General features: G+C 53.7%; 33 protein-coding genes (1 of these 33 running past the window's edge). 21 read left to right on the plus strand and 12 right to left on the minus strand.

Features of this window, described 5'->3' with window-relative positions:
* Positions 1–7 precede the first annotated feature (7 nt).
* Entirely contained in the window at positions 8–1447 is a 1440-nt protein-coding gene (locus LOC67_RS12645; RefSeq protein WP_230262968.1) for an aldehyde dehydrogenase family protein, read from the plus strand.
* Here LOC67_RS12645 and LOC67_RS12650 read toward each other — a convergent pair whose 3' ends face one another.
* Positions 1448–2428 (minus strand): ABC transporter ATP-binding protein, encoded by a 981-nt coding sequence (locus LOC67_RS12650; RefSeq protein WP_230262969.1) that lies wholly within the window; start codon positions 2426–2428, stop codon positions 1448–1450.
* A 261-nt stretch (positions 2429–2689) separates the two neighbouring features.
* On the minus strand, positions 2690–2851 hold the full coding sequence (locus LOC67_RS12655) for a hypothetical protein (RefSeq protein ID WP_230262970.1): 162 nt from the start codon (positions 2849–2851) through the stop codon (positions 2690–2692).
* Between LOC67_RS12655 and LOC67_RS12660 the strand changes: the two genes are divergently transcribed.
* The 3 genes from LOC67_RS12660 to LOC67_RS12670 all read left to right on the plus strand — a co-directional run bounded on the left by LOC67_RS12660 (position 2850) and on the right by LOC67_RS12670 (position 10208).
* Positions 2850–3647: a hypothetical protein gene (locus LOC67_RS12660; RefSeq protein WP_230262971.1), complete on the plus strand. Its 798-nt coding sequence runs from the start codon at positions 2850–2852 to the stop codon at positions 3645–3647. The two genes, LOC67_RS12655 and LOC67_RS12660, sit on opposite strands and share 2 nt — an antisense overlap.
* 436 nt (positions 3648–4083) lie before the next feature.
* On the plus strand, positions 4084–4626 hold the full coding sequence (locus LOC67_RS12665) for a DUF6580 family putative transport protein (protein WP_230262972.1): 543 nt from the start codon (positions 4084–4086) through the stop codon (positions 4624–4626).
* Positions 4627–5213: 587 nt separating this feature from the next.
* The gene (locus LOC67_RS12670) at positions 5214–10208 is read left to right on the plus strand and encodes an Ig-like domain-containing protein (RefSeq protein WP_230262973.1); all 4995 of its coding nucleotides are present in this window, start codon (positions 5214–5216) and stop codon (positions 10206–10208) included.
* Positions 10209–10373: 165 nt separating this feature from the next.
* Here the strand turns inward: LOC67_RS12670 and LOC67_RS12675 are convergent, their stop codons facing one another.
* From LOC67_RS12675 to ftsH, 6 genes are all read right to left on the minus strand, one after another.
* Complete coding sequence (locus tag LOC67_RS12675; protein WP_230262974.1) at positions 10374–11141, minus strand: hypothetical protein; 768 nt, start codon at positions 11139–11141, stop codon at positions 10374–10376.
* Positions 11142–11439: 298 nt separating this feature from the next.
* Positions 11440–12720, minus strand: coding sequence for a M48 family metallopeptidase (locus LOC67_RS12680; protein ID WP_230262975.1), 1281 nt, complete (start codon positions 12718–12720; stop codon positions 11440–11442).
* Position 12721: 1 nt separating this feature from the next.
* Complete coding sequence (locus tag LOC67_RS12685; RefSeq protein ID WP_230262976.1) at positions 12722–13459, minus strand: TIGR00266 family protein; 738 nt, start codon at positions 13457–13459, stop codon at positions 12722–12724.
* A 33-nt stretch (positions 13460–13492) separates the two neighbouring features.
* Complete coding sequence (locus tag LOC67_RS12690) at positions 13493–13726, minus strand: hypothetical protein (RefSeq protein WP_230262977.1); 234 nt, start codon at positions 13724–13726, stop codon at positions 13493–13495.
* Between the two features lie 299 nt (positions 13727–14025).
* On the minus strand, positions 14026–15021 hold the full coding sequence (locus tag LOC67_RS12695; RefSeq protein WP_230262978.1) for an SMP-30/gluconolactonase/LRE family protein: 996 nt from the start codon (positions 15019–15021) through the stop codon (positions 14026–14028).
* 27 nt (positions 15022–15048) lie between these two features.
* A complete protein-coding gene (gene ftsH, locus LOC67_RS12700; protein WP_230262979.1) occupies positions 15049–17148 on the minus strand; it encodes an ATP-dependent zinc metalloprotease FtsH in 2100 nt (699 codons plus the stop codon).
* A gap of 404 nt (positions 17149–17552) precedes the next feature.
* On the opposite strand from ftsH, the gene dxr reads away from it, so the two are divergent.
* The 5 genes from dxr to LOC67_RS12725 all read left to right on the plus strand — a co-directional run bounded on the left by dxr (position 17553) and on the right by LOC67_RS12725 (position 26354).
* A complete protein-coding gene (gene dxr / locus LOC67_RS12705) occupies positions 17553–18830 on the plus strand; it encodes a 1-deoxy-D-xylulose-5-phosphate reductoisomerase (protein WP_410001144.1) in 1278 nt (425 codons plus the stop codon).
* Positions 18831–19309: 479 nt separating this feature from the next.
* Positions 19310–21454 carry a site-2 protease family protein gene (locus LOC67_RS12710; RefSeq protein WP_230262980.1) on the plus strand — a complete coding sequence of 715 codons (2145 nt, stop codon included), beginning with the start codon at positions 19310–19312 and terminating at the stop codon, positions 21452–21454.
* A gap of 47 nt (positions 21455–21501) precedes the next feature.
* Positions 21502–22800 (plus strand): adenosylmethionine--8-amino-7-oxononanoate transaminase, encoded by a 1299-nt coding sequence (locus LOC67_RS12715; protein ID WP_230262981.1) that lies wholly within the window; start codon positions 21502–21504, stop codon positions 22798–22800.
* A 150-nt stretch (positions 22801–22950) separates the two neighbouring features.
* Complete coding sequence (locus LOC67_RS12720) at positions 22951–24885, plus strand: family 16 glycoside hydrolase (protein ID WP_230262982.1); 1935 nt, start codon at positions 22951–22953, stop codon at positions 24883–24885.
* 848 nt (positions 24886–25733) lie between these two features.
* Positions 25734–26354, plus strand: a complete 621-nt coding sequence (locus LOC67_RS12725) for a LuxR C-terminal-related transcriptional regulator (protein WP_230262983.1) — start codon at positions 25734–25736, stop codon at positions 26352–26354.
* A 150-nt stretch (positions 26355–26504) separates the two neighbouring features.
* Here the strand turns inward: LOC67_RS12725 and LOC67_RS12730 are convergent, their stop codons facing one another.
* Positions 26505–29384, minus strand: a complete 2880-nt coding sequence (locus LOC67_RS12730; RefSeq protein WP_230262984.1) for a hypothetical protein — start codon at positions 29382–29384, stop codon at positions 26505–26507.
* A 945-nt stretch (positions 29385–30329) separates the two neighbouring features.
* Here LOC67_RS12730 and pilM point away from each other — a divergent pair.
* From pilM to LOC67_RS12770, 8 genes are all read left to right on the plus strand, one after another.
* Positions 30330–32765 (plus strand): type IV pilus assembly protein PilM, encoded by a 2436-nt coding sequence (pilM, locus tag LOC67_RS12735; protein ID WP_230262985.1) that lies wholly within the window; start codon positions 30330–30332, stop codon positions 32763–32765.
* Positions 32766–32845: 80 nt separating this feature from the next.
* Entirely contained in the window at positions 32846–34618 is a 1773-nt protein-coding gene (locus LOC67_RS12740) for a hypothetical protein (protein WP_230262986.1), read from the plus strand.
* A gap of 104 nt (positions 34619–34722) precedes the next feature.
* On the plus strand, positions 34723–36828 hold the full coding sequence (locus LOC67_RS12745; RefSeq protein WP_230262987.1) for a hypothetical protein: 2106 nt from the start codon (positions 34723–34725) through the stop codon (positions 36826–36828).
* A 254-nt stretch (positions 36829–37082) separates the two neighbouring features.
* Entirely contained in the window at positions 37083–38087 is a 1005-nt protein-coding gene (gene hemB, locus LOC67_RS12750) for a porphobilinogen synthase (protein ID WP_230262988.1), read from the plus strand.
* Positions 38088–38191: 104 nt separating this feature from the next.
* The gene (locus tag LOC67_RS12755) at positions 38192–38722 is read left to right on the plus strand and encodes an HD domain-containing protein (protein ID WP_230262989.1); all 531 of its coding nucleotides are present in this window, start codon (positions 38192–38194) and stop codon (positions 38720–38722) included.
* A gap of 371 nt (positions 38723–39093) precedes the next feature.
* Positions 39094–44238, plus strand: coding sequence for a DUF1549 domain-containing protein (locus LOC67_RS12760; protein ID WP_230262990.1), 5145 nt, complete (start codon positions 39094–39096; stop codon positions 44236–44238).
* A gap of 51 nt (positions 44239–44289) precedes the next feature.
* Positions 44290–45774, plus strand: a complete 1485-nt coding sequence (locus LOC67_RS12765) for a DUF1501 domain-containing protein (protein WP_230262991.1) — start codon at positions 44290–44292, stop codon at positions 45772–45774.
* 429 nt (positions 45775–46203) lie between these two features.
* Positions 46204–46776, plus strand: a complete 573-nt coding sequence (locus LOC67_RS12770) for a peptidylprolyl isomerase (protein ID WP_230262992.1) — start codon at positions 46204–46206, stop codon at positions 46774–46776.
* A gap of 118 nt (positions 46777–46894) precedes the next feature.
* Here LOC67_RS12770 and LOC67_RS12775 read toward each other — a convergent pair whose 3' ends face one another.
* Together LOC67_RS12775 and LOC67_RS12780 are read right to left on the minus strand one after the other, a co-directional pair.
* Positions 46895–47788: a phytanoyl-CoA dioxygenase family protein gene (locus tag LOC67_RS12775; protein ID WP_230262993.1), complete on the minus strand. Its 894-nt coding sequence runs from the start codon at positions 47786–47788 to the stop codon at positions 46895–46897.
* 63 nt (positions 47789–47851) lie between these two features.
* Positions 47852–50314 carry an ATP-binding protein gene (locus LOC67_RS12780; protein ID WP_230262994.1) on the minus strand — a complete coding sequence of 821 codons (2463 nt, stop codon included), beginning with the start codon at positions 50312–50314 and terminating at the stop codon, positions 47852–47854.
* A gap of 269 nt (positions 50315–50583) precedes the next feature.
* Here LOC67_RS12780 and LOC67_RS12785 point away from each other — a divergent pair, with 269 nt between their 5' ends.
* From LOC67_RS12785 to LOC67_RS12800, 4 genes are all read left to right on the plus strand, one after another.
* On the plus strand, positions 50584–51456 hold the full coding sequence (locus LOC67_RS12785) for a hypothetical protein (RefSeq protein ID WP_230262995.1): 873 nt from the start codon (positions 50584–50586) through the stop codon (positions 51454–51456).
* Positions 51443–52930, plus strand: coding sequence for an NAD(P)/FAD-dependent oxidoreductase (locus LOC67_RS12790; RefSeq protein WP_230262996.1), 1488 nt, complete (start codon positions 51443–51445; stop codon positions 52928–52930). The genes LOC67_RS12785 and LOC67_RS12790 overlap by 14 nt, the downstream gene beginning before the upstream one ends.
* Before the next feature lie 64 nt (positions 52931–52994).
* Complete coding sequence (locus LOC67_RS12795; RefSeq protein WP_230262997.1) at positions 52995–53957, plus strand: 2-hydroxyacid dehydrogenase; 963 nt, start codon at positions 52995–52997, stop codon at positions 53955–53957.
* A gap of 217 nt (positions 53958–54174) precedes the next feature.
* The gene (locus tag LOC67_RS12800; RefSeq protein ID WP_230262998.1) at positions 54175–57147 is read left to right on the plus strand and encodes a serine/threonine protein kinase; all 2973 of its coding nucleotides are present in this window, start codon (positions 54175–54177) and stop codon (positions 57145–57147) included.
* A 12-nt stretch (positions 57148–57159) separates the two neighbouring features.
* Here LOC67_RS12800 and LOC67_RS12805 read toward each other — a convergent pair whose 3' ends face one another.
* A protein-coding gene (locus tag LOC67_RS12805; RefSeq protein ID WP_230262999.1) for an HlyD family secretion protein crosses the window boundary here: on the minus strand, positions 57160–57671 show its end. It continues 541 nt past the right edge of the window; the window shows 512 of its 1053 coding nt (coding positions 542–1053); its start codon lies off the right edge, out of view — the gene reads right to left on this strand; it ends in the stop codon at positions 57160–57162.

A 57671-nucleotide genomic window follows, 5' to 3' on the forward strand; every position in this document is an offset into this window, starting at 1 on the left:
ATTCACCATGATCACACTGCAACCGCTTCGCTGGGGCAAGCCATACGAGTCGATTGAAATCAAAGACGTCGTGCACTTTGATACCGGCGAGCCCATCGCCAAATTCGGTTCGGTTGGTGGAGGCATCGTCGCTCGTGATTTGAAGAAGGCCGACAAGGCACGCGAAGCGTTGTTGAAGTACACGCCGGCCGAACTGTTGGACATGTGTAAAAAGGCGGCTGAGCTATTCGAGACTGCCGAATTGCAGGTCGGTGATTCAAAGCAATCGGTCGATCAATTTGTGCATCAGCAGTCCGCGAGCACCGGCTTGCCCGAGCACATGTGCCGATCGAACCTGAAGAAAAACAGTTTTGTACTGGCCAATATGACCGAGATCCTCGACTGCCTCACTCGCGGTCTGGACCTCAATGTCTTCAGCAAAGGATATGGCGAAGAAGGCCGTGGCGTAATCGTCAGCTACCAAGCACAGACGCCTATTCTGGGTGCGGTTCTGCCAAATAACTCGCCCGGGGTTCACACGCTTTGGTTGCCTGCGATTCCATTGCAAATCGGATTGGCACTCAAGCCAGGCTCACAAGAACCTTGGACGCCTTACCGAATGGTTTCCGCGTTCATCGAAGCCGGGGTTCCGGCGGAAGCGTTTGGTTTGTACCCAGGCGGGCACGATGCCGGTGGTGCGATCATGACGAAGACCTCGCGCAGTATGATTTTCGGTAGCGCCCAAACGGTCGCGCAGCACGCAGGTAACCCGCGTGTTCAAGCACACGGACCGGGTTGGTCCAAGATCATTCTATGTGATGATGTTGTCGATGATTGGGAACTGTACCTCGACATGATGGTCGAAAGTGTGCTCAGTAACTCAGGCCGTTCTTGCATCAACTGCAGCGGCATTTGGGCCAGTCGTCACACACGTGAAATCGCACAAGCGATCGCCGAGCGTATTGGGCCAGTGGATGTGTTGCCTCCGACGGACGAGAACGCTCAGTTGGCCGCGTTCACCGTTCCTGCCATGGCAACGGGAACCTACGCCATGGTTCAACAAGATTTGGCAGAGTCCGGCGTGACGGATATGACTGCCGAGTATGGCGACAAGCTGATCGAACGCGAGCACTGCGCATACCTGCGTCCGATGGTTCTGCACGCCGATTCGCCAGATCGGGGTGTAGCTTCGAAGGAGTACATGTTCCCATTCGTCGGTGTCGTCGAATGTCCGCAAGCGGAAATGTTGCGCCGTATCGGCCCGACTTTGGTGGGAACCGTTCTGACTCGTGACCCTGCCTTCATCCAACAGGCAAGCAGCTGCGTTGATATCGACCGAATCAACATTGGGCCGATCCCAACGAATCGTTTGAATTGGCTGCAGCCTCACGAAGGCAACATCATCGACTTCCTCTATCGCTCGCGCGCCTACCAAGTCGCTGATTTGCCGGTTCCGGCGTCGACATAATCAAGTCGACTGATTCGAATTTGTGAACCAACGAAGCTTGGCGACTGGAACCCGGTGGCCAAGCTCGGGGTCGGTCCAGATCAACGGAGGTTTCAGTTCGGTGCTTGAAGTTATCCGGTCGTCGAGATAGTAGCCGATGGTCGCTTGCCGATCATGAGTTGAAAGCACTGATTGACTTCCAGGGTGTTCTTCTTGGTTCACCACTTGAGTGCGACTGGCATCACGCCAAAGGTCACCATCCTCATCGCGAGTCACATGCGCCGTGACAAATGGTGATGTGCCTAGTGCCGCCGCTACGTTGACAGTCTGTGGTTGGCTAAAGACGTTCTCTGGTGTATCGCATTGAGCGATCTTGCCACCGTCGATGACTGCGATCCTGTCCGCAAGACGCATTGCTTCGGAACCATCATGAGTCACATGAATCGTCACGCCGTGACTGTTCTGATGGGTCATGCGAAGGTCCTGCTCGATGCGAAACTTAGCGGCAGCATCGATTGCCGAAAGAGGCTCGTCGTACAGGCGGATGTTGGCGCCAGAAACGATTGCTTTTGCTAAGGCGGCTCGCTTTCGTTGGCCTCCACTGAGTTGTTCTGGCAATCGATCGAGTAGGTGAGAGATGCCCAAGCTTTCGGCTGCCTGCGAGATCAGTTCGCTTGCTCCTTTCGCGGAACGAGATTCTTTCAGTCCCAACGCGATGCTTTGCGAGATCTTCAGATGTGGGTAGAGGCCGTTGTCCTGCGGCACGAACGCGACACGCCGTTTGCGTGCGGGAATGCATCTTGCGTTTTGCCCGTTTAGTTCAACGGTTCCCGACGACGGTTGCAGAAGGCCCGCGATCAGACGCAGCAGAGTCGTTTTCCCACAGCCGCTAGCACCCAGTATCACCAGGTACTCGCCGTCTTGGACATCAAGGCACAGATCGGAAAGGACTCGGGTGTGGCCAAAGTTGACAGAAACGTTCTGAAGTCGGACGGTCGACATAGGCTTGGATACCGCTGGCAAGTTCGAGACGCCGTGCAAATCAATTGATGCACATCGAGGCAAGACTCTTAGTGCATGTTTGTGCATTCGGCGTTGAAAGCACTTGGATAATGTAACAAAGCCCACGTTAGTCAAAGTCGTAAACCGACAGAGTGATTGTGTATGCACCGGGTGACTTTGACGACTGGTTCGGTCGTCGGCGATTTTCCTGTTGTGGCAGATCACACACTCTTGTTGTTGGGGGCCAGCATTGATGGTCGATCACGACGGTGGGATTGTCATGGATTTGTCACACGCAGGATTGGTGACAGTGATGACCGAGGCAATTCCACCGAGCAGGGACTCGCTTGGTGGGGTGTCGCCAAAGATTGAGCGATCGACCGGTGAATGCTCGCCACCACTATCAAGGATGAAAGGAATCATGCGACGGACCATTACAGGAATGATTGCGTTGGGGTTGTTGGCTAGTTCGACTGATGTTTCAGTTCTAGCAGATCAACCGACTCAAACAGTCCTTTTGGATGCACCACGGTGGGCGATGGTGCCACAAGAGGAAGCGGCAGACGATTTGACTCCGATCGAGAGTCCGTCGTTGAAATCGAAGGATGACGATACACTGCGTGGCGCTCTGGAAATGTTAGCCGAAGAAGGCGGCGACGATGAGCTACAGATCGAAAGCGGCAGTCGGGCACCAGAACTAGATTCTGATGAGTCCAACGAATCGCTGTTCGCAGGTCGGAAAACACAGTTCACCGAGGGGCGTTTTGCACTGCCGCCGATCGCCGCGTTGACAACTGACACGCATGAAATCGGCAACGGGGAGACCCCCAAGGGATTTCGCCAAGGAGAGCAGGCTGTACTAGTTCCATTGCCAGAAAGCGGTGCCGATCGGGACGCGTCCTGGTATTGGAGCCAGCGATACTGGGCAGCGTCCAACAACTTCTCGCATCCACTGTATTTTGAGGATCGAATGTTGGAGCGGCATGGACATTCGCGATTCCCGCATTTGCAGCCATTAGCGTCAGCAGGTCGGTTCGCCACGCAATTTGCCATGTTGCCATATTTGGTTGCGATCACGCCGCCCTACGAGTGCCAGTATTCGCTGGGGTACTACAGAGCCGGGTCATGTGTCCCTGCTTTCTTGGGACGGGCTCCTTATCAGCGAAAAGCAGCGATCGCGCAGGCAGCTGTAATGGGCGGTTTGACCGCGATGCCCTAGTGCTTCGTTCCAACTCGATTTTAGGATTAGTCATATGGCGTTAGCCACGGTTACGGTGCATTAACCGGGGCTAACGCCCGTCGGCTGATGAATCGGACCCGCTTGGTTTTTGGATTAGCCGTATGGCGTTAGCCACGGTTTGAGTGCAATAACCGGGGCTAACGCCCGTCGGCTGATGGTTCGAACCCGTATTTTCATATGGAACGAAACACTAGTGAGATTTCTGCGGAATCGGGTTTGAAGAGCGGTAGATCATTCCGCAGATACATTTCACACATAGCAAAAGCGATGCGCCAACTGGACGAATCAGGTGTTCAGTTGGCCGTTATGTCGACCGACGCCGGCGGTTGCTGAATCGAAAAGGGGCTTTCGATCAGTCACGGCGTCGGGTAGAAAAGTGCTTTCTGCCATTCTTGCCATACTTGGATGATCGAAGATGATCTACCTGCTGACTTTGATTGCCGTCGCGTCTCGCTTTTTGCCACACCCACCCAATTTCGCCTGCATCGGTGCTCTGGGGTTGTTCGCTGGCTGTTATGTCGCGGGTCGACGTGCTTACCTGGTGCCGCTGGTCGCGTTGGCGGCAAGTGACATCATCGGCCAGCTGTTTTCCGTTTCAGGAATGGGATTCTATCGTCCTGAGCAAATGCTGTTTGTGTATTTGGGGCTTTTTGCATCCGTCGCAATGGGGCGTTTGACACGTCAAGATTCTGGTGCTGCTTGGAAGCGTCTTCCATTTGCCGTTCTAGCGGCTTCGACGACTTTCTTTGTGATCAGCAACATCGGCGTCTGGTTGGGACCATGGTATCCCACCACATTTGAGGGGTTGGTCGCCTGCTTTACGGCGGCGATTCCGTTTTACGGCTTCACGATGGCCGGAGATTTTTTCTTTGCCGCTGCAATGTTCGGTGCAATGGAAATGAGTCGTATCCAGTCGCGAGGGAACGCCCTCGCTGCAACCGCGACAACCGCTACATAACGAATCCATTTAGAAAAGATTCGAACGCCAGGCCGAGGACGAAAACACGTTCTCGGCTTGTTTTTTGCGCGTTTTGGGACTTCAAATAAGTGGCTATGAGACAAGGCTTTTGGGCGGTTATCGAGCGTTCCTAAACGCAAATAGGGAAAGTCAAGCGTCTGGGGGAATACCGACATCCATTGCGGAAATCGGGCAAAACAAAGGATTTACTGCGGAACTTCGACTTTGCGACATGCGTCAGACCCGGGTGATTCGTTGACACACTACTCGCCCCAACTAGAATCGCAGCCAACCCTTATCCAATCGCCTCAAGCTTCGCATTTTACCCATCCTTCTGATTGGGCGAGCACTACGTATTTTGCAATGCTCGGCATTTAAATGTCCGATGTCAGTCAAACGTGCGTCAGCTCAGTGCTGCAGCATTCGGTGTGAATTCGAGACGCTGTGGCTGATAAGAGAATGGATTTAATTAGCTCGGCGAGTTCGGTGGAATTACACTGCTGGCTCGCGAATATTCCCAACCTGTCCCGCGACTTGGCCCGCCTTTCTGATCCATCCAAAGCCGGGTTTATAAGTAGAGACCTTCGATGATCCGACGAACACTTTCCGATTCTTCACGCCGCGATGCGGCCAAGGGCAACCGAAAGCGAATTGCGCGTTCCGGGCAAAAGCGGCGTTTGCTGATGGAGAATCTGGAGGGTCGGCGCCTGCTAGCGTCCGACACCGCGTTTACTCCTGTTCCTGTCGACCCAGCGTTGTTCGCCGCACAGCTGCCGCGAAATGTGGGCACCGTCACTGCGATGCAGATTGGCGAAAATGAGACCGCAGGGGTGCGGGGTGGGAACGACACCATCGCGACGGCACAGGTGCTTCCTTTGGGAACACTGGCCAGCCAAGAGGACACGATCGACGTCTCTGGTTCGTTGAACATCAGTTTCAATTCCCAGAACCAAATCATCTCGGACGTCGATTACTTCGCGGTCGACCTTCAAGCCGGCGACATTTTGGACATCGCGTTGATCGGCGCCCAAGGCAACTTCAGCGTTTCCTACGGACCTGGAACTCAAGCTCCAGGTCGTTTCTGGTTTGGTACCGATTCGAACCAGTCGCTTTTGGATCCTGTGACTGGTGAAGTGCTGTACGCCAAGGGGTCACCACTGCAAACGTTGGGTAGTGCGGTTGGCGCCCAAGTTGTGCCAGAAACAGGACGCTACTACATCGGCTTGGCTCCTGCTGCCGTCAGCGCTAACTACACGATGGGCTTGCGTGCATACCGCCCCGTGATTGAGCAAGCCCCACTGGGTGCTCAGCAAATCATGTATCTCGATTTCGATGGTGGGTTCTATCCCAGCAGCGAAATCAGCGGTTCGACATTGCCGTTGGGCATGGTTCGATTTGACCGCTTGGTCGACAACCTGGGCGTACTAGGGTTTACCAACCCGACGCAGGTCGATGGTGACCTTTTGCAGCAGCAGATTCTTGCTGAAGTCCGTGATCATTACGACACGATCACGGTTTATGGCAACAATGGCGATTACGATGAAACCGGCATCGGTGGCCAATACGGAATCACAATTGTCAGCTCTTTGGAGTGCCCCGAGTTTGGTGACCGCAGTGCTTGTGCGGTTGGCAACACTGACCTGACCAACAACCCGCTTGTGACGCGTGTTATGGTCGGCGGATTGGTTTCAAACACCGGTATCGACGGAGTCTACGGGATCGCAGAATCGGTCGACGTGGGTAACTTCCGTCCCGGTGAAATCACGACCGTTGTACTCGATCAGATTTCAGCTCTGACGACGACAATTCCACGTTCACCTGCTGTAAGCGAATTGGATGTCATTTCCAAATTCCTTGGCGGCGTGATCTCTCACGAAGCAGGCCACACGTTTGGAGAGCGACATACATCGCCTAACAACGGCACAGACAACATCATGGATGCTGGTGGTGTCGCACAAGCGTTGATCGATAATTTGGTTGGTCCAGGCCCCGATGGAATTGTCGGAACAGTTGATGACGTTGCTCCAATCTTCGCCCGCGAAGATATGTTTGAGCTTGCCGAAGGCTTCTTTGGCTACACCCGAACTGCGGCATCGCTGTCATTCGAACTGTCGACCGGTCGAGCGACTTCAACTATTACCGGACGTGTCTTTAATGATGCGAACCGCGACGGTGCCTTCAACGGCGATGCTGGACTAGCTGGCATCACGGTTTACGCTGACCTCGACGGCGACCGCGTACTTGATGCGACCGAGCCTTCTTCGGTCTCCGCAGCGGACGGATCCTACCGATTGGACGTTGCACCTGGCGTGACCTACACCGTCGTTGCACAGACCCCCGCACAATATGTCGCCAGCACGTCGACCGAACGCAGTGCGACCGCCGGAACCACCGACTTGAACTTCGGTTTCACCAAAGTCGTTTCGGATGTGACCGGGATCAAGTTTGCTGACCTTAACGGAAACGGCCAATTCGATACCAACGAGCAAGGGCTCGAAGGTGTCTACATCTACCTTGACTTGGACGGTGACGATCGGCCTGACCTCGGTGAGCCATCGGATGTCACCGATGCAAACGGTTACTACTCGATCGACTTCCCAGGCCCAGGCACCTACACCATTCGGGAAGTTGTCGAAGCAGGCTTCCAGCAGACATTCCCCGCCAGTGGCGAGCACATCGTCACCTATGACGGTATCGGGCTGACTGACAACTATAACTTCGGTAACCTGCCATCGCGTGACTACGGCGATGCCCCGGATACCTACCTGACATCAGTCGCGGCAGGTGGACCTAGCCACGGAATCTCACAAGCGGTTGGACTTGGTACTTTGGTCGACCGTGAAGTGGACGGTTTTCCAACTGCCACCGCACTTGGCGACGACAACAACAACGTTGACGACGAAGACGGTATCCAATTGCTTTCGCCGCTCGGACCCGGCGGAACCGCGACGATCCAAGTCAACGCACGAAACACCTCGGGACAACCGGCTTATCTACAGGGCTGGATCGACTTCAATGCCAACGGCGTCTTCGATGCCTCAGAGCAAGTCATCACCAACGCCAATGTCGCTGCGGGACTTTCGAATGTTACCGTTAGCGTTCCAGCAAATGCCGTCATCGGTTCGACTTATGCTCGCTTCCGTTACAGCCCAACAGCGGGCATCGGACCAGCAGGTGATGCTGACTTGGGTGAAGTCGAAGATTACCAGTTCGACATCTTGCAACAGGCATCGGTAGCCAACGATGACACGTTCACCGTTTCGCGCAACTCGCTGTCAAACGAATTGGACGTACTCGGCAATGATTTCCAGTCGAGCCTGACGGAACTGACGGTCGTCACCTTGAACACCAACGGAACTTCCGGTGTTGTAACGATCGCTGGTGACGGCAAGTCGGTCTTCTACACGCCACGCAATGGCTTTACCGGACGCGACGTCTTCCAGTACACCGTACAAGACCAAGCTGGTAACCGATATTCGGCCGAAGCGGTGGTGACGGTCAGCTTCCAATCGAACGTCCCAATCGCGGTTGACGATACGTTCGACATTCCACAGGGATCGACCAACCGACCTCTGAATGTTCTGGACAACGACGTTCCTAGCATCGCCGGTGGCATTCGAATCGTATCTGTTACCGCGGGCGATCAGGGCGGTACGGTGACGATGGAAGGCGGCGGACAAACGATTCGCTATACCCCAGTGGCTGGCTTTACCGGTACAGAGCAATTCACCTATAGCATTCAAGATGCCAATGGTGTCACCAGCCAAGCGACGGTGACGGTGAATTCGCAGCCGGGGGCACGTGCAGATGACTTGGTCGACTTCACGATCGGCATCTACGATGTTACCAACAATCAACCGATCTCAAGCGTTCAGGTTGGCCAAGAGTTCTACGTCCGAGTCTTCGTCCAGGAACTCAACAATCAAGTCTTCGATCCAGAAGGCGTTGCATCAGCCTTCTTGGACCTGCTGTACTCAGATGGTTTGGTCGCAACGCAAGACACGATGAGTGGCGATGCGTTTGGCTTTGACATCACCTTCGGACCAAACTTCCAAGGTAGCGGATTCCAGCTCGGCGACGCTTCGATTCCTGGTGTGATCGACGAAGTCGGTGCCGTTCAACCGATCCCAGGTGACGGCAACTTGATCCAGCACAGTGATCCGGCCGAATTGTTCACCTTGACCATGACAGCAGTCTCGCCTGGGGTAGCAGTCTTCGCCGCAGACCCGGCTGACACGGCGGTTGCGGAAACCATTTTGGTCGGTGAAGACACCGCACTGACCCCAGCACAGCAGCGTTTGGGCCGAACCGAGTTGACGATCTTCCCACAGTCGGACAACTTTGCCAGTGCGATTGACGACGCGTTCATGGTCGGAACCGACAGCAACGGAGTTGTCATCAGTGCGGCAAACGGTCCAAACACCTTGGATGTACTCGATAACGATATCTTCGGGCCGACCAATAGCTTGCTCGAGCGTGGCATCGGAATCGACGCTTCGTTGGGAACCGTTAGCTTCGATGACAACGGCACACCTAGCGACCTGACCGACGACTTCGTCACTTACTTCGCCAATAGCAATGCCAGCGGCTACGACCGCTTCACGTACTACATCGTTTCTGGTGATGGCGTGCGTAGCGTTGCTGAAGTAACCCTGGCCATCGGCGACGCCGCGGGCGATGATGACTTGGTCGAAGTGTCCTTCGGATTGGTCGATCAACTCGGCAACTCGATCGCCTCGGTCAACTCGGGCGATACCTTTGGCGTTCAAGTCTTTGTCGAAGACCTGCGATCTGCGATCGATGGCAACACGTTTGTCTTCGCCAGCTACATGGACATGCTATACGATTCTGGCGTCCTGAGCCCCGGTTCGGTTCCTACGGGAAGCCGCTTCGATTTCGATGTCGCCTTTGACAGCGACTTTGACGCGTCCGCCGGTGTAGGTACTGCCGCTCGTGACGGAATCATCGATGAGTTCGGTTCACTGCTTCGTCAAACGGTTGCGGAATCCGGCAGCGTTGCCGAACCAAACCTGATGGCGACCGTTTACTTCACCGCAGGCCCAGTTGCTTCGACCACCGTGACACGCGTCAAAGCAAGCCCTGCCGACTCGTCGCCATTCCAAGACACCCTGTTGTTCGACCGCGACCAACCGGTGCCGGTATCACAGATCCGCTACGATGTTCTGGATATCACGATCAATCCTGTAAGCTCGCTACAAAACCAAGCGATGCCTGAGGACGTCAACAATGACGGAATTGTGACTCCTTCGGATGCGTTGTCAGTCATTAATGCACTGGGACGTTTGGGCGAAGGCGAACAAGCTGATTCGGGATCATTCACGGACGTCAACGGTGACTTCCAAACATCACCGATCGATGCATTGATGGTGATCAACTACTTGGCTGTTCAAATCGCATCAGAAGGTGGCGAAGGCGAATCGGTTGGATCTGGCCTAACCGCCAGCAATGATTCGGCAATCACCGATCTGTCAGGTTCCGTCGGATTGATGACTTCGGATGCCGATGACGACGATGACGATTTCTTGTCCTTGTTGGCTCAAGACCAGTCATCATTGGCATAACAATCTAAACGAGCAAATCGCTGCAGCAGTCGTTTTCGAAACACTGTTGCGTGGTTCGCTCATAACCAAAACAAAACGCCGAGGCGAACAGAAATGTTTGCCTTGGCGTTTTTTGTTGTACCGTTCGGTCGCGGTGCGAGATTCAATCCTCGATTTGCCCAGTGACTAGTAAGGCGGAAAGTCAGTTTGCAATCGCGAGGTGCCAGCCAGATCAGCGAGTTGGTCGAACGTCTGTAACGCAACTTCGATCGAAGTTGCGTCAGAGGCTTGGATAAAGTAGTCGCCTGAGATTCCCAAGCTTTCCTTGACGATAAATCCGATCTCGGGATCGACATCCATAAAGCTTGGCGCTAGTTCAAAGTCCCGGTCATCGACCAAGCGATTCGCTAAGACATCGATGATGCTGAAGTAATAGCGAAGCTCATCGTCGTCTTCTTCAGCGAGCATGTATTGAATTTCATCGTCATCCGCTCCATCGCGAACCGCATCTTCACGATACGCCTCTCGGATGAGTTGTTTCCATTTCAGTATCTCGGCGCAGCATTCGGTTTGGTCGAGGGACTCTTGATTTCCCGATTCCGGCCAGATTGGGGCGCAACGGGATCGATTTTCCAGATCGATTAAGTCACTTTCAATTTCGAGCTGCTGATAGACGTGTTGGTAGACGCTGAAACACGCCGCTTTCTCTAACGCTCCCCAATCGTGTGCGTCTCCTTTGCCAAGTAGAGCGAACCTGGACACTTTCAGTAATAGCGTCAGCTTGGTGCTCCAATCAAGGGAATCGAACAGATGTACTCCGAATTGCCAATGTTGATCATCGTCGGGATGCGCAAAGCAATCTCGGAAAACGTCCAGCATCACGCCCAGCGAGCGTGCATAAAGCTCAGCATGGGGGCCGGTCAGTTTTCGAGATTGGTAAGGATCATAGATCATTCAATGATCTCCTTTCCGACGTGTTGGGTGTATCCAATTGATTCTTCTACTCTCACCGCTGAGGGTCAACTTAGAACCCAAGATTACGCCCGCAAAAATCGTTCCACGTCCCCATTCCTGCTACGTTTTGTTCAGTAGCCTGTGGCTGAGACATTCGCCTGGAAACTCTCGAATCTGACGATTCGAAGCGGCGGCCGAGGCCATTCATAGACAGCTTTGCGCGGGCAGTTGCACAGGTGCAGTCGCACCGTAGCTACACAGACGCGTTCACACCGATGTATTCGCACCGGGGCAATCGCTAAAGCGACAGAGGGGCGGGGTGATTTCGGTTCTTCCAAAGATACAGAATTCGATCCTCAATCGGAGGATGGATTGAGTCGCCTTCGCCATGAAGTTCTGGAACGCGAAAGAGGACTTTGCCGGGAGCCTGAAGGATCATCTCAGCAAGTTGGTCTATCTGAGACGGCGACAGTCGGATTTCGTTCGGGTCATCGAGGATCTCTTCCCATTCGATTCGTTGCAACTGATTTACATATTTTGCCATCTGTTCGAGCTGGTCACGAACATCTTCTTCATCATCGAGGGTGTCGGATTCCCAGACGTACTTGAAGAAGCCCTTCAATGAGAGTTGCCGGTTGGATCGTCGTTTTGCTTGGACTTCCTTCGCGACCGATTCATAAAAATCGGCCTCGGTTTGGAAGCCAAATGGGACAGCTGCTTCGATCGCTGTCGCGATGTCTTTTGGGGAAAGGTCCGGCTGCTCGAGGTTGCGGCCTAAGACTTCCAAGTAAACCAAGCCGCGAATTTCGGCATCCAGACCGATCTTCAATAGGCTGGATACCGAGGGTTCGATGCCGTTGACCTGCGCACCAAAGTCGTCACAGAGGTATTCGATAGTGCGCCCATACTTTGAATGCCGAATGTTGTTAATCATCCAAAAGAACGAACAGATCGCTGAGAGGACGATGAAGCCCAGAAGCCCGGTCAGGCGAATCTCTTGCACAGCAAAGAGTCCAACCAGGGCGCCAAGCGTTATGGTAAGAAACGTCAGGTGATCGTCGACCAGTTTGAACTTGTAGTAGTGTCCAAGTTCATGTCCCATGACAGACTGAACTTCTTGACCGTTCAACTTATGGAGCGTCTGGCGGTTCAGGTAGATGCCGTTGATGCCGGTGAAGAATGAAGTCAGGCGTAGACTGCTCGCATTTAAGGATCGATCATTTGTGACGTACAGACGCGGCCCATTGGCGGCAAGATGAAGCCGCCGAAGAGTTTCCTGGAAAAGGAACTTGAGCTTGTGTTTGTCAAGTTCACCAAAGCGGGTCGACTCTTTGATGTCTTCAACACGCTTTTTCGACTGGCCCCAGATCCGCGCAAAGTCCATAAAAAATGGACCAATAGCGACCAAGCAAGCGATCACCGAAGCGATCGGAGAAACGACGACGGCCTTCCAATTGATGAAATAGATCAACGCGGCGATGGCGACAAACCGGATCGAGATCCAAAGCCAAGCGTTTTGGTTCGCGCGACGCAAGATCGCTAACAAGTCCGCGCGGTCGGGAATCAAGTTTGGATCCATTTCAGAATGCCGCGTCGATTAACGTCGACAAGAATCCGCCGGTTGGTTTTCCGCGGGTTTGATAATAGAGATGACCGGGCCCGGTGTAGCGATTAACAAGTCCTTCGCCGGACATCAGTGAATCACTTATCTTGTCGGTTGCTTTAACGAGTTTGTAGGTGATGGTATCGGAAAACGCGATCATGAATCGGTTGTCCACGAACAGCGTTTCACCCTCATCAAGGTAGCGGTGGATGACCGCACCGTAGCTTTGGCAAAAAACGTGACCGGCCCCTGTGGCATGCATCAGGAACAGGCCCTTCTTGCTCATCAACCCTTTCAGACCGCCATACTTTATCTGGATAGCTGTCAGCCCGACGTTTGCCAAATAGGAGCCTCGCGTCAGGTAGTATCCCGATTCCTGCGACAGGTCCAAGACGACAATGTCGCCATAGCTTTCAGGGGCCAGGACAACGGTTTGCCCGTCGTCTTTGGCGCGAAATTCTGCGGTGAAGAAGTTTTCTCCACCAAGCATGTTCTTCAAGCCGCCAAACCAAGAATGAGACCGCTTTCGCGTTGGTTCGGCGGCGGTATTGTCCTCACCACTGGGGTGATGATCTTGCCGGCCGGCACGCGCCGAAATTCGAATTCCTGCCGTCATGGTGAGCATGCTGTTGGGCTGAGCCACAACATACTCATTCTGACTAAGTGATAGCTGAAGAGTCGAAAACGTTGGCGCGTGATTGACCTGAAATTCCATGCTTGAAAACGCTACGTCAAACAGAGTGTCGGACTAAAAGTCGTTGTCCGCAGTTCCTGAAGCGTACTTGTTTTGAAGCATGTAGCCGACGAATGCGATGACACCGAGAATGCCTAGGAAGATAAACAAGGCGACCATCCGTGGCACTCCCAGAATGTCTGAAATGCCAGTGATACAAATGTCATAAATGACAACGCGGATGAACCAGCCGACAATACTGCCGAGCCCGCCACGACGAGCCATCAATGAGAATGGAGAAAGAAGCATCGAAGAGGAGTCCTCAATATAAAGCCTAGGACCGAATCGCCAGTCGAGACAGTCACAGGGAAAAGCTAGACGAATTGAGGGCGCTGAAATCACCCCCGGCAAGCTGGACTTAGGTATAGCGGGCGGACGAGCGCCTTGTCAAGTTTTCGGGGGGATCAGATGACGGGCGATCGGGCCAGATCGATAATGCCTGAGAACAAGCCACATTTATTGGGCTCTCTAGCACAGCGCTGCTCGCTCTCAGCCCAATCAAGCGTGTGGAAAAGCTGAAAGCGAGGCACCAAGATCGCAGCCTTTAACTACTTCATTTGAACGCGGCAGAGGAAGTCGTCCGCGGTCATGTAAAGGTACTTTTGCTCATTGTCAAAAGTGCAATTGCTAACACGGCCTTCGGTTAGAATTCGGCCAAGTAACTTGCCTTCGGGCGATATGACATAGATCCCGCCGGGACCGCTCGCGAACAAGGTCCCGTCTTTGGCAACGGTCATGCCATCGGGTAGGCCTGGAAAGTCTCGCATCGCAGACTTGGCATCGTGAAGCACCTTGCCATCGCCGACTTTTCCATCGGCAATTGGGAAAGCCATCCAGATTGGGTTCTGGGGATCACTTTGCGCTACGTAGAGGGTCGATTCGTCTGGTGACAGTCCGATCCCGTTCGGACGCGTCATCTCCTTGGTCAGTAGATGCAGTTCACCTGCGGTGTCCAGTTTATAAACACCACAAAAATCGAGCTCTCTGCGTGGATCGTCAGCGCGTTCGGGTAAACCGTAAGGTGGATCGGTAAAATAGAGGTTGCCGGCACGATCGAATACCAAGTCATTGGGACTGTTCAATCGGTTCCCTTGATAGGAATCAGCGAGCGTGCGTTTGCCGCCGCCTCGCGTCAGCACCGAGACGCGGCGATCACCGTGTTCACACATGGCGAGTCGACCATTCGGATCAAGCGTCAGGCCGTTGCTGCCGGGTTCCAATCCGTAATAGGTCACTCCGGTATAGCCGCTGGGTGACATGAACAGCTCGATTCCCTTGGCCGGGGACCAACGGAAGATACTGTTGCGAGGAATGTCCGAAAACAAAAGGTGCCCACCGGCATCGTCTTGAATCCAAACCGGCCCTTCGGTCCATGTGAAACCGCCACCGAGCACTTCGATTTTGGTTCCACCGTCTACAAACTGCTCCATCTCGGGAGACAAGATTTCGATCCGGCCAATGGTGGAAGGTGTTTGGCCGTAGGTGGAAACGATTGACCCTAAATAGGTGGCCGCGAGGCCTAGTAGACAGAGCAGTTTACGCATTGAAATGAATCACAGGGAAAGGAGGCGTTAATTCGCGTCCTTTAGTGTATCCAAATCATTTTCCGGTTTGCGAATTTGGGCGCGAGGTTTTTCTGTAACCGTGCCGGGGACCAGCCAAGGGCCGGTGGAGGTCTCCTCGATGACGCGGAAAAGTTCCGTGTTGTCGATCGCTTCGACCTCAAGCAGACGCTGCGTGATGGCTTCGAGAACCTCACGGCGCTGCGAAAGGATGTCACGCGTTTGTCCCAGTGATTCTTCGACAATTCGGGCGACTTCCTTGTCGATCATCTTGGCGGTGTCTTCCCCATAGCTTGTCGAGTGCCCGTTGCCGCCACTGCCCGCTAGGAATGCTGATCCGCTGCTGCGGCGGTAATTAATCCGACCAAGGCGGCTCATTCCGTAATCCATGACCATACTACGGGCGATTTCGGTGCAGCGTTCCAGGTCATTTTGAGCGCCGGTGCTGATATCTTGCAGCACCATCTCCTCGGCCAACGTTCCCGCCAGAAGCACTTTCATCCGGCTTTCCAATTCTAGCTTGGTCATCAGGTAGCGTTCCGATTCTGGACGCTGCATCGTATAGCCCAGCGCGGCAAAGCCACGTGGAATGATGCTGACCTTGTGAACTGGGTCGGTGTTGGGCAATGCTGCGGCAACCAGCGCGTGAGCCGCTTCGTGATAAGCCACGCGAATCTTTTCGTCTTCGTTCATCACGCGGTTTTTCTTTTCCAAACCGGCCGTGACCCGGTCGACCGCTTCATCGAACTCGCTTGTGTTGACAGCTGACTTGTCCGCGCGTGCTGCCAACAAAGCCGCTTCGTTAACGAGGTTGGCCAAGTCAGCGCCGACGAAACCACTGGTGATCGATGCGATATGACGAAGGTCGACGTCATCGCCAAGTTTGACGCTCTTCACGTGAACCTTCAGGATCGCTTCGCGACCGGCGACGTCGGGACGATCGACCAGTACTTGGCGATCGAAACGGCCTGGACGCAACAGTGCAGGGTCTAAGGTTTCGGGGCGGTTGGTTGCCGCGACAACGATTACGCCGTTGTTGGAATCGAAACCATCCATTTCGACCAACAGTGCGTTTAGCGTTTGTTCGCGTTCGTCATGTCCGCCGACAACGCTACCGGATCGGCTCTTACCAAGCGCATCCAATTCGTCGATGAAGATGATACACGGCGCGCGGCTAGTCGCTTGTTGGAACATGTCACGGACACGTGCGGCACCGACGCCGACAAACATTTCTACAAAGTCGCTACCGGAGAGACTGAAGAACGGCACACCGGCTTCGCCAGCGATTGCCTTTGCCAACAAGGTTTTTCCGGTACCGGGAGGCCCGACCAGCAAGACACCTTTGGGAATTCGTCCACCCAACGCTTGGTATTTTTCACTGTTCTTTAAGAAGTCGACGACTTCGCGGACTTCTTCGACGGCTTCGTCAATTCCTGCCGCGTCTTCGAACGTGATCGACAGATCTTCTTGACCATGAAGCTTTCCACGGCTGCGTGAAAATGACATCGGTGAACCGACGCCGCCAATGCGTCGCAACATGATCGCACCGATCGCGATGATCGCGACCAACATCAACAAGTTGAACCAGTTGTCGGCCAAGAATGTGTTTGGCCGAGCGTTATCCCAATTCACACCGGACTGGCTGACCAATTGGTCCATTCGTGCGTCTTGGGTTTCGTTGCGATCGCGAATGGTGCGAAACGTCTTTTGAATCGGCGGATTCTCTGTCGCGTTTTCAGTGCCGCTGCTGATCGATCGCCACATCACGGTCCCGGTGATTTCGTTTTCACCCAGCAGGACAGTTTTCAGATTCGAAAATTCCCACTTCTCGGTGGAATTCCCGGGCGCGTCGACAACTACCTTGGGTTCGGCTTTCGATGCGTCTTCAGGATCCGCCTCCGTTTCCGCATGAGCCACCAAGAGTTGTTCGAGCACCGGATAGGGCATCGAAATGTCTTGGTTGTTGAACATCATCGCGCTCAACATCACCGCAACAACGACGGCGATGATGACCAGCCAGACTCCGCCACCGCGGGTATCCCGCGAAGGCCCTTCGCCACGAGATTCCTTACCATCGGAGTCGCGATTGGAACGCTTCTTGTCACTCATGAATGTCTAAAACTGAAATTGGAAGGATTGCGAGAATGATTTGGGGACCGAATCGCCACTCGTCGATTGCCATTTGAATCAAGCGGGATCCAAAGTTGACAAATTGTTGTGATTCGGCAAAACATCGGTGGGTTGGGATTGCTGATCTGACGCGGACAAAAACCCTGAATCACCTTCAGTTATTTTGCCGCTGTAGCAATCCGCCTCGGTCTGGCACAGATAAGCCTACTCGATTGCCAGCGAAACGCCGCCAATTGTTCGGCTTCGCAGGTAGCGAGACAACCCGCTAAAGATTCCGTTGTGACGAAAGGGCGGGTCGTACTACGCTATGGCAGCGATCGGCAAGCGTCCGCCGCTTGTCCGTCCCAACTGCAAAGCATTGTTCCTCTCCCCCCACCCCGATGATGGATGTGAGCGAGATCGCGACTGAAAACCACCAAACGGCCGCGGTACCGAACGATCGCCCGACGAAAAACGTTGCCGTCTTAGGAGCCACCGGAAGCATCGGAACGGCGACCGTTGACGTGCTCGAAAACCTACACCGGCTGGACCCCCAATTTGGCTGGCGGCTTTGGGCAGTTTCGGGGCACCGCAATGTCGATTGTCTGCTGGACATCTTTAATCGGGCAAGTGCCGGCGATTGGGGGCCTCGACGAGTCGTTTTTTCGGATGCCGAAGCCGCGGCAGAGTGCAATGCGCGTGAACGGTTTTCCACGAGTCAGCAACATCACGAGCATGCCAATACATGCCAATTGCTCTTCGGCGATGAAGCCTTGGTGGACGTCGCAAGGTCACCCGAAGTCGACGTCCTGGTCGCCGCGATCGTTGGCCGTGCAGGGCTTGAGAGCACAATCGCCGCGATCGAATCCGGGAAACGAGTCGGCTTGGCCAACAAGGAAACCTTGGTTGTCGCAGGAGACCTTGTCCGCAAAAAGCTAGCTAATAGCGACGCGAAGATTCTGCCGGTCGATAGCGAGCACTCTGCGATCTTCCAGTGCATCGCCAATACAAACGCCGAGCCGAAAAAGCTGATTTTGACCGCTAGTGGTGGACCCTTCCGATCCGCAACTAAGGAACAGATGCACGAAGCGACGCCGAAAGACGCTCTTGCCCATCCGACTTGGCAGATGGGCCCGAAAATCAGCATCGATTCGGCGACGATGATGAACAAAGCCCTGGAAATCATTGAAGCGAGATGGCTGTTCGATGTGCCAGCCGAACGAATCGATGTCGCTGTTCATCCGCAGTCGATTATCCATTCGATGGTCGAATTCGATGACGGTTCGGTGCTTTCGCAGATGAGTCCGCCGGACATGCGGATGCCGATCCAATACGCTTTGACCTATCCAAGACGCCTGCCTTGCCCGGCACCCGAACTGGATCTTTCACAGCCGATGGATCTAACGTTGCTTCCAGCGGATTTGGACCGTTTCCCCGCATTGAAACTGGGATTCGAAGTCGCCGCTTGTGGCGGAACGGCAGGCGCGGTTGTCAACGCGGCCAACGAAGTCGCAGTGCAGCTGTTCTTGGACGAGAAAATTCGCTTCACGCAAATTGTGCCAACCTGTCAAAAAGTGCTCGAAAACCATACTTTCGAGTCCAGTCCGACGCTTTCGCGATTGCTTGAACTGGATCGGTGGGCTCGTGAAGAGGCCTGCCGTTGTGCGGATATGGACGGGTGACTTCGCTGAGACATCTCCGCCTAAATCGCCTTCCGTTCGATTGGTCTACGTTTTCAGGCAGAATCCTGCCAAGATACGCGTTCTGGCGTAGAAAGAACTGACGTCTCGATACACCCGGGCATCGCTTTTCGATCTGACGCTAGCCTTTTGCGTCAAAACTGACTCGGCTGACGAAGAGGCCGATGTGAAGTCTGACGCAAAGTTGTCACCGGCCAGTGGCTTGTCGGCTTTGCGGTCAAGCAAGCGTCATTGGTGGGGGGCGACGCAAAATGGTTCAGCGAGATGGCTGCTGGCCAGGAGCCGTTTTTGCTGGAATAATTAGAGCAAATTACCGTTTTTCACACACGTTGACCCTTCGACGGATCGCTCGGATGCCATCCTGATTGATGGGGGAAACGTGTTTCAGACTGGAAGATGTTGGCGCTTCACAGCCCTGACGTTTCCAATCAACCAATATTGAATCAACAGAAAGTACCGCGATGCTCACCGACCTGCTGCTCCTATTCGCCGAAGCAGAACCTTCCGGATTGGAACTCTTCTGGGCCCAAGTGTTGCTTTGGACCCGCGTCGCGTTAGGAATCGGCGTTGTCATTTTTGTGCATGAACTTGGACACTTCGTTGCCGCGAAGACGTTCGGAGTCAAATGTGAAAAGTTCTATATCGGATTTGACCCGCCTCTGAAGATCGGCCCGGTCAAGCTACCGAGTGCGTTGGCTAAGTTCCGCTACGGTGAAACCGAATATGGGATCGGCGTGATTCCGCTAGGTGGCTACGTCAAGATGCTTGGGCAGGATGACGATCCACGCAAGCTAAAGGAAGAGTCCGAGCGAGCGAAGCAGCTTGAAGAAGTTGACGAAGAAGCAATTTCTGACGACGCGGAAGAACAGCAACCGCAACGGACCGAAGAATTCGACCCACGCAGCTTGCCGGCAAAGCCCGTTTGGCAACGCATGATCATCATGAGTGCCGGTGTATTCATGAACGTGATCACCGGCGGCATGTTCGCCGCATGGGCATTTATGTCTGGTGTTACATACACGCCAACGCTTGTCGGCAGTGTTGTCCCAGGCGGCCCCGCATGGCAGGCGAACCTTGAGCCAGGCGGTCAAGTTATCAGTATCGCCGGAATGACGGACACGCAAATGCGTTTTCGTGACATGAAGAAGGAAGTCTTGCACTCCGGAATCGAAGACAGCGAACAGATGCTGCCCGTCTCCGTTCAATATGGCGACGATGTACGGGACTTGGAACTGCCAATGATGTCCGTGCCGGGGCAAAAATACAATCGATTGATTGGCATCGGCACTGCGTTCCAGGCCAAGGTCAATCCGACGCAAGCCGCAGTTGCCAAGTCCGCTGCGGCTGAGGTCTTGACCGAAGAAGATCGTGGTGCGGAAATCGTGTCATTCAATTCGACACCGATCGATTCAGATGCCAAGATCCCCAGCTTGCCTCTGCTTGACTACATCTTTACGCATCCGAAAGAGTCGATCCCGCTTGTCCTAAAGCGTGAAGACGGGTCCGAACACGAGGTCAGCCTTCCGGTTCAAAAAAGCTCTTGGGTCGGGTTGCGTGTCCGTCCAGGTAATATCACGGCGCTCGTCAAAGGCGGACCGGCGGAAAAAGCAGGAATGCAAGTCGGTGACGAAATCGTTTCGGTCGAGGGCTTGGATGACCTAAACGTTGGAAATCTGCTACTGCACCTTGCAGACAAAAACGAAGTGATGTTATCGGTAAAGCGTGGCGGTGAAGAGAAGACACTGACGATCACGCCTGATGATTCGCTGCAGACCAGCGAACCCTTTGATCATCTGCGGCGATTCGCTGCGATGAACGCCTATGGCTTTGCTTTTGAAGTCAGTTCCGTCGTTGCATCGTTCGACAAATCGATGCTGGTTTCGGGTGACGCACCCCAGGCCGGTGATACGTTGAAAGAAGTCGTTTTGGTTTCCGAAAACGATTTCCCACAAGAATACAAAGAGAAGCCGCTTAGCAGTGCGGTTGAGGGACTTTCAAAGCCTTGGAAGTTCGGCACCAAAGAAACCTCCTGGGGATTCTTCGAATCGCTTCAAGTGCTTCCGGTCGGGACAAAGTTCCGCCTACTGTGCTCACGCGGATCGAATCAAGAAATTATCGAGTCGACGGTCCAGATCGGATCCGACAGCGAATTGGTACAGTTCGATCGAGGACTCGTGCTCGCACCTTTCAGTCTCGTTCGGGTGGCGAATTCGTTCGGCGAAGCGGTCTCACTGGGGATTCGTGAAAGCAAAAACGGTTTGAGCGACGTCACTCGTTTTCTAAAGATGGGCGTCTCCGGTCGGGTCGACGCCGACATGGTTGGTGGTCCGATCCGGATTTTCCAGGTCGCCGGCTACGAAGCAGAACGCGGCTTTTCGGCCCAGTTGTTGTTCCTGACGATGCTCAGCATGAACCTTGCCATCTTGAACTTCTTGCCCGTTCCTGTGCTTGATGGCGGTCATATCATGTTCTTGATCTACGAGGCTGTGCGCGGTCGCAGGGTGAACGAAGAAATCGAATACCGTTTGACGCTCGCCGGGTTCTTGATGTTGCTCGCCGTCATGGTCATGGTGTTTTACAACGACATACGCAACATGTTGGGATAGATCGAAACAGTCTACTCCCAGTCGACGGATCGAGCTCGTCTACCACAATGTCTCTCATCGATGGCGTGATGTCACAGCATCCCGACTGGCAGTCCAATGGCTACGACCACATCTGGATGCCTTATTGTCAGATGAAGACGGCGCCGATGCCGGCCGCCGTGGTGGCGACCGAAGGCGTTCGGCTGGAACTCGCTGACGGTCGAACTCTGATCGATAGCTTGGCGTCCTGGTGGTCCGCATGTCATGGGTACAACCATCCATTCATGTTGGCGGCTATCGAACGTCAGCTTCACCGTATGCCCCATGTGATGTTTGGCGGTATCAATCACGAGCCCGCCCTAACGTTGGCTTCGCGACTGGCAGAGCTCTTGCCTGGTGATCTGAACCGGGTGTTCTTCGCCGACAGCGGTTCGGTCGCTGTCGAAGTTGCGATGAAGATGGCGATCGGGTATTGGCGAAACCATTCGAAAGCCAGCAAGACTCAGTTTTTGGCTTTTCATCACGCTTATCATGGCGACACGACCGGCGCGATGTCGCTTTGTGATCCGCAGCGAAGCATGCATTCCGCGTTTGGCGATGGGCTGTTGAAGCAACTTCATTGCCAACTTCCTAAGGACGCATCCGACCTTGACTGTTTTGCGCAAACGATCACGCAAAATCGCGATCGCCTTGCAGCGGTATTTGTAGAGCCGCTTGTGCAGGGAGCCGGTGGCATGCGTTTTCATACGCCCGATGTTCTGCAGGCGATTGCCAAGTTGTGTCGAAAGAATGATGTGTTGCTGGTGGCCGACGAGTTGGCCACCGGGTTTGGTCGAACCGGTTCGATGTTCGCTGTCGAGCAAGCATCGGTCGTTCCCGACATCCTTTGTCTTGGAAAGGCGCTCACGGCCGGTATGTTGCCAATGGCCGCGACCGTTGCCACCGACGCGGTATTCGATGCATTCTTAGACGACGATGCGAGTCGCGCCTTCATGCACGGTCCCACGTTCATGGCGAATCCGCTGGCCTGTGCTGCTGCCAACGGTTCACTTGATTTGTTTGAATCTCAGCCTCGGTTGTTGCAAGTTCAGGCCATTGAAGATCATCTGAAAGTCGCACTGGCGCAATGTCGGGAAATTGATCGTGTGGTCGATGTTCGTGTCAAAGGAGCGATCGGTGTCATTCAGGTCGATCGTTTGGACCATGTTGATCGGTTGAGGCAAACGTTTCTTGATCGTGGGGTGTGGCTTCGTCCTTTTGGCGATTGCATCTACACAACGCCGCCTCTGGTTATCGAGCCCGATGACCTAAAAACCATCACCGATGCGATGGTGTCTGTTACCAAAGAGTGGGCCGGTTGGCGCTAACTGGGACGGTCGGAACCGACCGTCAGAGCCGTTTTTGACGGTTCTGGGATCGAATTCGCCGTCGCGATTGTTGTCGTGCGTGGTATTTCGGCGATAATGGCCGCCCTGCTCTATCTCTCCCATATTCCCTTCTGCATCGGTGATACAGATATGCGATTTGCTTTTTCGGCGATTCGACGGTCATTGACTCGTCAAACGCTATCCCTGGCGGTCTTGGCCGTCGGGACATTCTCGGTACCGGCGGTCGCCGAGACCGAAGTCAATACTCTTAGCGAAGCTGAAAAACGCAGTGGTTGGAAACTACTGTTCGATGGTGAATCGACCGACGCTTGGCGGAACTACCAAAAAGACACCGTCAGCGACGGATGGAAAGTTGAAGATGGCGTTTTAAGCCGCACCGATAAGGGCGCCGGCGACATCATCACCAAAGAAAAATTCGATGCGTTTGAGATGCTGGTCGAATACAAGATCAGCCCCGAAGGCAATAGCGGGCTGATGTTCCATGTGACCGAAGACAATCCACGTCCGTGGCATAGCGGACCGGAAATCCAAATTCAGGACAATGTTGACGGTCACGACCCTCAAAAAGCGGGCTGGCTTTATCAGCTCTACCGCCCCATGGTTCCGAATTGGGCCGCCGAAAAAACACCTGTCGATGCAAGTCGTCCCGCCGGACAGTGGAACCAAATCTATTTGCGTGTCGCTCCTCAAGGCTGCGAAGTTTGCCTCAACGGAGTGCGATACTACACATTCAACGTTGGAAACGGCGATTGGAACCGACGCGTTCAAGAAAGCAAATTCGCTCAGTTCGATGGTTTTGGCAAAGCAGGTGAAGGCCACATCTGTTTGCAAGACCACGGCGATTTGGTTTCCTTCCGCAATATCAAAGTGCGACGCCTAAACGAAGACGGTTCGGTTCCGCAACCGATCGATCGTCAACTTGGACTCAAAGGCGAACTGGCGTTCCCGAACCTGAAATGGGACCAGTGGGAAGCCGTCGACGACAACGGTCGTATTCGCCCGCTGCGAATCCTCGAACTGACTCCGTCACGCGATGGCACCAATCGTCTTTTTGCCGCCTCGCAGTACGGGGCAATCTGGGCGTTTGAAAACAAGTCAGACGTGACAAAGAGCCATCTCGTTTTGGATAAGCGTGGTGCCGTTGCCGATTGGCAGAGCCCAGGCGGAAACGAAGAAGGGATGTTGGGCTTGGCGTTGCACCCGAATTTCAAAGAGAACCAAAAGTTCTACGTCTATTACACTCACCCGACGATTACCAAGTCGATTTTGAGTGAGTTCACGATGAAGTCTGACAATCCCAATCAAGCTGATCCTGAATCGGAAACAGTCTTGATGGAGATCGATCAACCTTACAAAAACCACAACGGCGGTAGCATCGAATTCGGCCCCGATGGCTACCTATACATCGGACTTGGTGACGGTGGTGACCGTAACGACCCGAAAGCCAACGGTCAGAACCGAGGAACGTTGCTCGGTTCGATCTTGCGAATCGACGTTGACCACCCAGCGGATGGAAAGCCTTACGGTATTCCAGCGGACAACCCATTCGTGAAAACTGAAGGCGTGCTACCAGAAGTCTTCGCCTATGGGATGCGAAATCCCTGGCGGATGGCATTTGACCAAAAGACCGGTGACTTCTGGGTCGCCGATGTTGGTCAGGAACTTTGGGAAGAGGTCAACTTGGTGACCAAGGGCGGAAACTATGGTTGGAGCAACCGCGAAGGGACCAACCCGTTCGGAAACCGCGCCGATGTCGAAGGCACCAGCGATCCGATCGATCCTGTCTGGCAATACGACCACCGTGTCGGTCGTTCGATCACTGGCGGGCGTGTTTACAACAGCTCACGCGTTGGTGAATTGACGGGGAAGTATCTCTATGCCGACTATGTGACCGGAAAGATCTGGGCCCTCTCCTATGATACGCAAACAGGTAAGGCAACGGCCAATGAAGAAGTCGTTCCGGACAGTATCCCTGTTTTGGCATTCGGCGAAGACGAAAACGGTGAAGTGTTCTACATGACCAACAGTCCTCGCGGTGAATGCATCTACCGCTTTTCGAAGTAGGTTGCTCGGTTCGAGAAACAAAACTGAAGTCAGATAATTTCGTCAAACCTGCCGGTGTGAATGCATCGGCAGGTTTGTTTTTTGTAGCGGGCGGTTGTGTGATTGGTGACGCCAATGCGTTATGGCACTGAGCCGCGACGGCGTTAGCCGCGGTTGAGTGATCTGTGTGATTTGGTCACCAACAACCGACGCTAACGCGTTAACGGCTCAGGCTGGTTTGGAACTGAGCCGCGATGGCGCTAGCCGCGGTTGAGTTGTCCGAGAGTTTCGGTCACCAACAACCGACGCTAGCGCGTTAACGGCTCAGGTTGGATTGGCACTGAGCCGCGACGGCGCTAGCCGCGGTTGAGTGATCTGTGTGATTTGGTCACTAACAACCGACGCTAGCGCGTTAACGGCTCAGGTTGATATGGCACTGAGCCGCAATGGCGTTAGCCGCGGTTGAATGATTAATTGAGCCCTATCTGCTTGAATCTCAAATCCCAAATCAGGGCACCACACCCCCGACAACCTGCACCAGTTCTCGATCACTTTTTGCATTTTTTTCTACGATCTTGGGGCTCTTCATGAAAGGCAACCAAGTGCGTGAAACACTGGGAAAACACACATTTGTGGCTTTATTGCCGTGCGTGAATGGCACCGGCGCGGGAAACACCTGAGTTTTTTGCACAAATTGATCTGGATTTACTCAAGTCTATTTCGCTACTGTCGCAATCAACCGTTAGGGGCACTGGCGGCATTGGGCAACGCTGCCGGAAGTCTCGTTTGTTTTCCTTTTTTTGCGACTAGGTTTGCCATAAAAAACACTTAGTAAATCGCGATTCCATTTGTTTCGATCTGGGGCAGTTATGATCAAAGCAAGTCAGGAGACGGGTACATCGCTCGGTATTCGTCCATTCGCCGTCGTTCTACAAAATGACCGTTTCAATATCGCTTCCCTTCCGGATGCGCTTCCTTTCGAATGCAAGGAGGTGGATTCTTGGGAGCAAGTTTTCCGCAAGCTGAGCTCGTTTCGGCCCGGATGCTTGTTAGTCGATTTTGACCACGATCGGCAGAACGTGTTGAATCAGATTCACCATTTTGCTGACCACGGGATTCGCTTCTCATTGGTTGGTGTAACCGCCGATCAATCTAGGAAAACCTTTCAACTGGCAATCCGGAACGGATTCACCGATTTGGTGAGTCGACCGTTGGATCGCCGAACGTTGATCGATTCGGTTGACGAAGCTTTTCGTACCGATAGTGAAGGTGCCAACTCGCTTTGCGAGATCCGTAGTTGCTTTGGCAAGCTAACGCCGAAGGAACGCGAGGTTCTGCCGGAGTTGTTGTTGGGGATCCCTTCACGCAAATTGGCAAGCATCCACGCGGTTACTTATCAGACGATCGATCGGCATCGCAAGCATGTCATCGAGAAGATGAAGGTCGAGAATATGACCGAGTTGGCGATGAAGCTTTATCGCCAATACTAGGATCAATTCTGGGAGTAGGCTGCCCATTCGATGCGACGATTCCTGTGGTCGTCGCATGTAGCGGGGGAAGTCGCGACGTCATAAGCAGATTGCTAAGAACGCAATTTCGACTTGATGTTCGCGAGTTTCTATCTTGGGCTGCACGCCTTGCTAGACATCAAACACCACGATCAAGTCTGCAGCCTCATGCGATGTGAGGTTCAGTGACACCGCGCCATCGTCGCAGCGGACGGTTTCAGGTAGAGCTTCCAAGGAACGCTCGATCCCGGAACCATCGGCATGAAACGCCGCGTGTGCGAACGTCGCGAACTGCAGTTTGACCTTGGTGTTCTTTGGACGTGTTTGAACAAGCGTCAGTCGGCACGCCAGACGACCATCCGTTCGGCGTGACGTTTGCATCTTGGTGATTTGAACATCGGGTGATCCGGTGTGAACCAACCAAGCTTGATTCGTCTTCCCTTTTTCATTGGCGGGAAGAGGTTTCGTTAGCGGCGGTGCGATCAATCCGCGCGCCGCAGCAATCGGCTGAGGGCAATCGATGCCATAGGAAAGTTGAAACGGAACAGTTTCGTTGCTTTGGTGCGCGATCGCGACCACGGTATCCAAGAAACGATCGCCAACCTTTCGGTGTAGCGGTAAACCATGCCCGCAGACCAGGGTTTGCTTTTCCGCTTCGTCGATGACTACACCCAGCGGCGATACGATGCGTCGGGCGTTCGTCGTGTGAATCTTGTCCCGAACCAAAGCTTTGATGATCGAAGCTTCAGCTGCGACAGCGGTACGTACGCTGAAGGCTCGGGTGAAAAGCCCTTTCAGCTCAGCAGGGACGTCCTTCGTTAGGATGCTACCCTGGATGTCGATAAAGCGACTGCCGCGTTGTAGTGTGTACTGCAGCTGAAAATCGGCGATCGACCGACCGTCATGATCGCATAGATCGCCTTTGCACACGATGGTACCCTTGGATGGATCCGAATGCGTCACCGCCATTTCACGACAACGCATTTGCCCGCCCTCGCGATCGCCACACAAGCCTTCGCCCATGTTCAACCGCATCGACAAGCGGTTGCCTCGTGATGCGCTGTAGATGCCGGAGATTCCTCCGTTTTCTTCGCTGATCGAAACGGCCATGAACTCGTTTCGCAGCACCGCATGTTCGGCGATCCCTTTGCTTTTGCGAACTAATCGCTTCAGCAGGTTGCCGCCTTTAATTGCTTTGCCGCCGTGCAAGCGAGTAAAACCGAGCGAAGGGATATCGATGCTTGCGCTACACAAATTGTTTGACGAAGGCCTGGAAGATTTTGAAACGGCGTAGACGTATTCGCTCTCGTCTGGTGCGCCTTCCAATTCCACCTGACAGCGAATCGCACCGCCATGGGGATTGAAACACAACACATCGGTCGACGTGACGTCGGATGATTGTTCGCTTTCACCCACCGCAATCGCAATGGCTGATGCCGCGTCGTTGACGGACTCCTCATCAACAAGTGTCGGTTTGACCAACTGGGCGACCGCATGTGTGACCTGGTCGGCTTCATGCCGAACGGTGTGCGTGAATTGATCAGCGAGGTTCGCCATTGTTTGATTGGGTGAATCGCTGCAGGTGATCTGGCTTGAGATACCCTCGGCGGCTTCGGCTGAAATCGCTGACAGTTGACCGGAATGGTAGGGGCGTTCTCCTTTGGTGAAGTAATCGTCGATCGACCAGAACCGGCCTAACGCCAAACTCCACGAAGCCGCTCGAACCAAGTCACGATGGCTATCGCAAACCTTCTCTGGCCAGTGGACCAACAGCCCGGTCGCTACTTCACCGCCATCGATGGCTTCACCAAGGACCGCACCGATAGAAAGGTAGGCCGCATCACTTGCCGCATCGATCGGCTTGGCCGTCAACGCTTCGATCTCGATATTTCCACTTTGGATCAGCAGTTTGGATTCTTCACCAAATCCCGTCCCGGCTGAAAAGTCCATGGGGATCACGCCTCGATAACCCAGCGCGGCTAGGGAGGGGACGAGATCAACCGGAGTGCTGCCGGAAAGTCTTGCGTAGACCAGCGGGGCTTCCGAAGTGGCTTGTTTGGCCAAGTCACTGCCTTGGCGGAATGCATCGATCGCGTCAGCCATCGTCATTGCGTCCACGCACGGAATCGGCGCGTCGTCAGACGAAGCTGGGCCTCCACCCGCCCAGCCGATCGTTTCTTTGGCAAGCAGTTCGACAAACGGTTTGTAGATCGAGTCTTCGCCTTGGGCACGCGCTTGATCAACGACATCCGCGGCCACATCGCCGTCGAGCAAAACGTTCCGCGGCGTTCCGATCACCCCGTTGGCTTCGTCATTCGGTCGAGCACTCGAGTCGAGTGATTCAAGCCAACCCGCTTTGATCGAATTTTTCAGTACCGATGGCGTTAGCAAGGTGAGATCCACCAAATGGGGATCACTGGAGAAATAGTGGTCGCGTTCTTCGCTCAGGGCATCAAACACTTCGTGCAGTGCTTCGACAGTCGCGCCCGCATCTCGCTCGCAAAAGCTCTTCGCTGCCGCGACGATACGCGATTGCAGATAAAGTTCGTCGAGGTTGCTGGTGTATCGCAGCCGACGCGTCATCACTTGGATTTGCAGCGACAAGTAGCCAGCCGCGTAGAAGTCTTCGACTCCGATGACGCGAGATTCCAATTCCATCGGTTGCAGTTCTGGCTGCGAATTATCGATCGAAAGCACTCGCAGCATTTCATCGCGATCTGCACCGGTCACCCAAATGCAAGACGAGTTGGCTTCGCATTTACGTCGGTATTCCGCAGGAACCTTTGTGATGCAGGGATCGGGAACAACGATGACTCGCGGCCCATCGGGGGTGGGGGCCGCGTCCGTCCGATACCAAGTCGGAAGCTGTTCGGTTCGGGCCAGCAATTGCGGATGCCAAAGCACGGTCCAGCCAGCAAGCAAACTTCGTGCATCTTCATCCGATCCGCCAGAGGGAAAATCGTCCAGTGTCGCTGACGGCAAAAGCACGGAGCACTCGTCAAAAGGATCCATCGATGACCTTGAAAGTATTGAACTGGAATCGCGAGGTAGGCGGGGGGGCGAGGCGGGTGACGCACATGAGACACGCGTCATTGCCACGACCAAACGAAGGCCACTGAGAACGGCTAACGGCGACAAATTTGACGGTTGGCCTTCGCTGCGGATAGACTACGTAGGTGTTCTGCTGTGGCAACCCCGTTGTCACTTTACAGCGAACGGTGCGTTTGGCTGCTCGGATAACCGTGGCCGAATACTCGTCGAACTTGATCGAGCTGGCTCAAGCGGTTCGCTGCGGGTGCGAGCGAGTTTGCATCATTTGGGCTGGGGACAGACCACCTGACTTAGGCTATTCCAAATCCTTTTCCACTGAATCAGCTTCGGCGAGATCAGCCTTGGCGAGTGCCCAGGCCAAATTGAATCGTGGCTTGAAGCGTCGTGCCCCGGCAGTAGGACGTGGATTCAGGTTTCAGTTTATCGACCTGATGCATGAAACCACGATGGTTTCGGTGCTTTTTGGCTTGCGGAGGCAAGATTTGACGGGCGGTTGTACTGAAATTGCCGCCAATCAGCACAAATGAGACAGATTTCGTCCCCGAAATTCGCGGCGAAGCGAGGCGGATCGTGGAGACTGGTCTGTGATGTGAGTAACCTTCAGGAGCGTTCGGGAGGTGCAAGAGTGCGTTTTTTTACGCGTCTTCGACCCAGGGACTAATAAATCTGCCACAATTCATTGCAGAACGACCCCAAGGGATTGGCTTTTCGATCGTTAATTCATTGTTGGCTCCGCAAAACAAACCGTTCAGCGAGCCAGATGAACGGCACGAGCTTCCAATGGATGGTCCTCTAGGTGGGGGCCTGAAGGCGGGGCTCGGGACTGCCTGCGGCTTTTGACATTTCGCCGCGAAAGACAAAACTATTCGACGTCCATCGTCACCACTTTTCCTTGCATTCAGCACTATGGCAAAAAGTTCATCGGTTTGGGGAATCGAAATCGGCCAGTCGGCGCTCAAGGCACTTCGCTGCTCGCTGGTCAATGACGAAGTTGTCGCCGACGCGTTCGACTTCATCGAGTATCCCAAGATTTTGAGCCAACCGGAGGCCGATCCTGAAGAGTTGATCGCCGACGCTTTGAATCAGTTGATCGAACGCAATGACGGAATGCGTGAAAAGATCTGTATGAGCGTGCCCGGGCAAAGCGGTCTGTCAAAATTTTTCAAGCCGCCGCCGGTTGAAGTCAAGAAAGTGGCCGACCTTGTCCGCTACGAAGCCCGCCAACAGATCCCTTTCGACCTTTCGGAAGTTGTCTGGGACTATCAGATGATGCCGGGCAGCATGGTCGAAGACGGTTATGCGCTCGATTGCGAAGTCGGCTTGTTCGCGATGAAGCAGCAACAAGCCAAGCGGCAGATGCAGCCCTTCAACGATGCAAACTTGGAAGTCGACGTCGTCCAGTTGTCGCCGATTTCGCTTTACAACATGGTCGCCTACGATCGAATGAACGAGCGGCTTGAGGGCGAAGTTTTCAACGCTGACGATCCGCCACCGTCCAGCGTGCTGCTTTCGATCGGTACTGACAGTTCGGACTTGATCATCACCAACGGTTTCCGAATCTGGCAACGTAGTATGCCGATCGGTGGTAATCACTTCACGCGTCAGTTGACCAAAGACTTGAAGATGACCTTCGCCAAGGCGGAGCATATTAAGCGGAACGCGCGTGAAGCGGTCGATCCCAAATTGATCTTCCAGACGATGCGGCCAGTTTTTAACGACTTGGTCACCGAAGTCCAACGCTCGATCGGGTTCTTCCGCAGCATCGACCGCAAGGCGGAAATTGGCGAGCTGCTGGTAACAGGTAACACGGTTAAGATGCCAGGTTTGGCGGCCTACTTGGGCAAGAACCTCGGTTTCGAAGTCCATATTTTGGACCGCTTCAATCGCTTAGGCGGCGAAGACGTACTTTCGATGCCAGCGTTCCGCGACAACGCGACAACGTTCTCGGTTTGCTACGGCTTGTGCCTGCAGGGTTTGGGACTGTCGCAGATTCACGCCAGCTTGGTGCCTCAGGACATCATCACTGAGCGAATGATCCGTGCGAAGAAGCCTTGGACAGTTGCCGGTCTGGCTTGTCTGCTGTTCGGGCTTTCGACGAACTTTTACTTCACACAGCACAGTTGGCAGACCAGCCACGAAGATATTTGGAAGTCTTCCAATCAAGCGGTCGCCAGCATGGCAAGCTATGCCGACCAGCATCGCGATGAAGACTCCAAGCTGGACAAAACGCTGACCTACTTGAACGCCGTCGGCGAAGAGATCGCAGGGGATGCGGACAAGCGAGTGGTGTGGATGGAATTGATCCGCGCGGTCAATCAGATCATCCCTCGTGGTAAATACCCAGACGGGATGTTGCCTTCACCAAAAGAAGTGCCTTTCGAAGAGCAAATCGATTTCCACATCACTTCTGTTGAAACCAAGTACTACGACGAAACCACGTTGACCACATGGTTCGAAAAACGCCTCAAGCGATTTGAGCAAGAAGACGCTGACTGGCGGAAAAGCATGGGCGTGCCTAAGACCGAAGAGGAAATCGCGGCAGGTGCGATCGAACCTCCGACCGGCCCAGCCTGGGTAATCGAGTTGCAAGGTTTTCATTACTTCAACGATGACGACAAAGTCGGTTTCGATGGGAACAACCACACCCGTCGATATTTGACGACCGCGTTCCGTGACCCAAGCAAGCTGCCCAAGGATGTCGCCAATCGGATTATCGAACTCCCCGATCCGAATGATCCCAACCGGACAATGAAGTACACACCGGAAGAGCTTGGGATCAGCTATCCGTTGCTGTTGAATATTGAAGACGCCTACGAAGTCAAAATTCCTAACCCGGACTACGAGCCGCCGTTGACCACTGAAACGGGTGGAGCCTCGGGAATCGCGGCTGCCCCGGCTGAGGTCGATCCAGACGCCGAGCCACAGTTCTTTACGCCTCGGCGAATCGATTTTGTGTTCCAGTTCCTTTGGAAACCGACCACGCATGCCGAGCGGATGGAAGCACGCAGAATCAAAGACGAAGAAGAAGCTGCCAAGCTAGCCGAAGCCGGTGTTGATACCACAGGGACGGCTGCGGCGGTCGATCCGACTGCGGGAACGCCCAGTCAGCCGGCATCAGGTCAACCAACTGCGGGGCAACCTGCAGCATCGCAACCAGCAGCAGGCTCGCCAGTTGGAACCGATCCTGCGGGAGCACAGCCTGCAACCGGAACCCCTGCGGCCACACCTGGTTCAGGCCAAGACCCCACAATTGATGGCTCGTCGCCAGCACAACCCGCACCGGATGAACCGGTTGCCGATGATACAGCAGCCGGTCCTGGGCCCGCTGCTACAGCTCCCTAGACGCCGACCTTTGTCAGCGTTTGTCGTTCTTGTCGTCGTCACCGAATCGCGGATTACTTTTCAACCCTACCAGTAGCATCATGGACCAAGTCAAAGAAGCCCTTGCCGTTGCATTGAAGTACGGCTTCTGGATCGGCAGCAGCGTCGTGCTGATCGGTGCGCTCGCGGTCTGGTATTTATCCACCAGCAGCCTCGACCAACAGATCGATCGGCAGATCTCCAGCATCAAAAGCGACTTCAGCAAGGTTTCGCAGTACCAGGGCGAAATGCCCACTCAGCCGAACGAGCTGTCGCACGCGGTCATGAATGGGTTGATCGAAGAACGCAAAGAAGAAGTGATGGAAGCGTGGCAGAATGTCTTCGACGCACAGCGAAGCATTTTGACTTGGCCCACCATCATGCGTGAGGAGTTCCTAAACGAATTCCAATACGTCACCGATCCTGAAACCGGCGAAGTCGACAAGGAGACGTTGAAGCTTCCATTCGAAAAGTACGAAGAGTTCGGCAACATCGAACAAGAGAACGTCAACCCCGAACTGCTGCGTCGTTACGAACGATACATCGGCACCCAGCTTCCGAACCTAGCGGAAATAGCCAAGGCGAAGTGGACTGCTGATTTCAATAAGCGTCCTAGTGCCGGCATGAGCATGGGCGGGATGGATGCCGGATATGCGGACATGATGGGCGGAATGGGAAGCGGTCCCACCGCGAACCGAGCTAAAGTCGATATCACCGGTTCGACTGATGAACCGGTGGTTAAATGGAGTACCGGAAGCCAAGAATCTGTTTTGAAAGACATGTTCCCTTGGCGTGGTACGAAGGACTATCCCTCTGAGCTTGACGTTTACTATTCGCAGGAAAACCTCTGGATCCTTAAGCAGCTGTTGCAGATTGTTGCTCAGGTCAACGGCGATGCCAGCCAATCCTTCGAAGCCAAGATTCGTGAAATCAAAGGCCTGTCGATTGGTAAATCAGTGACCTTTAACGAAGGCTCTGTCTCTGATCCCGGATCACGCAAAACCATGGGCGGTTATGGCGGAATGGGTGGCGACATGGGATACGGCGACATGATGGGCGGCGATTCCATGTACGACGACATGGGCATGGGCGGCGGAATGGGAATGGAGGTCGAGGCTACCGACCCGGGCGACGGTCGATATGTCAACACCGCGTCCGAACCGATTGACGCTTCCAGCCTACGTGCAGCTTTCACCAGCAACGATCCATCGCAAGTTGCGATCGCGGTCGCCAAGCGAGTCCCTGTGATGCTGCGACTGCAAATGGATCAGCAAAGCATTCCAGACCTATTGGCCGCATGTGGGAACGCCCCATTGATGGTCGATGTTTTCCAAGTTCGCATCATGCCCAAAGGTGTTTCCAGCACTGCAACCGGAGGCGGCATGGGAGGAATGGGCATGGGAGGAATGGAAAGCGGCATGGACATGGGGATGGATATGGGCATGGACATGGGAATGGGAGCTCCCGGCGGTGCCGGTGGCATTTCCGGTGGCCAAAATGAAGAGTTTCCGACCGATTTGGATGTCGAGATCTACGGATTGATCTACTTCTGGAACCCCCCAAGTACGGAAGCTCTTGGTGTCGAGAAGGTGAAAGATCAAGCCGAGGTCACCATCGATGCCTCGGCCGAAGTTGTCGATTCACTTCCTAACCCAACAACCGATACAGCCCCGCCAGCGACGACGACTCCGCCAGCAACGGGGACGGCAACGCCAGCAACAGGCACCGATCCGGCTGATGCTGGAACCCCGGCTGCACCAGCATCACCCGCGCCGCCGGCAAACGGTGCCGGTGCATCACCACCAGCTGCTCCGGCAGCCACCGTCGAGCAGTAGATTGCTTGGCAATTTGAATTTAGGCAGGCGTCTGGAGACGCTTGCTTGTCCGATCGCATTCGAACTTACGTTCAGTCAATCGCATTCTGGCCGCGAGACAAGTTATGGATTCCGACAAAATAAAAGACTTCGCACTCTACAACTTTGAAAAGTTGATCGTGCTGCTCATCGTTGCGATGGCGGGATTTCTAGTCTGGGTTGGTTACAACAAACCCGACATTCGAAAAACGCACGATCCGAAGCGATTGGCCGATAGTGCCAATCAGGTGCGTAACGAAGTTGATAACGATCACACCACCCAGGTGCTTGACGGTCGACAGCCTGAATTCGATATCGCGCAGGAGCAACGTAAGTTTCTCAACAAGATTCCAGCGGACCTTTACACGCCGGACCTTTGGGAGCCGAGCAAGATGGCGGCTAACAAGGTTCGTCGTCAGGATCCCGATATCGGCCAACCTCAGGCAATCCAGGTCCAGGGCGTGATCGCCAGCATGGCATTTCGTTCGACCGATGGACTGTACCCACTAGCCGAGTTGGAGCCAGCCGACCCGGTCGAAGTCGTCGAACAGAAGCCCAAGCGGACTCGCAAGAGTCGTCGCAACAACATGGCCGATATGTATGGCGGCATGATGGACGATCAAAGCGGCGATATGGGATACGACATGGACATGATGATGATGGGGATGGGCGCTGGTACTGGTGCTACCGGTGCTTCGACCGGTCCTGTCCGTAAGCTTGCCGCAGATAAAAATCTCGGTGCAAAGGCCGAAACAACTCGCAATCTTTCCAATGGTGAAGAGCAGCCTCCGGTACCAGGCATCGGTTTGTTCATCGCCGGTTCGGCCGCAATCCCGCACAAAGACCTGATCAAGTCGTACCAAGAAGCACTGTCATACGCATCGGGATACAACCCCAAGACGCGTGACGCGCCGAAGTACTTGGCTTATCAAGTCGAACGCGCTGACATCACCAACAAGTCCATCGATCAGTTGACCGAAAAGGATTGGATTCTGCGTGATTCGAACGAGCGGACTATCCAAAACGCCGCGTTCTACTGGTCTGGATTCGCACCTGAAATCGTTCCTCGTGACTACTGGGTGTCCGGTGTGACCATGTGGATCCCACCGCTGCTGTTGGATCCATACCAGAAAATTGCGATGCACCCGCTGATTCCTTTGAAGACACAGCGTGAACTGGAAGCCGAAAAGCTGGAGGCTGAAGCTGCCGCAGCGAAGCAAACGGGGCCTGTTGACATGAGTCGATTCCAAGTTGACATCGCTGGTGGGCAGTCGCACAGCATGGGTGGCTATGGTGGTATGGACGACATGGACATGTACGGCGGTGGCGGCGGCTACGGTGGCATGGACGACATGGACATGTACGGTGGCGGCGGCTACGGCGGTGGTGGATATGGAGGCGGGTACGGCGGTGGCGCCGCACGCGGCATGGAAGGAAAGCCAGCCGAAGAAAACCCCGTCGACTTCAAGCTGCTGCGGTTCTATGACTTTGCATACCTCAAAGGGGCTCCTGGCGATAAAAACATTCCACGCCCGGGTCGTACTTACGTGTATCGAATTCGATTTGCTGTCGACGATCCAAACTTCCCGCAGAAGCCAGAGTTGCAACCGAAGGGGAAAACGCTGGATCCCGACGCTTACAAGCGTGTGGTCGAGTTGTCTGCAAAGGCAGCTCAGAATCAAACTCGTGACTACTTGCGATGGAGCGAATGGAGCGAAATAAGCGAACCGGTTTCGTTGCCTGCGATGTTCGACAAGTCTTACGTTGGCCCTGTGAAATCCAACCGCGCAAAATTGTCAAAGCTGGGCTCTCGCGTCATCGTTCTCGAAAGCGATTCGCCGACCGCTGAAGTCGTTGCCAGCAGTTTTGACTACAAGCTCGGAACTTTTGTTCCGACGACGATGTCGGTGACCAACGGATCTGTCCTTAGCAAGAAAGTCGAATCAGCCGATGTGGTTGACCCGATCACGCTTGAGGTCAAGAAGACTGGTGAAACGATTATCCGTTCCGGTGAAACCGTGATCGATGTCGAAGGTGGTGTGCCCATGCCGATCGTCGATAGTGATGAAGACATGACGTCGCCGGGAATGATTCTGACTGTCGACAGCAACGGTAAATTAGAAGTCCGTGATTCGGTCGAAGAACAACGTATCTATCGAATCAAGTCATTCGCAGACGAACGCGGTCTGTAGTCGACGTTGCGTTTTGCTCACCGCATCGACCAGTCCTGGTGACTTGATCTGTGGTGAGTTCTGCTGAAACGATTGAGGCGGTCGGTTCATTCCGGCCGCTTTTTTCTTGCGCACTGATTGCTCCGGGTCTGCTGTTCGCCTGAGCCCGCGATGGTCTAGTCGAGTCTTGATTCGGTCGATAGGCTGATCAAATCAACTAGCCTTAGATCCGTAGAGCTATGCACGGGTCGAACTGAGTATGGAGCCCCGACGCCATGACTGACTTTGTTCGCGGACCGTTTCCACGTACCCGGATGAGACGACTGCGGCGACACGAATGGTCGCGCCGCTTGGTTGCCGAATCGACCCTTTCGGTCGCCGATCTGATCTGGCCAATCTTCGTGCATCCGGGAACAGGTTCACAGCCGATCGATTCCCTACCTGGTGTCGATCGCCTTGGTACCGATCAGGTTGTCGACGCGGCAAAGCGTGCCGTTGATTTAGGCATTCCCGCGATCGCGATCTTTCCGGCGACTCCGGCTGAGTTAAAAACAGCTGATGCGAAAGAAGCGATCAACCCGAACAATTTGGTTTGTAAATCAGTTCGAGCGATCAAGAAGGCCGTGGGAGATTCGATCGGTGTGGTTTGCGATGTGGCACTCGATCCATACAGCATCCATGGGCATGACGGAATTGTTAAGGACGGCGACGTCGTCAATGACGAAACGGTGGAAATGCTCCGTCAGCAGTCCGTTGTTCAGGCCGATGCTGGGTGTGACATCATCGCACCAAGTGACATGATGGACGGCCGCATCGCTGGGATACGCGATGCGTTGGAATCGTCAGGGCACACCAACGTGCAAATCATGTCCTATGCGGCGAAATACGCCAGTGCTTTCTACGGTCCGTTTCGTGATGCGGTCGGATCGAAGGGGAACTTGGGTGGCGCCAGCAAGAAGACTTATCAGCAGTCACCAGCGCAAGGTGATGAGGCGTTGCATGAGGTGGCATTGGATTTGGCCGAAGGTGCGGATAGCGTCATGGTCAAACCCGGCATGCCATATTTGGATATCGTCAGTCGTGTCAAGCAAACGTTTGGGGTTCCGACATTTGTTTATCAAGTCAGCGGCGAATACGCGATGTTGTCTGCAGCGGGACAGCTTGGGTGGCTCAATCGAAAAGACGTGGCAATGGAAAGTCTGTTGGGTTTCAAGCGAGCTGGTGCAGACGGAATCTTGACTTATTTCGCGCCCGAAGCCGCGCAGTGGTTGGCCGAATAATTTGACGGCTTGCTGTGAGATTCGTTTTTGCAGTTGAGCCAGCGCGAATGCGTTTTCAACACCAACTGTCAATCCGAGGCAAGTGAACCTTACTGAATCAGCAGATGAATCGAATCTTAGAAGCAACCCTTTTCGCGGCGGAAAAACATGCCGATCAGCGACGCAAAAATGCCGCCGCAACGCCGTACATCAATCACCCCATCGAGGTTGCAATGCATTTGGCGTCAGTCGGTAAGGTTGACGACGAAGCAATTCTGATCGCGGCATTGCTGCACGACACCATCGAAGATACCGACACCACCGTGGACGAGGTCCGTGACCGTTTTGGTGAAGAGGTAGCTTTTCTGGTCATGGAATGTACCGATGACAAGTCACTGCCCAAGCAGGAACGCAAGCGATTGCAGGTCGTCAATGCGCCGAACAAGTCTGTGGGCGCGAAGCAGATCAAAATTGCCGACAAGACGTGCAACCTTCGCACGCTGATCGATGATCCGCCGATCGGATGGGATTCCCAGCGATTGAAGGAGTACGTTCTGTGGGCGGAAAGTGTGGTCAGCGGTTTGAAGGGAGTGAACTCGGATTTAGACGCAGTGGTCGACCGGGTGATCGAGAAAGCCCAGGCAGAATTCGCTTAAATGCGATACACCGCTTTTTCCGGATCATCAAAGCCGCGTTCACTGCTGGTTGGATTGCTTCCCCTCCAGCAGTCCCGCCGCGGGCACCTTCAACCAAAAACATTGACGGATTAGTTCACTTTCAGTACTCTGAGTGGTGTAGTCGGCAACATTGTTGTTGCTGATTGCTCCCGCCTGCCCCCTGCTGGGCTACCTTCACGAGCGATGCGATACGTATTGTTTACCGTGTCGGACTGGCGCTGGTCATCCAAGAACGTTCTACGTCCCTACCGATGCCGGCGACCTGATTGACTCTGTCTGGATGTCAATGCGCAGGTTACACCGATTGGTGAGTCGTGGGACCGAGTTGTTTGCGAACCCCGGTATCCAACGTGAAGACTACGCCATCCGCTACCAAGTGGACTGTCGGTGCGATCGCCCCGGCTTCAGCTGCTTTCTTAATGGCTGCGTTGCTAATTCCCGCAACCGCAGTTGCTGATGAATCAAAGTCGGAAGCAAACGCTTCGGACGCGATCAGCTTTGCCAAACAAATTGAACCGATCTTGCGGAAGCAGTGCTATGGTTGCCACCAAGGAGCCAAGCAACTGGGGCAATATCGAATGACCGACTTCGCTGGTCTGGTCAAAGGTGGTGAGTCAGATCAAGCCGCGATCGTTCCAGGCAAACCCGATGAAAGCTACCTTGTCGAGCTGATCACGCCTGTCGATGGCGATGCCGAGATGCCGAAAGCGCCTGCGAAGCCGCTTCATGAAGCCGAAGTCGATTTGATCCGTCGCTGGATCGAACAAGGAGCCGTCAATGATCGTGTCGATGAACCGATCGAATACGATCAGGAGCAACCGCCGGTTTACCAAGCACCGCCGTCAATCGTCTCGCTTGACGTTTCTCCTGATGGAGCGTTGGTTGCTGTCAGCGGATTCCACGAGGCGATTGTATTGAACACTGACAGCGGCGCGACCGTTGCGCGGTTGATCGGCATCAGTCCACGTATCAATTCGGTACAGTTTTCACCTGACGGAACGAGGCTTGCCGTCCTTGGTGGTGCACCTGGCGAACGCGGTGAAGTGCAGATCTGGAACCCCACTACGGGCGAACTGCTGCTTTCAAAGTCTGTTGCCTATGACACGCTTTGTGGTGCATCTTGGTCTCCTGACGGTTCCAAGCTGGCGTTTGGTGCGACGGATAACGTTGTGCGAGCTATCAATGCTTCGACCGGAGAGCAGGTGTTGTTTCAAGGTGCACACGAGGACTGGATTCGTGATGTCGCATTTTCACCTGACGGCAGCCACCTAATTTCGGTTGCACGAGACATGTCGTGCAAGTTAACCGAAGTCGAAACCGAACGCTTTATCGACAACGTGACATCGATCACACCAGGGGCTTTGTCTGGTGGACTTAACAGTGTCGCAATGCACCCGGAGCGAAACGAGATCGTGGTTGGCGGCGCCGACGGAGTCGCAAAGGTTTATCGAATCTTTCGTGAGACCGAACGAAAGATTGGAGATGACGCAAACCTGATTCGAAAGCTATCGAAGCTGAACGGACGGATTTTTACGGTCGACTTCAACAAAAACGGAAACAAGATTGCTGCGGCATCAACACTGGACGGCGCTTCGGAATTGCGAGTTTGGGGATTCGATTTTGATACTCAATTGAGCGACGAAATCAAGAAAATCGTCGCCAAACGTGTCAGTAATCGTTCCGCCGAAGAAAAGGCGAAAGTCGAAGAGTACCGCCAGAAAGAGACGCAGGAACTGGTTTCCATTTCATTGCCAGGTCAAGTTGTCTACTCCGTGTCCTTTGGAAAGGACGACACGCTTTTTGTCGCGACTGATCAAGGCACCATTCGACGATATGCAGCCGACGGAAAGGAATTACCTGCACTGGAATTGCCGATTCAAATTGAATCCGTTGCCGCAGCCGAAAAGGCTTTCGATGCCCAAGCATTCGTCGATACTTTGCAAGCGACTGATGCCGCGGCGATAGATCCATCAATGGTGGCATCAATCGATGTCTATCCACAGTCGATCCAAACACGTTCGCCCTACGATTACACGCAACTGATTGTTACGGCGAAACTGCATTCGGGCGAGCTAATCGATGCAACTCGGTCAGTGGTGATCGAAGGCTCGACTGGGATCGCTACTACAAGTAACGGATTGGTTTGGCCGACTACTGATGGCGAAGGCCAAGTGACCATCCAATTAGGGAGCCACACTGCCAAAGTTCCAGTACAGGCCTCCGGGATTTCAAGCAGCGAAGATCAAACGGTCGGCGCGGTCGACTTTGTTAAAGACGTCAATCCTGTACTGAGTCGACTTGGCTGTAATCAAGGAACCTGTCACGGAGCGCAAAAGGGCAAAAACGGTTTCAAGCTGTCACTGCGAGGATACGACCCTATCTTCGACGTCCGAGCGTTGACAGATGATCTTGGAGCGAGGCGAATCAACGCGTCGGCCCCTCAGCAATCGATGATGTTGCGAAAACCTTTGGGATTGACGCCTCACGAAGGCGGTGTGTTGATGTCCGAAGGTGACCCCTATCACGCGGTGTTAAGTCGCTGGATTGCTGACGGAAGCCAGTTGAATGAAACATCGTCTCGCGTTGTGAAGCTTGACGTCTTTCCGCAAAACCCTGTGGTGCAGAAGATTGGCAATCAGCAGCAAGTTCGTCTGGTTGCCACCTATAGCGACGGGACAACACGTGACGTCACACGAGAGGCTTTTGTCGAAAGTGGAAACACCGAAGTGGCAACATCAGTCGGACACGGTTTGCTGTCTTCGGTTCGTCGCGGTGAAGCTCCGATCTTAGCTCGATTCGAAGGTAGCTACGCGGCGACTACATTGACTGTGATGGGCGACCGTAGTGAGTACCAAGAGCCGGATGTCGAAACTTGGGGACGTATCGACGAACTGGTTGCCGAAAAATGGAACCGCGTCAAAGTCACTCCGAGCGGACTGTGTGATGACGCGACATTTCTACGTCGCGTAACTTTGGATTTGACTGGGCTTCCGCCAACCAGTGAGGAGGTCCGGCAGTTTCTCAACGATCCGATGCCGACTCGACAAAAGCGATCTCTGGTGGTCGACCGCCTGCTCAGTAGCGAGGCGGCAATCGACTATTGGACGAACAAGTGGGCGGATCTGCTGCAAGTCAACCGAAAGTTTTTGGGGGTCGAAGGAAGCGAGAAGTTCCGTTCGTGGATTCGATCAGCCGTAGCCGAGAATCGTCCGTACGATCAATTCGTCCGCGAGATTATCACGGCAACTGGATCGAATCGTGAAAACCCCGCGGCGAGTTACTTCAAAGTCTTGCGGACACCCGAAGACACGATGGAGAACACAACGCACTTGTTCTTGGGGATTCGCTTTAACTGCAATAAGTGTCACGATCATCCTTTCGAACGTTGGACGCAGGATCAGTATTACGAAATGGCGGCATACTTCGCACAAGTTGATCTGAAAACGGATCCCGAATCGGGTGACAAGCGAATTGGCGGAACCGCTGTTGAAGGTGCCAAGCCACTCTATGAAATGGTCACGGATAAGTCGGATGGAGAGATGGTCCACGCCCGAACTGGCAAGGTGACTCCACCGGAATTTCCTTACCAAGTCGACTGTGCGGTACCCGAAGACGCGACTCGTCGTCAACGACTGGCACAGTGGATGACTGATGCTGACAATCCCTACTTCGCGAAATCCTTCGTCAATCGTCTATGGGGATACCTGTTGGGTAAGGGATTGATCGAACCGATCGATGATATTCGAGCCGGCAATCCGCCGACCAATCCTGAGCTGTTGGATTACTTGACGGATCAGTTTGTCGATTCGGGGTTTGATGTCGCAAACACATTGCGAGAGATCTGCAATAGTCGGACCTACCAACTGAGCGTCGAAACGAATTCCCTAAATGAAGACGACACGCTGAACTATGCACATGCAATCCCGCGTCGACTGCCGGCAGAAGTGATTTATGATGCGGTGCATTCGCTGACGGGGTCTGCCAGTGAGATCCCTGGGATGCCCAAGGGGACCAGAGCGGCCGCGTTGACTGATGCAGGAGTGAAGTTAAAGGACGGCTTCTTGCAAAACTTGGGACGTCCGGTGCGCGAAAGCGCTTGTGAATGTGAACGATCCAGCGATCTGCAACTCGGGCCGATCATGGCGTTGATCGGCGGTCCGACCGTCGCATCGGCGATCGCAGACCCGAAAAACGAACTCGAAAAAATCGTCGCTGACAATCCTGATGATCGCGAATTGGCAAATGAGATCTTCCTGCGTTCGATCGGGCGAGAGCCAACCGAAGCTGAGTATGCAGCCTTCGATCAAATGAAGCAGCAAATCAAGTTAGACCATGATTCGTTGGTCGAAAGTCTGAAGGCAGCCGAGAAGCGTTGGGCCGATGAAAAGGCCTCGCTCGAAGCGACTCGGCAACAGAAGCTTGAGGATGCGAAGACGCAATTGGCCGCGAGAATCGAAGCCGCCAAGCCAGACTTGGATCGATTGGCTATGGAACGCGAGCAGCGAATCACAGCAGCACAAAAAGTCCTCGACGATGCCAATGCGAAATTAGAATCCAAGGCCGAGGATTTTGCGAAAGCCAATCGCGATGGTGTCGAATGGCATCCGCTATCACCTTCAAAGATCTCGTCGACCAACAAGGTGAAGTTCTCGATCGGTCCCGATCGTGTAATCACGGCAACCGGGGACGCAGAGAAGGCGACCTACACGATCGAGTTTTCAACATCACTTCGATCGATCACGGGGCTGCGACTGGAAGCCATTTCAGACGCATCGCTTCCTGCAGGCGGACCCGGTTTGCCACCCAATGGCAACTTTGTTGTCACGGAAATCGATGTCATGGTTGCCGACGCAGAAAAAACTAAAGAGAAGCAGCCTGTGCAGATTGCCAGCGGCAAAGCTTCATTTTTGCAAGGCGGATTTTCGATTGAGGCAACGTTCGATGGTAACAAACGAGACCAAGGTGGTTGGGCAATCGCCGGAGCCACCGGCATGGATCAGTGGGCGACGTTGAAGTTCAAAGAGCCAATTGAAAACGCCGAGGGGGCTGTGATCACGATTCAGTTGCATCAATACCACAATGCGAAAGATCACCGACTAGGAAAGTTCCGAATCAGTGCGACCACCGATGGTGGTGACATCCCGCTCGATTTGTCAGAACGGTTGCGAGGTATCGCAAGGACCGAAAAGGACAATCGCAGCGAGGAGGCACAGAAGGCCCTGGTCGATTACGTCGGCAAGTCTGATGCCGAGCGAAACCAAGCCATCGCCGCCCTCGTTGAAGCGAAGAAGCCGGTACCGCCAGATGCCGAAACCGTTCGCTTGGAAAAACTACGCGATCGACTTTCGGTTGAAACTCCAGACGATCCTAATCTGCTGAGACTGCGTGAAGATGTCAAATTCAGTGCCACACAGATGAAGCAACTTCGACTGACAGCGGCCGAGGACTTGACCTGGGCATTGATTAACAGTCCCGCGTTTTTGTTCAACCACTGATCCAACAGACTCCGACCTTTCGTTCACCCCACCTCGTTCCGGAAACCAATCATGCTTTCTTTCAAAGGCTATCCGGCCAAAGACCTCTGCGATCGTCATCTCGGGGCAACACGACGGACTTTTCTGCGGGTTGGCGGATGCTCGATGCTTGGGCTGTCGTTGCCGTCGCTGCTGAAACTGCAAAACGCTGGTGCTCAACAAGCCGCGGCCAGTGAAATCATTGGTGGCGGTCCGGGGTGGGGAAAGGCCAAGAGCATCATCATGGTTTACCTTCAAGGTGGACCAAGTCATCTTGATCTGTGGGATCCCAAGGAGAACGTTCCGGACAACGTTAAAAGCCAATTCAGTCCGATCAGCACCAAGATCCCGGGAATCAAGTTCACTGAGAACTTGCCCAAGCTTGCCGAGATCAACGATCGTTTCACGATGATCCGTTCGATGTCATACACGCCCAATGGTTTGTTCAATCATACGGCGGCGATCTATCAGATGATGACCGGTTACACGACGGACAAGGTCAGTCCTTCCGGTCAGCTAGAACCGCCATCGCCAAAGGACTTTCCAAACTTTGGAAGCAACATCATCAAGATGAATCCGGTCGAAGAACCGATGCTTCCTTTTGTTATGCTGCCACGCCCGCTACAAGAATCAAACGTTGTCGGCAAAGGCGGGACCGCTGGTTTCCTTGGCAAGTCGTATGACCCATACACGCTGTATCCCGATGGCGATGATATGGACATGCAAAAAATGAGTCGCATCAAAATCGACGACTTAAAGTTACGACCGGAAGTGTTTAGTGTTCGTCTGCAGCGTCGCGCCCAATTGCGTGGGCTACTCAACGCCCAGATGCCACATATCAACAAAGCCGTCGAGAACTTGGAACTGGACGAATATTATGACCGAGCTTTATCGCTGATTGTTTCGGGACGTGCGCGCGAGGCGTTCGATCTTGCCAGTGAACCCGAGCAGTTGAAAGACGAGTATGGACGAAACACCTTTGGGCAAAGCTGTTTGTTGGCTCGACGTTTGGTCGAAGCTGGGACTCGGGTTGTCGAAGTCATCTGGCCGAAGGTTGCCAACAGCGACAACCATTCGTGGGATCACCATTCGGGACTAAGTAAGCGGATGAAGGATCAATCAGCTCCGATGTTGGATTCCGGTTTGACGACCTTGATTCGCGACCTTGATGACCGTGGAATGTTGGAGGACACGTTGGTGGTTGCGGTGGGCGAATTTGGTCGAAGTCCACAACGTGGGGTCAGCACAAGCGGAAATAACAATTCAGACGACGGCCGCGATCACTGGCCCTATTGCTACACCGCAGTTATGGCAGGTGCTGGAACCAAGCGAGGGTACGTCCATGGCAAAAGCGACAAAACCGCATCGGCGCCACTGGAAGACCCGGTCCATCCATCAGAGGTGCTCGCGACGATCTATCACAGCTTTGGAATTCATCCGGAAACGATCGTCTACAACCACCTCAATCAGCCTCGTGAATTGGTCAAAGCACAAGCGTTGACATCGCTTTTGACGTAGCGATCTGCGATGCCCATCAGATCTGGCAGCGAATAGAGATAGGTATCTCAGTTGGATCGCGAACCGAAATCGAGCAAAACCGAGCCGAGCCCCAGGGGCAATTGGTGTTTGGAGGGGCATCAAGCACCAATTTCGCCTTTGGGCTCGGTGTGAATTTTGGTGCGTTTCCTGGCGGCAGTCGATCTCTTCGCCTGATCCGGGGCAGTGTTTCTGTGGACAGCAGACGGCCAATCCCCCCAGAGCAACGGCACTAGCCAAATCAGTGGGACGGTAGATAATACGTCGATTGACCTACGAACACCAAAACGGTCACAGGCATCCACCGGTGGTCCGTTTGAAGTAATCGTTGTAGACTCCCTGCCCGAGACGGACATTTTCCCCATGCGAACTACCCTGGCACTCCTCGTGGCGCTGTCCACGACTTTGATTATGAGCAACGACACATCTGCGAAAGATCCTGGCGAAGCAACCGTAACCGACAAGGTTTATTTCGACATCGAAATCAACGGTGAACCAGCCGGCCGCATCGTGATGGGCCTTTTTGGTGACGACGTTCCCAAAACAGCCGAAAACTTTCGCGCCCTCTGCACCGGTGAAAAAGGTGTAGGCAAATCAGGCAAGCCACTTCACTACAAAGGCAGCAAATTCCACCGAGTTATTCCTCAGTTCATGCTGCAAGGCGGTGACTTTACGCGAGGAAATGGCACCGGCGGCGAGAGCATCTACGGCGAAAAGTTTGCTGATGAGAAGTTCTCTTTCCCACATGATCGTCCAGGTTTGTTGAGCATGGCAAACGCCGGCCCAGACACCAATGGCTCGCAATTCTTCATCACCACGGTTGAAACTCCTTGGTTGAATGGCAAGCACGTCATCTTCGGACGCGTGATTGACGGAATGGAATTGGTCAAACGCATCGAGTCGCTCGGTTCGTCACCATCTGGTGCGGTCCGACTGCCGATCGAAATCGCTGACAGTGGCGAACTGAAAGCTGAGAAAGAATAGTTCTAGAAAAGAACGAAATTGAACAACGAAAAACGGTCTGTGGCCCCTGGTGGGCGGCAGACCGTTTTTTCGTTTGCTGCTGCAAACGCTTGGCGACAAATAGAAATCCAACAGGCGGTTAACCGTTGGGGCGTTCCCGGTTTGACCAATGTCCCGTCGGATCGGTGCCGCGAACGTGGACTCCTTTTTCGTTCCAGCCCATGTCCGCGTGAACATCGGCACTGCAATAACGCAGTGTTAGCCCACAGCGTCGGCGGTCGGAGTTGTTTGCCTCGCTTCCATGCAGCAATAGATCGGCATGGATCGACGCTTGGCCGGCCTTCAACGGATCGATGACTTCGGTCCCATATTGATGCGGGTCTTCAATCGTTTGGTTCAGTACGTTGTGTTCACCGGAATCACTTGGGCGATAGGTCATGTGGCCTTTGGTATGCGATCCTGCAATGAACTTCATGCAGCCGTTCTCGAGATCTGCGTCGTCGATTGCCAACCAGACAGTGACCGCCTTGCTTGGTGAAAGGGGCCAGTAGCTCGCATCTTGATGCCATGCAACCGCTTTGCCATCGCCCGGCATTTTGCAGAAAAAGTGCGAGCCCCAACCGATGACATTTTCACCCAATAGATCTGCCACGCGAGACACGATTCGTTCATCGGTCAATAGATCGTATACCGGTCCGTATTTCAAATGAGCGGAACTGATCGAGTAGCTGTTTCCGCCTCCAGCGACGACTTGTTCAAGTAGGTTATCAAAGTAGTTGCGAATACCGGTGATTTCCTCGGCGGTGAAAATCTCTAAAGGACGGATGTAGCCTTCGGTATTGAACTGTTGAATTTGTTCTTCGGTCAGAACACTTGGCGACGTCGTCGTGGAAGGATGGAACGATAGATCGCGTTGCAGAGCTTGAAGTTCGTCTTCGGTGGGGATGATTTGATAGTCTTTCATAACAATCGTTTTAACGTCTTGATCGATGCAGCTATCGATTGGGGAGGGAACGATAGAGGGGACGCTCATTTTAGATCATTTGGATTGCCTTTCGACAGCGGTGAAGCACTTTGGCCGCACATATTCTGCTTTCTACTGGGCTGGTCCTTTGGGGGCGCCTTCATCCAGTCCGTCATACAGTGCCATCATGTTTCCGTTTTCAAAGATCTGCCAAGGTGTCCAGGCGAGGTAGATTTCACCGATCCGCAAATCACTTTTCCGAGGCGGAACTTCGATCGATTCAATCGGAATGTCTGAAGGGTCGGTTTTAACAGTCATCTGTTCCAACTCTTCTTGAAGTTCCCGTTCCAAGTCACGTAGATCATCTTTGAGTAGATCACGTGCCCTTTCGGCGCGTCGCACATCGTCTTTCTGTTGACTGGTCCGGTTTAGTCCGCGGGCGACTGTCATCACTCCGCCTTTTCGTCCACCCATGAACGCGCCAAAAAGAGAGGATGCTGCGGACAATAGCGTGGACCGTGACGCGGACTCGTATTGATTCGCTTCACGGTCAATGCGTTCTTCCGCAGTACGAAGTTTCTTTTCAAGTGAGTCGATTTTCTTTCGGTACTTCTCCCGCAACTTTTCCGTTTCAAGGTCTCGTTGTTCACGCCGAAGCTGAGCAAAGAATCTTGCAGCTTGTTGTTCAGTCGATTCGGCAGGTGCGTACCCTTTCAGCGAAGGGCTCTTATAGAGGGTCGCAAAGCAATGTCGGTAGAGATAGTTTTTGAGCTTCGTAAGGAACGACTTGTAGTTGGCCCCGTTGATCAAGTCATCTGGAAGCGTTGAATACAACATCCCTTCGGCAGGTCTGGTTTCGATTTCAACATCGGCAGACAGGGCAATGCTACTTTGCCAAAGGTCCTCTGGTACTGAATCAGCACAAGTCAATAGTCTTGTCGTATCAATCCATTGATCCAGATCGGCACTTGATCGAACGAAGTGCATCGACGCGTGAACCAGCAGCGCGGGACGGTAGACGAGCTGTGTTCCAAGCCTTGGTCGCTTGGTGGCAACCAGGAATCGTTCTTCAATGTTGGTGGGCACGACTGGGGGCTGTTCGCAGAAGCCTCCTGTCGCCGATTTCGGAAGCGAATCAACACTCGCTGTCTGATTGTCAATTTCAAGTTTATGTTCATGCATTAGCTGGCGGATTTGGTCCTGCCCCATGGGGCCAGCCAAATACGACATCGCCCAGCGAGTCTGGAAGGTGACGGGGCCATCGTCATGCACGTTGTTCATCAAGAAGACTCGATTGCCAAGTGCCGCCAGAGTTTGCTCCATCTCCGCGCGATCGAACTTTTGTCCGTTGGTCGCCGCAGCACCTTCGAGTCCTTCCAACACACGCGCTTTGTCACGCTCGGTCTGAAGCCGTCCCAAGAACCAGGTTCCAATGTTTGAAAGGCCTTTGTAGTCGAGGTCGACTGGGTTTTGGGTCGCGAGGGTAATGCCAAGACCATAGGCTCGCGCTTGCTTTAGCAAAGTCAGCATCGGGGCTTTGCTAGGCGGATTTGCCACCGGCGGAAAGTATCCGGCAACTTCGTCCATATAAAAGATCGATCGAAGCGAACTTGTACCGCTTTGTTGACGCATCCACGAAACCAATTCTTGCAACAAGATGGTCACAAAGAACATGCGTTCGCTGTCGGATAGGTGCGCGATCGAAATGACTGATAGCTGTGGCTTTCCGTCTTCCGCATATAGCAGTCGGTCGATCGAAAGTGGTTCGCCTTCCAACCAGGAAGCGAAAGCTGGTGAGGCGAGCAGGTTGTTCAGTCGCATTGCCAGTTTGGTTCGCTCACTTCCTGGCATGAAGGAATCGAGGTCCATCACACCGATGCGATCGATCGGTGGCGAACTGATCAACCGAATCAGGTTTGCGACGCCTACTTTTTGACCGAGCCGCCACTGATGCAGGAGGATTGTCGAGATCAGAATATGTTCTGGTGAAACCAATGGGTCTGCATTGATGCCCAGCAACGTCAAAAGTGCGGATACCGTTCCGGTCACTAGTTCGTTAACAGCTTCGGGGTTATCGATCATCCCCGGCGGTGGTGAATCCAGCGACTTCAAAACCGTCAACGGGAGGCCGATCTGGCTACCAGGCGTGTAGATCTTGACGTTGACCGATTGTTGGAAACGCCGAATGCGGTCAGGAGATTGTCCCCAGGAGGCGAGCCCTTCTTTCCAGCGTTTTGCGGTCGATAGTGCATATTGATCAATCGTCTGTCCGTGACGCGTCGCATCGGATTGATCAAGCCACGGGCGGAAGTCTTCCGCACTGAGATCCGGAAATGTGAGCATCAAGTTTGCCAAGTCGCCCTTGGGATCGACGCAGATTGCTGGGATCGAATCCAGCCCCGCTTCCTCAAGGAGGGAAAGGCAAAGTCCTGTTTTTCCACTGCCGGTCATCCCGACGCACATCGCATGGGTGCATAGATCCTTGGCGTCGTAGAGTAAAACAGGATCGAGTGTCTTGCCGCGTGCAAGATCGTATTGGCGACCAAGGTAGAACGATGCGAGTTTCTCAAAGCTGTCGGGATCGGGAGCGGTCATCGAAATTCACTCGCGTGATGTCAATGGAAATGTGGCATGTTCCGGTTGATCCAGCATACGGCAACGGAATCGTCATCGAAACAGATCGGGTGGTATCAATTCTAAAGTCGGATCGATCGATGTTCGAAAGGGGAGTATGCAAAGGACCGACCTAAAATTGATAGTCGGCTCTCCAACCCGATCGATGGCATGTGTTTTGGAACTGGAGTTACAATCGTTTCGAAACTGAATACGTCCGACGAGGCACTTTCAAGCGATAGCCTAGCAGTATGGTTCTCGACTACTTCCGACCGATCAATTTCCTTTCTGAGCAAGAACCATTTCTAGTTGATGGCCGGGCAATCGGGATCGATGTCAACACGATATTCCTGACCGGACGCCGTTGTCCGATCGGCTGCAATATGTGTGACTTGCATCGATTCACACGCGATGATTCGCCACCCGATGGTGCGATCACGAATCAAATCGATTATGCACTCGGTCTGCTGTCAAACTCTCAATGGATCAAACTCTACAACAGCGGAAATTTTTTTGACACGCGCAGTATTCCGGTCGGTGAGTACACGGCGATCGCTGAGCGTTGCGTCGGATTGGAACGAGTGATTGTCGAAAACCATCCCAAGATCGGTCGGAGCCGACATCGAGAGTTCGCCGAGATGATCGACGCGAAACTTGAAGTCGCCGTCGGTCTTGAAACCGTGCATCCACGTCTGTTGGCTGCAATCGGAAAACAGATGACGCGTGGTGACTTTGACCAATACGCAAAGTGGCTTGGCGACAACGGGATCGATTTGCGTGTCTTTTTAATTGTCGGGGCACCAGGAATGTCCCCAGACGAATCAGTGCGTTGGGCGATGTTGTCGACTCGGCATGCTGTTCGGCAAGGCGCTCGGCATATCAGTCTGATACCTGCACGTCGCGGTGCAGGTTGGGGAAATGCAACAGGCAGCGTTCCTGTATTTTCTGTTACAGATCTGTGTGAGATCTTTAACAACGCGCTCAATGTTTCTAATCATGCGACCGTTTCAATCGATTTATGGGAGATCGCACAGCAAGAGTTACATCTCGAAGATCGAAATCGGTTACGCTGTCTAGAAGAAGCAATTTTGAAACAAGAGGCAGTCATGCATGAAGCAGTATGATGTCATCGTCATCGGGTCAGGATTCAGTGGTTCAATCCTGTCGCGCATCTTAGCAAGCCGCGGTCGTTCCGTTTTGATGTTGGACCGTGGTCGCCACCCTAGGTTCGCCATTGGTGAATCATCGACGCCGATCGCCGATCTGTTGTTGCGTCGTCTTGGCGAACGGTATGACTTTGATGATCTCATTGCGCTTTCAAGTTATGGTCGATGGCAATCACGTTTTCCAACACTGGCGTGCGGTAAAAAGCGAGGTTTCAGCTATTTCGATCATCGGCCTGGGCATCGGGAATTGGTCGAGTGTCGCCCGGGTAGCCGAAGCTTGCTGGTGGCTGCGAGTCCAAACGATGAGGCCAGCGACACTCATTGGTATCGCAAAGACGTTGATGCCTATCACTTCCATAAAGCGGTAGAGGCCGGAGCACATGCGATTGAGCTCATCAATGTCGACGCTGTGCTTCCTGGTGTGGATGGAAGCCAGCCGCGAGTTGAACTGTGTGATGGAACGACAGTCGAGGCCGACTTCATCGTGGACGCAAGCGGCGCTGGGGCCGTCACGGCAAAGTCGTTGGACTGCACCAAGCTGACTTCCCAATTAAAAACTCACAGTTGTGCCACATTCGCACACTTCAAGGGCGTTGCACCGTTCACAGATGTTTTCAATCGTAGCAATGCCGACTCAAGGGCCGATGCTCCATTCGATTCCGATGATGCGGCGCAACATCATTTGATCGATGGAGGCTGGGTATGGATGCTGCGGATGAACAACGGTGTGACCAGCGTCGGGGTAACGATGCAATTTGGGGATAGCGTTGAATCTGAGCTTGAATCGCAGCGTCGCTGCTATGACTTGCTAGACCAACGTTTGTCAGACTATCCAAGTTTGCATCGGATATTGGCGGACGCCAGTCGTATCGAGCCAGCCGATGACATGGTCTGTTTGCCAAGGTTGCAGCGTCTTTATGATCCAGTGATTAGCCCCTCGTGTGTGATGACACCCACAACCGCGACGATGATCGATCCGTTGCATAGCACGGGGATCGCGCATGCGCTTGCCGGTGTCGATCGAATCGCTGATCTAGTGATTGACACTGGGTCTGATCGAGCGGAAGCGATGCGGTCCTATCGCGACAGCGTTTTGGACGAAGCGAAGTTCATTGATCAAATCGTCCACATGGCGTATCAGAGCATGCCATCGTTCAAGCGTTTTACGGCTGCTTCGATGGTTTACTTTGCCGCTGCGATACAATGTGAAGAGTTGATCATGGCCGGTTCAATACCTGAGAAGCTTTGGATGGCGGGCGACTCGCAAGTTCAACAAATTGTCAAGCAATGTGCAGAAGTTTTGCAATCCGATGTCAGTGATTGCGAAGCAAGCGATCAGGTTCGTGAGCTGATCGCACCGATCAACGAAGTCGGGTTGATGGATGATCAGTTGAGCAACCGCTATGCTTACACAGCGACAAAAACCGCCTGAGTTCCGTGTCAGTTGAACTGGCGGATTTGTAGCCGATGAGCTACACGCAACCGGAGAAAGGACCATGGATAGACCAAGAATTTTGTTAACACGACGTTTGCCTCCTCTCGCAATGCAGCGTCTTCATTATAAAGCCGAGGTCGTGCATGGCGATCTTGACCAGGATCTTTCACGACACGAGTTGCTTGAACGAATCAAAGACGTTGACGGGTTGCTTTGCCTATTGACCGACAAGGTTGATGCCGAGCTGATGGATGCGGCTGCTCATTTGAAAGTCGTGTCGAACTACGCCGTTGGATACAACAATATCGATGTTGCTGCTGCGACGGAGCGTGGTCTCGTGGTTACGAACACTCCGGGGGTTTTGACCAACTGCACGGCGGATATGGCGTGGGCATTATTGATGGCTGCTGCACGTCGGGTGCTCGAAGGCGACGCGCTCGTTCGAAGCGGAAACTGGACCGGTTGGGAGCCACTGCAGTTACTGGGCACCGAAGTCTCCGGTGCCACCATCGGATTTGTCGGCATGGGAAGAATCGCGAAAGCGACAGCCAAACGAGCAGCAGCTTTTGACATGAAATTGCTTTACTGGAACCGGACCCGACTGGATTCATCAGAGGAAGCAGAGTTGGGACTGGAGTACCGTGAGTTTGGTCAGCTATTCCCAGAGTGCGATTTTGTCTCTGTCCATGTCGCACTCACGGATCAAACAAAGCATTTGATCGGGCCTGCGGAGTTCGAATCGATGAAGCCAACTTCCATTTTGATCAACACCGCACGGGGGCCGGTCGTTGATGAGTCTGCTTTGGTGTGGGCTCTGGAGCAGGGGCAGATCGGTGGGGCAGGATTGGACGTTTTTGAAAACGAACCGATCGTTGAAGAAGAACTCAGGTCGATGGAAAACGTCGTTTTGGCCCCTCATCTGGGTAGCGCAACGATTGCTACACGTGAGAAAATGGGGGAAATCGCGGTGCAAAATTGTCTAGCCGTCTGCCGTGGCGAGCAGCCGCCGCACCGTGTGAATTAGTCGGCGAATGTCCAGCTGCATACGGAAACTGTCACCCATGTGGCGTAGAAAGCTTTCGAGATACTTGCAGCGTGGGGCGATAACAGCAATTTGGCTAGCTCGGCTGGGCAGCCTACGATCGCTATGACCTGAATGATTGATCAGGAGTGAAAACCCTACAGAGCCTTCACGGTCCTGATCATGCATTTCGTTGACCGAATACGGCAGGACGACTACGATGCAAACGCGGGAATTGCGTGACCAAACGCAGTTTTGGATGCCCGCCGACCGCGTCAGCCACGAATCGCGACGCCCTTATCTACTTTTCCAGTACCGTTCGATGGAACACGGACAAACTCCAACCGACGATGAAACGGTAATCCGTCGTGCTTCGAGTGAACCGTCCGGGGCGCATGCGAGTGATGCGTTGCCCAAGCACGGTTCGTCGGTCACTGCGACGACTGACGACGTGCTAGTCGAAGGTCTTGATGAAGCCAAAACGATCATTCGGCAAATCCAAAGGCCGGATAGCGGCGCGAGATCGGGGCGGACGCCTGCAGAGATTGCAAAGGTTCTGGTCGGGAAACAACTCAATCAGTATTACTTGGATGCGCTGATTGGTGGCGGAGGTATGGGAGCCGTTTTTCGTGCTCACGATCAACGACTCGATCGAATCGTTGCTTTGAAGGTCATTCCGTTCGTCGGAAATGATCCCGAGCTACAGCGGAGGTTTCGAAATGAAGCTCAGAACGCAGCGAAGTTAGACCACCCACGAATCGCGCGTGTTTTCGATGCCGGTGACTACGATGATTGGCACTACATCGTTTTCGAATACATCCACGGGATCAACCTTCGTGACCTAGTTCAAGATCGCGGAGTCCTATCGCTCGATGATGCGGTGCTCTACACATCACAGGTGACACGTGCACTGGAACACGCGTCCCAACGAGGAATCGTACACAGGGATATCAAGCCCTCGAACTTGTTGGTTTCAGAAGATGGGTCTGTAAAACTAGTCGACATGGGTTTGGCTCGTAGTGATAACTTAGAGCTCAGCGAGGACATGACCGCCAGTGGTGTTACACTTGGCACGTTCGACTATATCTCTCCCGAGCAGGCGCTTGATCCACGAGACGCCGATATTCGCAGCGATCTCTATTCGCTCGGTTGCACTTTGTATTTCATGCTCACCGGCGAGCCACCGTACACCGGTGGTACGATGCTGCAAAAGTTGATCAGTCACGGAAACGCGCCGCTTCCAGATCCACGTTCGATGCGTCCGGATCTTCCAGAAGAAGTTGTTGCGGTGATGCATCGGATGATGGCGAAGGATCCGAAAGCGCGATACCAAACCGCAAGTGACTTGCTTGCCGATTTGCGTGAGCTGGCTTACAGGTTCGATTTGAATCGCGCCCGCGCCGGGGTGGGAGTTCCCGTCGCAGCGTCAAACGATGGACTGCAACGTTTGCAGTTTCATTTGCCATGGATGTTGGCTGCTTTGTTGATTCTGATGGTTGCTGGCTATTTGGAATTACAGTCAACCGCAACGCGAGAGGCATTCATCATCAGCCGGCCTCAACCCGCCTTGCGTGGGGCTTCTGCAAATTCAGCTGATGTGGGACAAGCAGCAAGTCCACTTAACGACTCGTCTGTGCCCAATGACAGTGCGGCAGTTGGCGATGGGAATACTGCTTCGTCTGCGATTGCGACATCGGTCCCTGGCAATCCGACAACTGAAAAAACATCGACGCAAGAACGACCACCAGTCGTCGATGCAGATGGACTGTCTGAAGCCGCTGCCCTTCCGCCCCGTTTTACAGGCAAATTGCCGTTTCCAAACGAAATTGCATCTGCCGCAGAATCTAATACTGCTCCAAAGGTCAATCCGAAAGATTCCGAAACGGTTCGAATCGATCGGACGATGGATGCCAATCGACCGAATAGTAGCGATGCCAATGTGACTTCCAAATCAGCAACGCCGGCGCCGTCTTCCGGGAATGGGACGTCCTCGACTGCAACGGCGGCGATCGCATTGCCAGCTAGCGATGTCGTGCGTGTTGTCCCACCCAGCTTGTTGGCGTTGGCCAGCAACGATGGTGAAATCGACCGCGACACCGATGGTGCCGCCCTCTGCCCGACGCTTGATGAGGCGTTAAAGTTGGCTGATCGGCTGGGAGTCAATCGAATTCAGCTGGCTACTCCACGCGTGGTCACCGGTAAAGTCGTGATACCTCGCGACAACATGGTGATCGAGTCGACTCTCGACCGGACAATGATTCGAATGGTTTCGACCGACACGTTGGCAATCGGTCGTAGCGAAATGATGGTCATCGGCAGCCATCGTACTCACTTTAAAAACATTGACTTTCACTGGGAACTTGCGCAAGAGCAAGTCGATGGCGGTTCAATGTTCGTGATGAACGACAACCGCTTGTCCGAATTTGAAAACTGTTCCTTTACGCTGGTTAATAAAGCGATCCACGACGGTGTGTGCTTCTTTCAGGTAAAGACACAAACGGACGCTATTGCTGGTGCTGTCGAAAAACAAGATGCCACGTTGCCATTGGTAGCGCTCGTCTTGAACAATGCGGTTGTTCGGGGGGAAGCTGATTTCATTAAGATGGATCAGGCCGCGGCGCTGCAGCTAGTTTGGAACAATGGGCTGCTGGCTGTCAGTGGGCGAATGATCGACACCGCTGGTGCCGGTGTGCGTCCGGTTTCATTGATCACCAGCACGATTCAACTTTCACTTTCCAACGTAACCGCGGAGATACCACGTGGTGTCTTGAGAATGCGTTTGGGCCCAAACGGATCGTATCCCGTTTCGATCGAACGCGAAGCCAACCAATGTGTTTTCTTGGTTGATGAAGGTCAGCCACACTTCGAAATTATTGGTGTCGAATCGCTTGCCACCGAACAGGACTTACTTCGACTTCGTGGCGAAGACAACGTTTATGTTGGCGCGCCGACTTTGACAGATCCGATTCTCTATGTCGCCGATATCGGTGGCAACACCGCCATGTATTTGATGTCGGAGCTGAATGAAGGCAATCTTGCCTGGATCAACGAAAACGGACCCCGCTGGTCGGTAAGATGGTCAAATGTAAGACCAACAACACAAACCTATCATTTGCTGACTCCTGCAACTTACCGCCAGGACGGAGCAATCTTTTTTGGCTTTCGTGAGCTCGACTTGCCTTCGCTACCTTAAATAGCGAACGGATTATTTGGACGTCGGTTCTCGGTCGATCATGACTTCGACAGGGATTCCGATCGGGAGCTCGACACCATCAGCTAGGTCAATCCACACACGGCGTGAATGAGTGTCATTGCGTTCCCCTGCCCACCCGCCAAATATTTTCTTTGGCTCCATCCGCGGTTCAATCTCAGTGACGGTGCCTTCGAAAGTCTTGCCAGGCAATGCATCAACCGTCACGATGCAGCGTTGGCCTTCGCTGACTCCGAGCGCATCCCGTTCGTCAACATCTGCAATAACACGCAGTTGACTCGCATCGACGACTTGGATGGCCGGTGACGGAGATTCAGGGCTAATCCACTCGCCAGGGTGAACATCAACATTAAGTACGACTGAATCACATGGCGATTTAACATCGCAACGGTCGACGTCGATTTCCGCCATTCGCAGCTGAGCTTTTGCCGAAGCGATTTCGGCATCAGCAGCAAGAAGGTCCGCTGGTCGAGGGTCTGCCTTGATGGTTTCAAGCCGCTGACGCG

This window comes from Stieleria sp. JC731 (assembly GCF_020966635.1).
Classification (GTDB): domain Bacteria; phylum Planctomycetota; class Planctomycetia; order Pirellulales; family Pirellulaceae; genus Stieleria.

Excerpts from the sequence above, each read along its gene's own strand:
- LOC67_RS12645 (WP_230262968.1), top strand. The coding sequence starts at position 8 with ATGATCACACTGCAACCGCTTCGCTGGGGCAAGCCATACGAGTCGATT.
- LOC67_RS12650 (WP_230262969.1), bottom strand. The coding sequence starts at position 2,428 with ATGTCGACCGTCCGACTTCAGAACGTTTCTGTCAACTTTGGCCACACC.
- LOC67_RS12660 (WP_230262971.1), top strand. The coding sequence starts at position 2,850 with ATGCGACGGACCATTACAGGAATGATTGCGTTGGGGTTGTTGGCTAGT.
- LOC67_RS12655 (WP_230262970.1), bottom strand. The coding sequence starts at position 2,851 with ATGATTCCTTTCATCCTTGATAGTGGTGGCGAGCATTCACCGGTCGAT.
- LOC67_RS12665 (WP_230262972.1), top strand. The coding sequence starts at position 4,084 with ATGATCTACCTGCTGACTTTGATTGCCGTCGCGTCTCGCTTTTTGCCA.
- LOC67_RS12670 (WP_230262973.1), top strand. The coding sequence starts at position 5,214 with ATGATCCGACGAACACTTTCCGATTCTTCACGCCGCGATGCGGCCAAG.
- LOC67_RS12675 (WP_230262974.1), bottom strand. The coding sequence starts at position 11,141 with ATGATCTATGATCCTTACCAATCTCGAAAACTGACCGGCCCCCATGCT.
- LOC67_RS12680 (WP_230262975.1), bottom strand. The coding sequence starts at position 12,720 with ATGGATCCAAACTTGATTCCCGACCGCGCGGACTTGTTAGCGATCTTG.
- LOC67_RS12685 (WP_230262976.1), bottom strand. The coding sequence starts at position 13,459 with ATGGAATTTCAGGTCAATCACGCGCCAACGTTTTCGACTCTTCAGCTA.
- LOC67_RS12690 (WP_230262977.1), bottom strand. The coding sequence starts at position 13,726 with ATGCTTCTTTCTCCATTCTCATTGATGGCTCGTCGTGGCGGGCTCGGC.
- LOC67_RS12695 (WP_230262978.1), bottom strand. The coding sequence starts at position 15,021 with ATGCGTAAACTGCTCTGTCTACTAGGCCTCGCGGCCACCTATTTAGGG.
- ftsH (WP_230262979.1), bottom strand. The coding sequence starts at position 17,148 with ATGAGTGACAAGAAGCGTTCCAATCGCGACTCCGATGGTAAGGAATCT.
- dxr (WP_410001144.1), top strand. The coding sequence starts at position 17,553 with ATGGATGTGAGCGAGATCGCGACTGAAAACCACCAAACGGCCGCGGTA.
- LOC67_RS12710 (WP_230262980.1), top strand. The coding sequence starts at position 19,310 with ATGCTCACCGACCTGCTGCTCCTATTCGCCGAAGCAGAACCTTCCGGA.
- LOC67_RS12715 (WP_230262981.1), top strand. The coding sequence starts at position 21,502 with ATGTCTCTCATCGATGGCGTGATGTCACAGCATCCCGACTGGCAGTCC.
- LOC67_RS12720 (WP_230262982.1), top strand. The coding sequence starts at position 22,951 with ATGCGATTTGCTTTTTCGGCGATTCGACGGTCATTGACTCGTCAAACG.
- LOC67_RS12725 (WP_230262983.1), top strand. The coding sequence starts at position 25,734 with ATGATCAAAGCAAGTCAGGAGACGGGTACATCGCTCGGTATTCGTCCA.
- LOC67_RS12730 (WP_230262984.1), bottom strand. The coding sequence starts at position 29,384 with ATGGATCCTTTTGACGAGTGCTCCGTGCTTTTGCCGTCAGCGACACTG.
- pilM (WP_230262985.1), top strand. The coding sequence starts at position 30,330 with ATGGCAAAAAGTTCATCGGTTTGGGGAATCGAAATCGGCCAGTCGGCG.
- LOC67_RS12740 (WP_230262986.1), top strand. The coding sequence starts at position 32,846 with ATGGACCAAGTCAAAGAAGCCCTTGCCGTTGCATTGAAGTACGGCTTC.
- LOC67_RS12745 (WP_230262987.1), top strand. The coding sequence starts at position 34,723 with ATGGATTCCGACAAAATAAAAGACTTCGCACTCTACAACTTTGAAAAG.
- hemB (WP_230262988.1), top strand. The coding sequence starts at position 37,083 with ATGACTGACTTTGTTCGCGGACCGTTTCCACGTACCCGGATGAGACGA.
- LOC67_RS12755 (WP_230262989.1), top strand. The coding sequence starts at position 38,192 with ATGAATCGAATCTTAGAAGCAACCCTTTTCGCGGCGGAAAAACATGCC.
- LOC67_RS12765 (WP_230262991.1), top strand. The coding sequence starts at position 44,290 with ATGCTTTCTTTCAAAGGCTATCCGGCCAAAGACCTCTGCGATCGTCAT.
- LOC67_RS12770 (WP_230262992.1), top strand. The coding sequence starts at position 46,204 with ATGAGCAACGACACATCTGCGAAAGATCCTGGCGAAGCAACCGTAACC.
- LOC67_RS12775 (WP_230262993.1), bottom strand. The coding sequence starts at position 47,788 with ATGAGCGTCCCCTCTATCGTTCCCTCCCCAATCGATAGCTGCATCGAT.
- LOC67_RS12780 (WP_230262994.1), bottom strand. The coding sequence starts at position 50,314 with ATGACCGCTCCCGATCCCGACAGCTTTGAGAAACTCGCATCGTTCTAC.
- LOC67_RS12785 (WP_230262995.1), top strand. The coding sequence starts at position 50,584 with ATGGTTCTCGACTACTTCCGACCGATCAATTTCCTTTCTGAGCAAGAA.
- LOC67_RS12790 (WP_230262996.1), top strand. The coding sequence starts at position 51,443 with ATGAAGCAGTATGATGTCATCGTCATCGGGTCAGGATTCAGTGGTTCA.
- LOC67_RS12795 (WP_230262997.1), top strand. The coding sequence starts at position 52,995 with ATGGATAGACCAAGAATTTTGTTAACACGACGTTTGCCTCCTCTCGCA.
- LOC67_RS12800 (WP_230262998.1), top strand. The coding sequence starts at position 54,175 with ATGCAAACGCGGGAATTGCGTGACCAAACGCAGTTTTGGATGCCCGCC.